At 73.6% G+C, this 55,979-nt stretch carries 52 protein-coding genes (1 of these 52 only partly in view); 27 read left to right on the top strand and 25 right to left on the bottom strand.

Going from position 1 to position 55,979, the window contains the following annotated elements:
- Both hrpB and AB0L29_RS05720 read right to left on the bottom strand, forming a co-directional pair.
- Positions 1–1,585, bottom strand: partial view of an ATP-dependent helicase HrpB gene (gene hrpB, locus AB0L29_RS05725; RefSeq protein ID WP_365823684.1) — the 5' portion only. Its footprint begins 950 nt before the window's first position; 1,585 of the gene's 2,535 nt are visible here — the first part of the coding sequence; its start codon is at positions 1,583–1,585; the stop codon falls past the left edge of the window.
- 123 nt (positions 1,586–1,708) lie between these two features.
- The gene (locus AB0L29_RS05720) at positions 1,709–2,521 is read right to left on the bottom strand and encodes a class I SAM-dependent methyltransferase (RefSeq protein WP_365824067.1); all 813 of its coding nucleotides are present in this window, start codon (positions 2,519–2,521) and stop codon (positions 1,709–1,711) included.
- Between the two features lie 367 nt (positions 2,522–2,888).
- Between AB0L29_RS05720 and rpsA the strand changes: the two genes are divergently transcribed.
- From rpsA to AB0L29_RS05700, 4 genes are all read left to right on the top strand, one after another.
- Complete coding sequence (gene rpsA, locus AB0L29_RS05715; RefSeq protein ID WP_365823682.1) at positions 2,889–4,379, top strand: 30S ribosomal protein S1; 1,491 nt, start codon at positions 2,889–2,891, stop codon at positions 4,377–4,379.
- A 215-nt stretch (positions 4,380–4,594) separates the two neighbouring features.
- The gene (locus AB0L29_RS05710) at positions 4,595–5,533 is read left to right on the top strand and encodes a PAC2 family protein (RefSeq protein WP_365823680.1); all 939 of its coding nucleotides are present in this window, start codon (positions 4,595–4,597) and stop codon (positions 5,531–5,533) included.
- A gap of 87 nt (positions 5,534–5,620) precedes the next feature.
- Entirely contained in the window at positions 5,621–6,247 is a 627-nt protein-coding gene (gene coaE, locus AB0L29_RS05705; RefSeq protein ID WP_365823678.1) for a dephospho-CoA kinase, read from the top strand.
- A gap of 50 nt (positions 6,248–6,297) precedes the next feature.
- Positions 6,298–6,678 (top strand): tetratricopeptide repeat protein, encoded by a 381-nt coding sequence (locus AB0L29_RS05700; protein WP_365823676.1) that lies wholly within the window; start codon positions 6,298–6,300, stop codon positions 6,676–6,678.
- Between the two features lie 87 nt (positions 6,679–6,765).
- Here AB0L29_RS05700 and AB0L29_RS05695 read toward each other — a convergent pair whose 3' ends face one another.
- Positions 6,766–7,083 (bottom strand): DUF6343 family protein, encoded by a 318-nt coding sequence (locus AB0L29_RS05695; RefSeq protein ID WP_365823674.1) that lies wholly within the window; start codon positions 7,081–7,083, stop codon positions 6,766–6,768.
- A gap of 164 nt (positions 7,084–7,247) precedes the next feature.
- Here AB0L29_RS05695 and AB0L29_RS05690 point away from each other — a divergent pair, with 164 nt between their 5' ends.
- Positions 7,248–7,940 carry a class I SAM-dependent methyltransferase gene (locus AB0L29_RS05690; RefSeq protein WP_365824065.1) on the top strand — a complete coding sequence of 231 codons (693 nt, stop codon included), beginning with the start codon at positions 7,248–7,250 and terminating at the stop codon, positions 7,938–7,940.
- 98 nt (positions 7,941–8,038) lie between these two features.
- The gene (locus AB0L29_RS05685; RefSeq protein ID WP_365823672.1) at positions 8,039–8,503 is read left to right on the top strand and encodes a DoxX family protein; all 465 of its coding nucleotides are present in this window, start codon (positions 8,039–8,041) and stop codon (positions 8,501–8,503) included.
- 276 nt (positions 8,504–8,779) lie between these two features.
- Here AB0L29_RS05685 and AB0L29_RS05680 read toward each other — a convergent pair whose 3' ends face one another.
- The gene (locus AB0L29_RS05680; protein ID WP_365823671.1) at positions 8,780–9,382 is read right to left on the bottom strand and encodes an RNA-binding S4 domain-containing protein; all 603 of its coding nucleotides are present in this window, start codon (positions 9,380–9,382) and stop codon (positions 8,780–8,782) included.
- A 189-nt stretch (positions 9,383–9,571) separates the two neighbouring features.
- Here AB0L29_RS05680 and AB0L29_RS05675 point away from each other — a divergent pair, with 189 nt between their 5' ends.
- Positions 9,572–10,279 (top strand): uracil-DNA glycosylase, encoded by a 708-nt coding sequence (locus AB0L29_RS05675; RefSeq protein ID WP_365823669.1) that lies wholly within the window; start codon positions 9,572–9,574, stop codon positions 10,277–10,279.
- Positions 10,280–10,348: 69 nt separating this feature from the next.
- Here AB0L29_RS05675 and AB0L29_RS05670 read toward each other — a convergent pair whose 3' ends face one another.
- Genes AB0L29_RS05670 through AB0L29_RS05660 form a run of 3 tightly spaced genes read right to left on the bottom strand, consistent with a single transcriptional unit; the run spans position 10,349 to position 11,915 of the window.
- Positions 10,349–10,858, bottom strand: coding sequence for a GNAT family N-acetyltransferase (locus tag AB0L29_RS05670; RefSeq protein WP_365823667.1), 510 nt, complete (start codon positions 10,856–10,858; stop codon positions 10,349–10,351).
- On the bottom strand, positions 10,855–11,499 hold the full coding sequence (locus AB0L29_RS05665) for a gamma carbonic anhydrase family protein (protein ID WP_365823665.1): 645 nt from the start codon (positions 11,497–11,499) through the stop codon (positions 10,855–10,857). The genes AB0L29_RS05670 and AB0L29_RS05665 overlap by 4 nt, the downstream gene beginning before the upstream one ends.
- Entirely contained in the window at positions 11,493–11,915 is a 423-nt protein-coding gene (locus tag AB0L29_RS05660) for a RidA family protein (protein ID WP_365823663.1), read from the bottom strand. Before AB0L29_RS05660 ends, AB0L29_RS05665 begins: the two co-directional genes overlap by 7 nt.
- 249 nt (positions 11,916–12,164) lie before the next feature.
- Between AB0L29_RS05660 and AB0L29_RS05655 the strand changes: the two genes are divergently transcribed.
- The 4 genes from AB0L29_RS05655 (at position 12,165) to AB0L29_RS05640 (ending at position 17,682) form a co-directional block, all read left to right on the top strand.
- Complete coding sequence (locus AB0L29_RS05655; protein ID WP_365823661.1) at positions 12,165–12,944, top strand: nucleotidyltransferase domain-containing protein; 780 nt, start codon at positions 12,165–12,167, stop codon at positions 12,942–12,944.
- Positions 12,945–13,604: 660 nt separating this feature from the next.
- Entirely contained in the window at positions 13,605–15,566 is a 1,962-nt protein-coding gene (locus tag AB0L29_RS05650; RefSeq protein ID WP_365823660.1) for an FUSC family protein, read from the top strand.
- A gap of 216 nt (positions 15,567–15,782) precedes the next feature.
- The gene (locus AB0L29_RS05645) at positions 15,783–17,147 is read left to right on the top strand and encodes an amidohydrolase (protein WP_365823658.1); all 1,365 of its coding nucleotides are present in this window, start codon (positions 15,783–15,785) and stop codon (positions 17,145–17,147) included.
- Between the two features lie 352 nt (positions 17,148–17,499).
- The gene (locus AB0L29_RS05640; protein ID WP_365823656.1) at positions 17,500–17,682 is read left to right on the top strand and encodes a hypothetical protein; all 183 of its coding nucleotides are present in this window, start codon (positions 17,500–17,502) and stop codon (positions 17,680–17,682) included.
- An 8-nt stretch (positions 17,683–17,690) separates the two neighbouring features.
- Here AB0L29_RS05640 and AB0L29_RS05635 read toward each other — a convergent pair whose 3' ends face one another.
- From AB0L29_RS05635 to AB0L29_RS05625, 3 genes are all read right to left on the bottom strand, one after another.
- On the bottom strand, positions 17,691–19,571 hold the full coding sequence (locus AB0L29_RS05635; protein WP_365824064.1) for an ABC transporter ATP-binding protein: 1,881 nt from the start codon (positions 19,569–19,571) through the stop codon (positions 17,691–17,693).
- Positions 19,572–20,176: 605 nt separating this feature from the next.
- Positions 20,177–20,599: a hypothetical protein gene (locus AB0L29_RS05630; protein ID WP_365824062.1), complete on the bottom strand. Its 423-nt coding sequence runs from the start codon at positions 20,597–20,599 to the stop codon at positions 20,177–20,179.
- A 5-nt stretch (positions 20,600–20,604) separates the two neighbouring features.
- On the bottom strand, positions 20,605–21,234 hold the full coding sequence (locus AB0L29_RS05625) for an ATP-binding protein (protein WP_365823654.1): 630 nt from the start codon (positions 21,232–21,234) through the stop codon (positions 20,605–20,607).
- A 250-nt stretch (positions 21,235–21,484) separates the two neighbouring features.
- Between AB0L29_RS05625 and AB0L29_RS05620 the strand changes: the two genes are divergently transcribed.
- The 3 genes from AB0L29_RS05620 to AB0L29_RS05610 all read left to right on the top strand — a co-directional run bounded on the left by AB0L29_RS05620 (position 21,485) and on the right by AB0L29_RS05610 (position 23,557).
- A complete protein-coding gene (locus AB0L29_RS05620) occupies positions 21,485–22,345 on the top strand; it encodes a helix-turn-helix transcriptional regulator (protein WP_365823652.1) in 861 nt (286 codons plus the stop codon).
- Entirely contained in the window at positions 22,346–22,621 is a 276-nt protein-coding gene (locus AB0L29_RS05615; RefSeq protein WP_365823650.1) for a DUF397 domain-containing protein, read from the top strand.
- A gap of 132 nt (positions 22,622–22,753) precedes the next feature.
- Entirely contained in the window at positions 22,754–23,557 is an 804-nt protein-coding gene (locus tag AB0L29_RS05610; protein WP_365823648.1) for an SAM-dependent methyltransferase, read from the top strand.
- Between the two features lie 208 nt (positions 23,558–23,765).
- Here the strand turns inward: AB0L29_RS05610 and AB0L29_RS05605 are convergent, their stop codons facing one another.
- Entirely contained in the window at positions 23,766–25,232 is a 1,467-nt protein-coding gene (locus AB0L29_RS05605) for a PLP-dependent aminotransferase family protein (protein WP_365823646.1), read from the bottom strand.
- 47 nt (positions 25,233–25,279) lie between these two features.
- On the opposite strand from AB0L29_RS05605, the gene AB0L29_RS05600 reads away from it, so the two are divergent.
- Complete coding sequence (locus AB0L29_RS05600; protein ID WP_365823644.1) at positions 25,280–25,774, top strand: carboxymuconolactone decarboxylase family protein; 495 nt, start codon at positions 25,280–25,282, stop codon at positions 25,772–25,774.
- Positions 25,775–25,859: 85 nt separating this feature from the next.
- Here the strand turns inward: AB0L29_RS05600 and AB0L29_RS05595 are convergent, their stop codons facing one another.
- A complete protein-coding gene (locus AB0L29_RS05595) occupies positions 25,860–27,353 on the bottom strand; it encodes a glutamate synthase subunit beta (protein ID WP_365823642.1) in 1,494 nt (497 codons plus the stop codon).
- Positions 27,354–27,577: 224 nt separating this feature from the next.
- Positions 27,578–28,057 carry an anthrone oxygenase family protein gene (locus AB0L29_RS05590; protein ID WP_365823640.1) on the bottom strand — a complete coding sequence of 160 codons (480 nt, stop codon included), beginning with the start codon at positions 28,055–28,057 and terminating at the stop codon, positions 27,578–27,580.
- A 227-nt stretch (positions 28,058–28,284) separates the two neighbouring features.
- Between AB0L29_RS05590 and AB0L29_RS05585 the strand changes: the two genes are divergently transcribed.
- The 3 genes from AB0L29_RS05585 to AB0L29_RS05575 all read left to right on the top strand — a co-directional run bounded on the left by AB0L29_RS05585 (position 28,285) and on the right by AB0L29_RS05575 (position 30,068).
- Entirely contained in the window at positions 28,285–28,926 is a 642-nt protein-coding gene (locus AB0L29_RS05585; RefSeq protein ID WP_365823638.1) for a uridine kinase, read from the top strand.
- 40 nt (positions 28,927–28,966) lie between these two features.
- Positions 28,967–29,530: a PPOX class F420-dependent oxidoreductase gene (locus tag AB0L29_RS05580; RefSeq protein ID WP_365823636.1), complete on the top strand. Its 564-nt coding sequence runs from the start codon at positions 28,967–28,969 to the stop codon at positions 29,528–29,530.
- Between the two features lie 109 nt (positions 29,531–29,639).
- The gene (locus AB0L29_RS05575) at positions 29,640–30,068 is read left to right on the top strand and encodes a CBS domain-containing protein (RefSeq protein ID WP_365823634.1); all 429 of its coding nucleotides are present in this window, start codon (positions 29,640–29,642) and stop codon (positions 30,066–30,068) included.
- Positions 30,069–30,107: 39 nt separating this feature from the next.
- On the opposite strand, the gene AB0L29_RS05570 is transcribed toward AB0L29_RS05575, so the two are convergent.
- The 3 genes from AB0L29_RS05570 to AB0L29_RS05560 all read right to left on the bottom strand — a co-directional run bounded on the left by AB0L29_RS05570 (position 30,108) and on the right by AB0L29_RS05560 (position 33,960).
- Positions 30,108–31,235, bottom strand: coding sequence for a magnesium and cobalt transport protein CorA (locus AB0L29_RS05570; protein WP_365823632.1), 1,128 nt, complete (start codon positions 31,233–31,235; stop codon positions 30,108–30,110).
- A 764-nt stretch (positions 31,236–31,999) separates the two neighbouring features.
- Positions 32,000–32,929: a PfkB family carbohydrate kinase gene (locus AB0L29_RS05565; RefSeq protein ID WP_365824060.1), complete on the bottom strand. Its 930-nt coding sequence runs from the start codon at positions 32,927–32,929 to the stop codon at positions 32,000–32,002.
- Positions 32,930–33,051: 122 nt separating this feature from the next.
- Entirely contained in the window at positions 33,052–33,960 is a 909-nt protein-coding gene (locus tag AB0L29_RS05560) for a pseudouridine-5'-phosphate glycosidase (protein ID WP_365823630.1), read from the bottom strand.
- Positions 33,961–34,059: 99 nt separating this feature from the next.
- Here AB0L29_RS05560 and AB0L29_RS05555 point away from each other — a divergent pair, with 99 nt between their 5' ends.
- Positions 34,060–34,488 (top strand): VOC family protein, encoded by a 429-nt coding sequence (locus AB0L29_RS05555; protein WP_365823628.1) that lies wholly within the window; start codon positions 34,060–34,062, stop codon positions 34,486–34,488.
- Positions 34,489–34,526: 38 nt separating this feature from the next.
- Here AB0L29_RS05555 and AB0L29_RS05550 read toward each other — a convergent pair whose 3' ends face one another.
- Together AB0L29_RS05550 and AB0L29_RS05545 are read right to left on the bottom strand one after the other, a co-directional pair.
- Entirely contained in the window at positions 34,527–35,081 is a 555-nt protein-coding gene (locus AB0L29_RS05550) for a methylated-DNA--[protein]-cysteine S-methyltransferase (protein WP_365823626.1), read from the bottom strand.
- 76 nt (positions 35,082–35,157) lie between these two features.
- Positions 35,158–36,030 carry a glycerophosphodiester phosphodiesterase family protein gene (locus AB0L29_RS05545; protein WP_365823624.1) on the bottom strand — a complete coding sequence of 291 codons (873 nt, stop codon included), beginning with the start codon at positions 36,028–36,030 and terminating at the stop codon, positions 35,158–35,160.
- 285 nt (positions 36,031–36,315) lie between these two features.
- Between AB0L29_RS05545 and AB0L29_RS05540 the strand changes: the two genes are divergently transcribed.
- The 6 genes from AB0L29_RS05540 to AB0L29_RS05515 all read left to right on the top strand — a co-directional run bounded on the left by AB0L29_RS05540 (position 36,316) and on the right by AB0L29_RS05515 (position 45,093).
- Entirely contained in the window at positions 36,316–37,185 is an 870-nt protein-coding gene (locus AB0L29_RS05540; protein ID WP_365823622.1) for an MHYT domain-containing protein, read from the top strand.
- A 40-nt stretch (positions 37,186–37,225) separates the two neighbouring features.
- On the top strand, positions 37,226–39,379 hold the full coding sequence (uvrB, locus tag AB0L29_RS05535) for an excinuclease ABC subunit UvrB (protein ID WP_365823620.1): 2,154 nt from the start codon (positions 37,226–37,228) through the stop codon (positions 39,377–39,379).
- A gap of 195 nt (positions 39,380–39,574) precedes the next feature.
- Positions 39,575–40,153: a TerD family protein gene (locus AB0L29_RS05530; RefSeq protein WP_365823618.1), complete on the top strand. Its 579-nt coding sequence runs from the start codon at positions 39,575–39,577 to the stop codon at positions 40,151–40,153.
- Positions 40,154–40,233: 80 nt separating this feature from the next.
- Positions 40,234–42,267 carry a TerD family protein gene (locus AB0L29_RS05525; protein ID WP_365823616.1) on the top strand — a complete coding sequence of 678 codons (2,034 nt, stop codon included), beginning with the start codon at positions 40,234–40,236 and terminating at the stop codon, positions 42,265–42,267.
- Positions 42,268–42,546: 279 nt separating this feature from the next.
- The gene (locus tag AB0L29_RS05520; protein WP_365823614.1) at positions 42,547–43,548 is read left to right on the top strand and encodes a TerC family protein; all 1,002 of its coding nucleotides are present in this window, start codon (positions 42,547–42,549) and stop codon (positions 43,546–43,548) included.
- A gap of 444 nt (positions 43,549–43,992) precedes the next feature.
- Positions 43,993–45,093 carry an ionic transporter y4hA gene (locus tag AB0L29_RS05515; RefSeq protein WP_365823612.1) on the top strand — a complete coding sequence of 367 codons (1,101 nt, stop codon included), beginning with the start codon at positions 43,993–43,995 and terminating at the stop codon, positions 45,091–45,093.
- Positions 45,094–45,307: 214 nt separating this feature from the next.
- On the opposite strand, the gene AB0L29_RS05510 is transcribed toward AB0L29_RS05515, so the two are convergent.
- Together AB0L29_RS05510 and AB0L29_RS05505 are read right to left on the bottom strand one after the other, a co-directional pair.
- On the bottom strand, positions 45,308–46,579 hold the full coding sequence (locus tag AB0L29_RS05510; RefSeq protein WP_365823610.1) for an MFS transporter: 1,272 nt from the start codon (positions 46,577–46,579) through the stop codon (positions 45,308–45,310).
- 96 nt (positions 46,580–46,675) lie between these two features.
- Positions 46,676–47,722, bottom strand: a complete 1,047-nt coding sequence (locus AB0L29_RS05505) for a S66 peptidase family protein (protein ID WP_365823608.1) — start codon at positions 47,720–47,722, stop codon at positions 46,676–46,678.
- A gap of 103 nt (positions 47,723–47,825) precedes the next feature.
- On the opposite strand from AB0L29_RS05505, the gene aroQ reads away from it, so the two are divergent.
- Positions 47,826–48,299 carry a type II 3-dehydroquinate dehydratase gene (gene aroQ / locus AB0L29_RS05500; RefSeq protein ID WP_365823606.1) on the top strand — a complete coding sequence of 158 codons (474 nt, stop codon included), beginning with the start codon at positions 47,826–47,828 and terminating at the stop codon, positions 48,297–48,299.
- A 74-nt stretch (positions 48,300–48,373) separates the two neighbouring features.
- Here aroQ and AB0L29_RS05495 read toward each other — a convergent pair whose 3' ends face one another.
- The 5 genes from AB0L29_RS05495 to AB0L29_RS05475 all read right to left on the bottom strand — a co-directional run bounded on the left by AB0L29_RS05495 (position 48,374) and on the right by AB0L29_RS05475 (position 52,614).
- The gene (locus AB0L29_RS05495) at positions 48,374–49,126 is read right to left on the bottom strand and encodes an amino acid ABC transporter ATP-binding protein (protein ID WP_365823604.1); all 753 of its coding nucleotides are present in this window, start codon (positions 49,124–49,126) and stop codon (positions 48,374–48,376) included.
- Positions 49,123–50,025, bottom strand: a complete 903-nt coding sequence (locus AB0L29_RS05490) for an amino acid ABC transporter permease (protein ID WP_365823602.1) — start codon at positions 50,023–50,025, stop codon at positions 49,123–49,125. Before AB0L29_RS05490 ends, AB0L29_RS05495 begins: the two co-directional genes overlap by 4 nt.
- Positions 50,022–50,924 carry an ABC transporter substrate-binding protein gene (locus AB0L29_RS05485; RefSeq protein WP_365823600.1) on the bottom strand — a complete coding sequence of 301 codons (903 nt, stop codon included), beginning with the start codon at positions 50,922–50,924 and terminating at the stop codon, positions 50,022–50,024. The genes AB0L29_RS05490 and AB0L29_RS05485 overlap by 4 nt, the downstream gene beginning before the upstream one ends.
- A gap of 299 nt (positions 50,925–51,223) precedes the next feature.
- A complete protein-coding gene (locus tag AB0L29_RS05480; RefSeq protein WP_365823598.1) occupies positions 51,224–51,880 on the bottom strand; it encodes an MBL fold metallo-hydrolase in 657 nt (218 codons plus the stop codon).
- Positions 51,881–51,927: 47 nt separating this feature from the next.
- Positions 51,928–52,614 carry a maleylpyruvate isomerase family mycothiol-dependent enzyme gene (locus AB0L29_RS05475; RefSeq protein WP_365823596.1) on the bottom strand — a complete coding sequence of 229 codons (687 nt, stop codon included), beginning with the start codon at positions 52,612–52,614 and terminating at the stop codon, positions 51,928–51,930.
- A 225-nt stretch (positions 52,615–52,839) separates the two neighbouring features.
- On the opposite strand from AB0L29_RS05475, the gene uvrA reads away from it, so the two are divergent.
- Entirely contained in the window at positions 52,840–55,842 is a 3,003-nt protein-coding gene (uvrA, locus tag AB0L29_RS05470) for an excinuclease ABC subunit UvrA (protein ID WP_365823594.1), read from the top strand.
- The last annotated feature ends 137 nt before the right edge of the window (positions 55,843–55,979 follow it).

The raw sequence follows: 55,979 nt of genomic DNA, 5'->3' as shown, positions 1-55,979 counted from the left end.
CGAGGCCGACGAGCGCGTCCGGCGAGGCGTCCGCCCACCGCCCGGCCCTCCCCGCCGCCGGAACGGAGCCGGGGGCGGACTGCCGCGCACCCTCCGCGGCGGCCGCCCGCAGCCGCCGTACTTCCGCCCGCCACCGCCCGGCGTAGGCGTCACCCCCGCGCCGGGCGGCCCGCAGCGCACCGGCGAGGTCGTCCCCGTACTCCCGCGGCGCCTCCTCGCTGAGCAGGGCCACCACCTCGGCGACGGCGTCGGAGGCGCCCGCGTCCAGCAACGCCCGCCCCAACCGGGGATGCACGCCCAGCCGGGCCAGCCGCAGCCCCCGCCGTGTGGCCCGCCCGGCGCGGTCCACGGCCCCGATCGCCGTCAGGACGGCCCGCGCCGCCGCCATCGCCCCGCCCGGCGGCGGATCCAGCAGCGCCAGCCCGGACGCGTCCGGATCCCCCCAGCACGCCGTCTGCAGGGCGAACGCCGTCAGGTCGGCCACCTTGATCTCGGGGGCGGGGAAGCGCGGCAGACGCGCGTCCTCGGCCTCCGCCCAGCACCGGTACACCGTCCCCGGCGCCTCGCGCCCGGCCCGCCCCGCCCGCTGCCGGCCCGTCGCCTGCGACGCCCGCACCGTCGTCAGCGCGCTCAGCCCGCGCGCGTGATCCACCCGCGGCTCGCGGGCCAGCCCGCAGTCCACGACCACCCGCACACCCGGCACCGTCAGCGACGACTCCGCCACGGAGGTCGCCAGCACCACCCGGCGCCGCTCCCCGGCGGCCAGCACCGCGTCCTGCACGGCCGCCGGCGCCCGCCCGTGCACCTGGAGGACCTCCACGTCCCCGAGATCCCCCAACTGCCCGGCGACCCGGGCGATCTCGCCCACACCGGGAAGGAAACACAGCACGTCCCCGTCGCGCTCGGCCAGCGCCCGCCGCACCACCGACGCCACATGCATGAGCAGCGCGGGGTCGACGCGCGTCCCGTGCGGCGGCCGCACCGGGCGGGCCGGCGGCGCCCACACCACCTCGACTGGGTACGAGGCGCCCCGCGCCTGGACCACCGGCGCCCCGCCCAGCAGCCGCGCCCACCCCTCGGCGTCGGTCGTCGCCGACGCCGCCACCAGCCGCAGCTCCGGCCGCAGCGTCTCGCGCACGTCCCACAGGAACGCCGCCGCCGTGTCCGCGTCCAGATGCCGCTCGTGGCACTCGTCCAGGACGACCACGTCCACACCGGCCAGCTCCTGGTCCCGCTGCAGGCGCTGCAGCAGCACACCGGTCGTGACGACCTCCACGCGCGTGTGCCGCCCGACGACGCGTTCCCCGCGCACCGTGTAGCCGACGCCGCCGCCGGGCCTCTCGCCCAGCAGCCACGCCATCCGCCGGGCCGCCGCGCGCGCCGCGATCCGCCGCGGCTCGGCGACCACCACGCGCCGTCCGGGCCCCTGCCCGAGCAGTCCCGCCAGCGCCAGCGGCACCAGGGTCGTCTTGCCGGTGCCGGGCGGCGCGACGAGCACCGCGGTGCCGTGGCCCTCCAGAGCGTCGTGCAGAGCGGGCAGGGCACCGCCCACGGGCAGGGAGTCCAGAGCGTCGTAACGGATCACGTCCCCAGTGTCGTACGCCCCGCGGAAGGGCCCTCCACGCGCGTGCCGTTCCCCTGCCTCCGTGACGTCTCCTGCCCCCGTGACGTCCCTCGCCCCCGTGGCGCCGTCGTTCCCGTACCGCCGTCAGTCCCGCTCGCAGACGAAGACCGCCGTCCCCGGGATCAGGGCCCCGCGCAGGGGCGACCAGCCGCCCCACTCGGAGGTGTTCCAGGCGGGCCACTCCGGTTCCACCAGGTCCACCAGCCGGAAGCCCGAGGCCACGATGTCCCGGACGCGGTCGCCGAGCGTCCTGTGGTGCTCGACGTACACCGCCCGGCCCTCCTCGTCCTGCTCCACGTACGGGGTGCGGTCGAAGTAGGAGGACGACACGCTCAGCCCTTCCGGGCCCGGCTCGTCCGGGAACGCCCAGCGGATGGGATGCGTGACGGAGAAGACGAAGCGGCCGCCGGGCCGCAGCACCCGGCGCACCTCCCGCAGGACCAGGCGCGGATCGGCGACGAAGGGCAGCGCCCCGTACGCCGAGCAGGCCAGGTCGAAGGAGCCGTCCGCGAAGGGCAGCGCGCCCGCGTCGGAGCACACCAGGGGGAACGACCCGCCGATGCGCAGCGCGTGCTGGAGCTGCCGGTGGGAGATGTCCAGGGCGACCGGGCGCGCGCCCTGGGCGGCCAGCCAGCGCGAGCACTGCGCCGCGCCGGCGCCGATCTCCAGGACGTCCCTGCCCTTGAGCTCCTCCGGCGGGCCGAGCAGCCCGGCCTCCGCCTCGTCCAGTCCTTCCGGGCCCCAGACGAAACGGTCGTCACCGAGGAACGCACCGTGCTCGACCTGGTATTCGTCCGCGTTGCGGTCCCACCAGCCCCGGTTGGCCCGGGCGCTCTCCGCGACGTCCGCGTCACGGCGGGTGGCCTCCGGTTCGGGCGCTTCGGGCTCTTGGATGATCGGCTCCTTCGTCGTACTCTTCCGTCCAGCCCGGCCCGGTGGCGCCGCCACGGGGCCCGCGCGGGCGTCCGCACGGCCTCAAAAGGCAGGACTTGTGCCGGAAATGCGGCGATCCGCCCCGGGTGTGCGGCTTCGCGCATTGACCATGCCCGGCTGCCCCCGTATGCTACAAGTTGCGCTGCGGGCCTGCGCACCTCAGACGTAGCAGGTCGCGCTCGCATCTGTTGTATGTCCCCTCGGTTGTCGAGGCGCCATCGCCGGTTCGCTGGTGAGGCGCTTCCTTGGCTGTCCGGCTTCTGCAGAGCGAAACGGGCTCCAGCGTGAGCAGTACCTACGACTTAATGTCCGTACCGGAGCCCTTTTCCACATGACGAGCAGCACCGAGACCACCGCTTCCACCCCGCAGGTAGCGGTCAACGACATCGGTAACGAGGAAGCTTTCCTCGCCGCGATCGACGAGACGATCAAGTACTTCAACGACGGCGACATCGTCGACGGCGTCATCGTGAAGGTCGACCGGGACGAGGTCCTGCTCGACATCGGTTACAAGACCGAAGGTGTCATCCCGAGCCGCGAGCTCTCGATCAAGCACGACGTCGACCCGAACGAGGTCGTCGCCGTCGGCGACGAGATCGAGGCCCTGGTCCTCCAGAAGGAGGACAAGGAAGGCCGCCTGATCCTCTCGAAGAAGCGCGCCCAGTACGAGCGTGCCTGGGGCACCATCGAGAAGATCAAGGAAGAGGACGGCATCGTCACCGGTACCGTCATCGAGGTCGTCAAGGGTGGTCTCATCCTCGACATCGGCCTCCGTGGCTTCCTGCCGGCCTCCCTCGTCGAGATGCGCCGCGTCCGCGACCTCCAGCCGTACGTCGGCAAGGAGCTCGAGGCGAAGATCATCGAGCTGGACAAGAACCGCAACAACGTGGTCCTGTCCCGCCGTGCCTGGCTGGAGCAGACCCAGTCCGAGGTCCGCCAGACGTTCCTCACCACCCTCCAGAAGGGTCAGGTCCGTTCCGGCGTCGTCTCCTCGATCGTCAACTTCGGTGCCTTCGTGGACCTGGGTGGCGTCGACGGTCTGGTCCACGTCTCCGAGCTGTCCTGGAAGCACATCGACCACCCGTCCGAGGTCGTCGAGGTGGGCCAGGAGGTCACCGTCGAGGTCCTCGACGTCGACATGGACCGCGAGCGCGTCTCCCTGTCGCTGAAGGCGACCCAGGAAGACCCGTGGCAGCAGTTCGCCCGCACCCACCAGATCGGCCAGGTCGTGCCCGGCAAGGTCACGAAGCTGGTTCCGTTCGGTGCGTTCGTCCGCGTGGACGAGGGCATCGAGGGTCTGGTCCACATCTCCGAGCTGGCCGAGCGCCACGTGGAGATCCCGGAGCAGGTCGTCCAGGTCAACGACGAAATCTTCGTCAAGGTCATCGACATCGACCTCGAGCGCCGCCGCATCAGCCTCTCGCTGAAGCAGGCCAACGAGGCGTTCGGCGCCGACCCGTCGGTCGTCGAGTTCGACCCGACCCTGTACGGCATGGCCGCGTCCTACGACGACCAGGGCAACTACATCTACCCCGAGGGCTTCGACCCGGAGACCAACGACTGGCTGCCGGGCTACGAGAAGCAGCGCGAGGAGTGGGAGCGCCAGTACGCCGAGGCGCAGGCCCGCTTCGAGCAGCACCAGCAGCAGGTCATCAAGTCCCGCGAGGCGGACGCCCAGGCCGCTGCCGAGGGTGGCGAGGCCGCCGCTCCGGCCGCGTCCGGCGGTTCGTACTCCTCCGAGGGCGGCGACAACTCCGGCGCCCTGGCGTCGGACGAGGCGCTGGCCGCGCTGCGCGAGAAGCTGGCCGGCGGCCAGAGCTGACGCTCACCGCCAGGCACTAGCCGACAACTGTGGGCCCACCCCTCGGGGTGGGCCCACAGTCGCGTTCCCGGCCTCCTCGAAGCGGCGCACGGCGGCGAGCGGCGTGCGCGGCGGCGTGAACGGCGCGGCGAGCGGAGGACGAAGATCGCGCCGGCCGGGAATGCGGGTGCCCTGGATCACGTTGTGGAGTACGAACACGAGGAGGAGCGGTCACTGTGCTTGATCCGCAGGGTTTGTACACGTGGGAGCCGAAGGGCCTGGCCGTGGTGGACATGGCGCTCGCCCAGGAGTCGGCCGGCCTTGTCATGCTCTACCACTTTGACGGATACATCGACGCGGGGGAGACCGGCGACCAGATCGTCGACCGGCTGCTCGACTCGCTGCCCCACCAGGTCGTGGCCCGCTTCGACCACGACCGGCTCGTGGACTACCGCGCCCGCCGACCGCTGCTGACCTTCAAGCGCGACCGCTGGACCGACTACGAGGAGCCCGCCATCGAGGTGCGGCTCGTCCAGGACGCCACCGGAGCGCCCTTCCTGCTGCTGTCCGGGCCCGAACCGGACGTGGAGTGGGAGCGTTTCGCCGCGGCCGTCCGGCAGATCGTGGAGCGGCTCGGCGTCCGCCTGTCCGTGAACTTCCACGGCATCCCCATGGGCGTCCCGCACACCCGGCCCGTCGGCCTCACCCCGCACGGCAACCGGGCCGACCTCGTCCCGGGCCACCGCAGCCCGTTCGAGGAGGCCCAGGTGCCCGGCAGCGCCGAGGCCCTCGTCGAGTACCGCCTCATGCAGGCCGGGCACGACGTGCTGGGCGTCGCCGCGCACGTGCCGCACTACATCGCCCGCTCCCCGTACCCGGACGCGGCACTGACCGTCCTGGAGGCCATCACGGCGGCGACCGGGCTGGTCCTGCCGGGCATCGCGCACGCCCTGCGCACCGAGGCCCACCGCACCCAGACCGAGATCGACCGGCAGATCCGCGAGGGCGACGAGGAACTCACCGCGCTCGTCCAGGGCCTGGAGCACCAGTACGACGCCGCCGCGGGCGCCGAGACGCGGGGCAACATGCTCGCCGAGCCGGTGGAGATCCCCTCGGCGGAGGAGATCGGGCAGGAGTTCGAGCGGTTCCTGGCGGAACGGGAAGGGGAGGGCTGAGGGGCCGGGGAGCCGGGCCTCGCGGGACCGGTGGTCCCCGAGAGGGCGAGGGGCGCCCCCTCGGCGGCAGGGCCTAAGCTTCCGCTCATGCTGAAGGTGGGCCTGACCGGCGGCATCGGTGCCGGCAAGAGCGAGGTGTCACGGCTGCTCGTCGAGCGCGGGGCCGTGCTGATCGACGCGGACCGCATCGCGCGTGAGGTGGTCGCGCCCGGGACGCCCGGGCTCGCGGCCGTCGTGGACGCCTTCGGCGAGGAGGTGCTCACCGCGGACGGCGCCCTGGACCGGCCCAAGCTGGGCTCCCTGGTCTTCGCCGACCCGGAGAAACTGGCCGTCCTCAACTCGATCGTGCACCCCCTGGTGGGCCGGCGCTCCCGCGAACTGGAGGAGGCCGCCGCCGAGGACGCCGTGGTCGTCCACGACGTTCCGCTCCTCACGGAGAACGGCCTGGCCTCGCTGTACGACGTCGTGATCGTCGTCGAGGCGAGCACCAAGACCCGGCTCGAACGACTCGTCCGGCTGCGCGGCATGACCGAGCAGGACGCACGCGCGCGGATGGCCGCCCAGGCGACGCGTGAGCAGCGCCGGAGGATCGCGGACATCGTCATCGACAACGACGTGCCCCTGGACGAGCTGGAGCGCCGGGTCGGGGACGTGTGGGCGGAGCTGGTCCGCCGCGCCCGCCCGCCCATGCCCTCGTCGTCGCCGCAGGAATAGCGACCTCGTGCCGGCGCGTTGGACTCCTTCAGTGAGGGAAGGACTCTGCCGTGCCCGAGACCAGCGGATCGACCGGACGCACCCCCGAGACGCACGTCATCGACTTCCGTGCCGCCGAGCAGCTGCTCGCCGCGCGGGACCCACGGGGTGCGGTGAAACTGCTCGACGGGGTCATCGCCGCACACCCGGAGAACACCGCCGCGCGGCTGCTGCGTGCCCGTGCCTTCTTCGCGGCGGCGCAACTGCGGCCCGCCGAGCTGGAGTTCTCCATCGTCCTGGAGCGCGAGCCGGACAACGCGTTCGCGCACTTCGCCCTGGCCCGCACCTACGAGCGCCAGGGGCGCCCCGACCAGGCCAAGCGCCACTTCCGCCTCGCGGCCGCGCTGGACCCGAACCCGCAGTACCTGAAGGCGGCGCGGTTCGACGCGTGAGCGCGTGCGGGTGACCGCCGGGCGGTCCCGGCCCGTGTCCGTGCGGTCCCGACTCGTGCCGGTGTGTGCCCGGCCCGTGCCGGTGTGTCACGGCCGCTCCTGCGGAGGCCGGCGGGGCGGGGTGCCGCGGTTCCGCGGCGGGAGGCCGGGGCCGTCCGGCGGGCTGTACGGCGGGACGTCGGGGCCCGGCTGGTAGTGGGGACCCCGGCGGATGTGCCTGAGGACCACGGCCAGGTCGATCGTGACGACCAGCCACAGCACCCCGCAGGCGAGGGCCCAGCCGGGCCGCCCGGCGAGCGCGAACGCGGCTGTTCCGGCGACCGCCCAGACCAGCCCCCACACGCTCAGCCAGAACCGCGCGCGCAGCGCACTGCGCGCGGTCGCCGGCTCACTGCCCGTACGCATCGCGATCACCGTTCCTCCCTGCACCGTACTCTTCGCCCCGCATGTCCCCAAGGGATGCGCGGAGCGCACGGGCAAGCCCGCTCGGCGCCGCGGCCGTCGTCACCCGGTCGGGTGAACCGGGGCCGGGCGGGAACGGGAGTGCGAAGGCGGTCCGTTCGATGGGCATGGAGCTGAAAAGGCGTGAGGGGTACGAGGGGACGGGGCCCGGGGCGATCACCCCGGACGGCTGCGCGGTGGAGCTGTACTCGCGGCTGCCGGTGGGAGACGAACCGGACGTCATCGCCGGCGCCGTGCCGGCGGGCGCGCGCATCCTGGAGCTGGGCAGCGGTGTGGGGCGTGTGACGCACGCGCTGCTGGAGCGCGGGTTCACGGTCGCGGCGGTGGACGAGTCCGCCGAGATGCTGGAGCGGGTGCGCGGGGCACGGACGATATGCGCTCCCATCGAGCAGCTGGACCTGGGGGAGACGTTCGACGTGGTGCTGCTCGCGTCGTTCCTCGTGCACACGGGGGACGTGGAGGTGCGCCGGGGGCTGTTGCGCGCCTGCGTCCGGCACGTGGCGCCGGGCGGCTGCGTGCTGATCCAGCGGGAGGGGGAGGACTACCACACGAAGGTGCCGCGCGAGCGGGTGGACCCCGCGGGCTTCACCGTGCGGATCGTGTCGGTGGAACCGGTCGGCGACGGGGTCGACTCGGTACACGCGCAGTACGTGTTCCCGGACGCGACATGGACCCAGACGTTCCGGTCCCGGCCGCTGACGCAGGAGCAGTTCGAGGAGGTGCTCGGGGAGGCGGGGCTGAGGGTGGACCGGTATCTGACGCCGGATCGGACATGGGTACGGGCGGTGGCCGCGGGCTAGAGGGCGGGTGGAAGACCCGCCCGGCGGCGATGAGTTCCGGGGCGGTGGACGGTCTGTCTCTCCGACAGCACCACGGACCGCTTCCCCCAGGAGACCTCATGTCCGAGACCACTGCCCGCGTCGCCTCCGCCGCCTCCGTGTCGCCGGGCACCGTCGTCACCGGCTCCGCGCCCCCGCGCCGGCGGTGGGCCCGGCTCGCGTTGCGCGGACTGCAGGTGCTGCTCGCCCTGTTCTTCGGGATCGCCAGCGCCCTGCCCAAGCTGATCGCGCACCCGTCGGCCGTCGAGTCCTTCGACGAGCTCGGCTGGGGCAGCGCGGGCATGTACGTCATCGGCGCGCTCGAACTGGCCGGAGCGGTGGCCCTGCTGGTCCCGGTGCTGCAGTCGGTGGCGGCGATGGCGCTGAGCGCCCTGATGGCGGGGGCGTTCGTCGTCCAGATCGCCGTCTTCGACGGACAGTACGCGGCGACGCCGCTCGTCCTGATCGTGCCGCTCGCCCTCGTCGCCTGGACGCGGCGCGGGCACAACGCGGATCTGCTGCGGCTGGTGCGGCGACGCGGGTGAAGCCGCCCAGGGGCGGCGTCCGGGAGGGCTTGAGGCCCGTCCCCGGGCGCCGCTGTGCGGTCGGCAGCGGTGGTACCGGGGCCGTCGGCGGGCGGGTCGTACGGACGCCTCACCGGCGCCCGGCTCCGACGGACCCCGGCCCCACCGCCCCGCCGGGCGGGGTCGCCCGTACCGGCGGGGCGGCCCGTACCGGCGGGGCGGCCCGTACCGAGCGGAGGCAAAGACGTCACCCGCGGTGGGGCGCGTCCCGGCACGGTCGCGGCCGGACGAGGGAGCTCACGGCCTGGGTTTGCCGACTCCTCCGCCAGGGCCGAGCAGGCCGCGCAGGCGCTCCAGTTCGCGGCGGTCCCGCTTGGTCGGGCGGCCCGCGCCGCGGTCACGGATGCCGGCCGGGGCGACGGCCTCGCGGGGCGGGGGAGGCGGAGAGTTGTCGACGTAGCACTGCGCGGCGACCGGGGCGCCGACCCGTTTGCGGATCAGCCGGGTGACGACGACGATCCGCTCCCGGCCCTCCTGCCGCAGACGCACCTCGTCGCCGACGCGTACGGAGTGCGCGGGCTTCACGCGCTCGCCGTTCACCCGCACATGCCCGCCCCGGCAGGCGGCGGCACCGAGCGAACGGGTCTTGACCAGGCGTACGGACCAGATCCAGCTGTCGATCCGGACGGTCTCGCCGTTCTGCGGGCCGGCGGCCTCGGCGGCGGCCACCGCCGCGGCGACCTTCGGGTCCAGGGCCTTGGAGTCTCCCGCTCCGCGGCTCTCGGCCCTCGGGTCCCCGGGGCCCGCCTCCCCGCTCCGCGCCTCACCGACCGCCCCGTCGCCGGTCGCCCGGTCGCCGGTCCCGTCCGTCTCGTCGTACTCCGTGCCCTCAGAAGCCATGCCTTCGACCTTAGTCCTCCCCGCCGGCCGGACGGGCGGGGAGGACGGCCGGCGGGGAGGATCCGCGGGAGCGTCGCCGTGCCGACGGGCGGCCCTGCCCCGTGCACCGTGACCACGCCACCGGGAGCGGGGCGGCGTGATCGTGGAGCGGGGTGATCCGGGGAGGCACCCCGGCCCTACCGTGGACCCATGGATTCCACCGCCCTCTCCGGACTCGACCGGCGCATCGCGGGCTGCCGGGCCTGCCCGCGCCTGGTCGCCTGGCGTGAGGAGGTGGCCCGGACCAAGCGGGCGGCCTTCGCCGACTGGACGTACTGGGGCCGGCCGGTGCCGGGCTTCGGGCCGCCCGACGCCCGGCTGCTGATCGTAGGACTCGCCCCGGCCGCCCACGGAGGGAACCGCACCGGCCGCATGTTCACCGGCGACCGCTCGGGGGACGTGCTGTACGAGGCGCTGTACGACGTCGGCCTCGCCTCGCAGCCCACGTCCGTGCACGCCGACGACGGCCTGGAGCTGTACGGCGTCCGGGTCACCGCGCCCGTGCACTGCGCCCCGCCCGCCAACAAGCCCACCCCCGCGGAACGGGACACCTGCCGGTCCTGGCTCGTGCAGGAGCTGAACCTGCTGCGGCCGGCGCTGCGGGCCGTGGTCGTGCTCGGCGCGTTCGGCTGGCAGGCCGCGCTGCCCGCGTTCGCCGAGGCGGGCTGGACCGTGCCGCGGCCCCGCCCCGCCTTCGCCCACGGCGCGCACGTGGCCCTGGACGGCCTGGATCTCTTCGGCTGCTTCCACGTCAGCCAGCGCAACACCTTCACCGGCCGGCTCACCCCCGCCATGCTGCGCGAGGTGCTGCGCACGGCGGCGCGGACGGCGGGCCTGCCGCAGGCCACGGCCCCGTGAGGTGGAGGAGCGTCGTCCGGGCGGTGCGGCGCGCCGACGGCCCGCGCCGTCGCCGCGCCGGGGGAGGAGTCACCCCGAGGCGTCGCCGGAGCGGCGGGCGCGGGGGCCGGCCGGGGGCCGGGCGGGACGCCACTCGTACCGCACGTCCGGTTCCCGTTCCTCGTTGCCGCTGCCGTCCGTCCACGCGACGGCCACGAAGCCGTGCCGCTCGTAGAAGCGCCGGGCGGGCCGGTTGACCTGGAAGGTCCACAGGACCAACCCGTGCGGGCGGCGTTCCTTGGCGAGCGCGACGAACCGGTCGCCGAGTCCGCGCCCGCGCCACTCGGGCGCGAGGTACAGCTGGGACAGCTCCCCGTCCTCGAGCACCATCACGCCCACGACGCGGCCCGCCGCCTCGGCCACCCAGGTCTCCCGCAGCGGCACCAGCACCTCCCGGAAGTACCCGCGCACCTCCTCGTCGGACCGCGGCCGCACGACGTCCGGCAGGGCGGCGGCGAAGGACCGCAGCCAGACCTCCGCCGCCGCCCCGGCGTCGGCCGGGGACGCGGCGCGCAGGACGGCGGGGGAGCCGGCGGTCACCGTCGTGGTCCGGGTCCGTCGGCCACCGGGTGCCCGGTGGGAGGGGGATCGAGGACGAGGTCGTCGCGGTGGGCCCCGTAGAAGTCGGCCTGGCGGGCCATGAGGTCCCGCATCGGGGTGCCGCGCGGGACGCCGTACACGGTTCCGGGGAAGTCGAGCCCCTCCTGCACCCGCCACAGGTCGTCGTGCTCACCCGGGGCGAAGAGCCGGGCGCGGGGCGCCCCTGCCGCGATCCAGCCGATCGGCAGGACGCTTCCGGGCGCCAGCACGGAGTTGACGTGCAGCACGCTGTTGATCCGCAGCTCGGCGCCGGCGCCCGCGACGGCGCCGGGGAAGACGCAGGCGCCGGTGGCCACGAACACCCCGTCCTCGATCGTCGCCCCGTTGACATGGGCGTGCGGACCGACGAGCACGGCGTCGCCGATGACGGCGGGGTGCTTCGCGCGCCCTCTCACCAGCGCGTTCTCCATGACGACGACGTCCGAGCCGACGCGGATCCGCCCGTCCTCCGCGCTGAGGACGGCCCCGTGCAGCACCCGGGCGCGTTCACCGAGGACGACGTCCCCGCTGAGGACGGCCGTCGGCGCCACGTACGCGGACTCGGGGACGACGGGACGCCGCCCGCGGTGCTCGATCAGCACGACGACCCTCCCGGCCGGTCCGGAACGACGGCCGTCGCCGTGATCTCCGCCGACTGCCCGGTGTACCCGGGGCACGCCACACCCATCAGCGTCGGCACGTGGGGACCGGCACTGAGCCCGGACGCCTCCACGACGTCCCAGACGGCCGGCAGCACCGCCGGACCACTGCTCACCACGTACACGTCCGTCCCCACGACGTGGGCGAAGCCGCTGCCCGCCGCGCGCGGTTGCGCACCGGGATCGGCCGGCACGCACTCCGCCTGCCCCACGGGGTCCCCCGGCCCGGCGAGCTTCCCGTCGGTGTCGAGGGGGACGGACCCGGCGAGGAAGGCGAGCCGGGCCCCCGCCTCGGCCACGGACGCGTGGGAGCAGGCGGGCGGCGGGAAGGGATCCGGGGCGGTGACGCGGTCGATCATGGGGACTCCGATCTGCCGGACGGCCGGGGAGGGCGTCCCGCGGACCGGCCGGGGACGCAGCCCACCGATCATCCGGGTCCCGGCGCACGGCCGCATCCGGATTTCCGCCCCGCCCGACGGCCGGCGGCCCGCACCCGGGACGCGGGGAAGCCCCGGAGGCGTCGCGACACGTCCGGGGCCGCCGTACGCTTCGGGCGACGACGAGCCCGTCCCCCTGTCCCAGCCGACCGACCGCCAGGAGGCGCAGCAGTGCCCTCGCCCACGGACCAGGCCTTCCTCGACGCCACCGCCGACCGCCTCGCCTCCCTCCCCGCCGTGGAGGCCGTCACCCTCGGCGGCTCCCGCGCCCAGGGCACCGAACGCCCCGACAGCGACTGGGACCTGGCGATCTACTACCGGGGCGACTTCGATCCCGACGACCTGCGCGCGGTCGGCTGGGAGGGCGAGGTCTGCGGGATCGGGGACTGGGGCGGCGGCGTCTTCAACGGCGGCGCCTGGCTGACCGTCGAGGGGCGGCGCGTGGACGTCCACTACCGCGATCTCGACGTCGTGGAGCACGAGTGGGCGGAGGCGGAGGAGGGCCGCTTCCGCGTCGAGCCGCTGCTGTTCCACCTGGCGGGCATCCCCAGCTATCTGGTCGTCGCCGAACTCGCGGTCGACAAGGTGCTGCGGGGCACGCTGCGGCAGCCCACCGCGTACCCGCCCGCGCTGCGCGGGACCGCTCCCGGGCGCTGGCACGGCACGGCCGCCGCCACCCTCGCCTACGCCAAGGCGGGCCACGCCCCCAGGGGTGCCCTCACCCAGGTCGCGGGCGCGATCGCCGTCGCCACGGCGCAGACCGCGCACGCGGTGCTGGCGGCGCGCGGCGCATGGGTAACCAACGAGAAGGGCCTCGTCGAGCGGGCCGGCCTCGCCGGAGTCGACCGGATCACAGGGAGTCTGACACCGGATCCGGACGTGCTGACCCGGGGCGTCACCGAGGCGGAGGCGTTCTTGGGCAGGGCCGTGGAGGCGGCCGGGCAGCGCTGACTTCACCGGGGACACCCCGCAGCGGGCGGCGGCCGGAGCCCGCTGTTCCCGGTGGAGGGCGGGCACCTGTCACCGCGTGCCGACGGCCGCCCGGCACACGGAAGCCGGACCCGGCCGGACCTCTCGGGCCGCCTCAGTGCCGGGCGAACCGGACGCGGGTCGGCTGTACGACGTCCGGCCGCACGGCGACGCCGTCGACGGTCAGCCGTTCCCCGTGGATGCCGGCGAGCCTGAGGGGACCGCCGCAGCCGGTACCGCCGGGGGAGAGGACGTAGCTGTACCCGGTGCGGGCCAGCCCGGTGCGGGCCAGCCCGGCGCCGGCGGGCTGCGGTGGCCGATCGCCCGGACGCCGCCCCGGTGGCAGCGGCCACCGGGGCCGGAGAGGTTGCCGGGTCTGCGGCGAGGGTGCGGCAGGAGGGGACCCGCCCGCGCGGCCCCGCCGGGCGCCGCCGTGATCGGGACGACGGTCCCCGTCCGCATCCCGGGCCCGCTCCCGGCCGTGGGCGTGCCCGACGCCCCTCGTCCGCCGATCGTCATCCCCCGGAAACACACCCGTTCCCGCCCCACCGGCCACACCCCGTACCGTGGACACCACACCCCCGGCCCGGCCACCGTCGTCCGAAGGCTCACCCCCGCCCTCGACCAGACGACAGGAGCCCTGTGTTCCGCCGCGCCGTCCCCGCACCTCCGCCCTGGCTCGCCCACGCGCTGCGCGCCCAGCGCGGGCCCGTCCCGTGGAATGCGGTCATCCGGGGTGCGCTCGCCGCCGGGCCCCTGCTGCTCGCCGCCGTCCTCGCCCACCGCGCCTCCCTCGGCGTCGTCGCCGCCGTCGCGGCCATGCTGGCCGGGATCAACGACCGGCCCGGCAGCCGGCGGGCCTCCGTCAAGCGGCTCGGGGTGCCCGCGCTGGCGGGGGCGGCCGGGCTGCTCGTCGGGACGTACGCGGGGCAGCACGCCGGTGCCGTCGTGCTGACGATGCTGTTCACCGGGCTCGGGCTCGTCGCCGGCGGCATCAGCGCCGCGGGGGCCGTCGCCTCCGCGGCCGGCACGCAGCTGCTCGTCGCCGCCGCCGTCGGGGCCGGGATGCCACTGCCGGAGAGCGGGTGGGAACGGGCGCTCGCCTTTCTCGCCGGGGCCGGGTGGCTGCTCGTGCTGCGGCTGGCGCTGCCCACGCCCGGCTCCCTCGCCGGGGACTTCCGGTTCGACGGGGAGCGGCAGGCCGTGGCCGGCGTGTACGACGCCGTCGCCGAGCTGCTCGACGCCGCCGGCACGGACCGGGCCGCCGAGCGCCGGGCCGCGCTCACCGCCGCTCTGGACCACGCGCAGGACGCGCTCGCCGGGCCCCGGCTGCGGCGCCGCGCCTCCTCGGCGGCCGAGCGGCGGCTGCACGCCCGGTACGCCGCCGCCCTGCCGCTCGCCGAAGCGGCCACCGCGCTGGCCTGGGCCGGGGAGACCGTCTCCGAACGGGCCGGCGAAGGGCCCCGGCGGCTCGCCGCCGCCGTACGCGAGAACATGCACGCCGGACCGCTGCCCGCGCCCTCGCGGTCCGTCCCCGCCCTGCGCGCCCTCGACGACGCCCTGCTGCACGCCGCCGAGGTGTTCGACCGGGGCAAGGGCGGTGACCTGCACACCCGGCGCCGTGGCGCCGGGGACCTGGTGCGGGCCGCCCTCGGCAGCGCGGGGCGCGAGTACGGGCTGCGGGTCGCCCTGTGCTTCGGGGTGAGCGCGGCCGTCGCCCAGGCCCTGCACCAGACCGGGTGGTACGGGCAGCACGACCACTGGTACTGGCTGCCGGCCACCGCCGTCTTCCTCGTCAAGCCCGACCTCGGGCCGCTGGCCTCGCGGGTGCTGAACCGGGCGGCGGGGACCGTGTCCGGGGCCCTGCTGTTCGCGGGCCTCGCCGCGGTGCTGCCCCGGCCCGAGGGGCTGATCGCGCTCGTCACCGTCAGCGGTGCGTTCATCCCCGTGGCCACCCGGCACTTCGCCGCCCAGACCGCCGTCGTCACCGTCCTCGTCCTGGCCCTGGTGATGGCCGGCGGTGAGCCGCAGGCCTCCGCCGGCCGGATCGGGGAGACGCTGCTGGCCTGCGCCATCGTCCTGCTCGTCGGGCACCTGACGATCCCGGGGCAGCGGGGCGCGGGCGTGCGGGCCCGGCTCGCGGCGGCGGGCGGCGCGGCGCACGCGTACCTCGCCCACGTCCTCGCCGAGGCCGAAGGCCCGCGCACCGGCACCTCCGGCACCCCCTCCGGCCACCGCGCCACCCGCTGGACCCTGCGTCGCGAGGCCTACCGCACCCTCGCCGAGGCCCGCACCGCCATCACCCTCACCGCGCACGAGCTGCCCGCCCTCGCCCGGCACGCCGAGGGCGCGGACGAGGTCGCCGCCCTCCTCGAACGGCTCGTGGACACCACCACCGCCACCGCCGTGCACCTCGACGACACGGGCCGTCTGCCGCCCCGGCACACCGAACGCATCGCCGCCCTCCTCGGCGAACTCGCCGGACATCAAGAGCGCGTCGGGCTGTCCGTGCCCGAGTCCCCCCGCGCCGTCCGGTGCCGTCCGGCGCCGGGTGTCCCGGGACGGCCGGACGCCCACCGCGGCCACCGGCCCCGCTCCCCCTGACGGCCGTCGCCCCGGGCGCCTGGGCCGTGGACCCGCGCGAGCCGTCGCCCTGCGCGCCTCGGCCGTAATCCCTGCGAGGAGCATGCCGGGCTCCTTCCGGAAGCCGCGGGCGGGTGGCGGGGCCAGGGGGCTCGCCCCGTCCGCCCCGCGACGGACCCGCGACGGGGCGGGCGGTTCGGCTCACGCCGCCCGGCGGCCCGGTCGTACGGTGGCGTGATGACTCCTTCTCCCGCGGACGGTCCCGCCGAGCTCGTCATCACCGGATGCACCGTCCTCGTCCACGACGACCAGGAACGGATCGGGTTCCAGGAGGACGCCGCGATCGTCGTACGGGGCGGGGTCGTGGAGTCGGTGACCACCGCGGACGCCGTCCGTGACACGGCCTGCGCCGAGCGCGTCGACGCCCGGGGCCAGGTCGCCCTGCCCGGGCTCGTCAACTGTCACACCCACGCGCCGATGGTCGCGCTGCGCGGTCTCGCCGAGGACCTGCCCACCGAGGAGTGGTTCAACGACGTCGTCTGGCCCGTCGAGTCCAACCTCACCGCCCGGGACGTCGAGTTGGGGGCGCGGCTGGCCTGCGCCGAGATGATCCGCGGCGGCGTCACCTGCTTCGCCGACCACTACTTCGCCATGGACGCGGTCGCCGCCGTCGTCGCCGAGTGCGGGATGCGGGCGCTGCTGGGCCAGGCCTACTTCTCCTCGCAGGGGCCGCGAGGACGCGAGGAGTCGCTGGAGTTCGCGCTGCGGCACCGGGGCTCCGCGAACGGCCGCATCACCACCGCCCTCGCCCCGCACGCCCCCTACACCGTGGACGACGCCGACCTCGCCGCCACGGCCGGCCTCGCCCGCGAGCACGGCCTGCCCGTGCACCTGCACGCCGCCGAGAACCGCGGCCAGACCGACACCAGCCTCGCCCGGCACGGCCGCACCCCCGTCGAGGTCCTGCACGACACCGGCATCCTCGACACGGACGTCCTCATCGCGCACGGCACGGGCATCGTCGAGCGCGACCTGCCGCTGCTGGAGCGGGCGGGCGGCCGGGTCGCCGTCGCCACCGCGCCCCGCGGCTACCTGAAGTTCGCCTGGCCCACCACCACACCCGTACGGGCGCTGCGCGACATCGGCGTCCCCGTCGGCCTCGCCACCGACGGCGCCGCCTCCAACAACTCCCTCGACGTGTGGGAGTCGATGACGCTCACCTCGCTGATCCAGAAGTACACCGAGGGCGACCCCCGCTGGCTGACCTCCCGTCAGGCCCTGCACCACGCCACCCTCCAGAGCGCCCGGGCGGTGGGGCTCGGGGACCGCATCGGCGGCATCGCGCCGGGGCGCCGCGCCGACATCGTCCTCGTCGACCTCACCGGCCCGCACACCCAGCCCGTCCACGACCTCGCCGCGACCCTGGTCCACAGCGCCCGGTGCGCCGACGTCCGCACCACTGTCGTCGACGGCCGGGTCCTCATGCGCGACCGGGAGCTGCTGACCATCGACGTCCCGGCGGTCGTGGCGGAGCTGGGGGAGCGGCTGCCCGCGCTCGTCGACCGCGGCCACGGCCGGCGCATCCAGGAGTACGACACCTGAGGAACGGGTGCGCGGCGCCGCGTCGGCGGCCGTCTTCCGGGCGCCGGACACGTGGACCCGGCAATTCGGACACCGGCCCGCCGGACCCCACCGCACCGGGCGCCGGGGGAGGGGAGGAACCGAAGGGGCACCTGCCGGCTCCCGGGACGCCTGCGGGAAGTGGGATCATCCGACGGTACGACGAGTGCGACGACCGGCACGGAGAGTGAGAAAAGCGTCCGATGGGCTGAGACGCTTTTCACACTTGAGGGTGAACAGGTGTCAACTGCGTCTCAGTACCGTCACTACACGAGGCGTTCACCCCATGGTTGGCGTTTAACTCTACGAGTACAGCGCTACATGGAGGTGCAGAGTGAACGGGCGAACGGTGCTCGAGCGCTTTCCCGCCGGCGGTCCGCGTGGTTCGTGGCCGGCGGAGGAGTTCGCACAGGCGCGGCGTCTGGAGGGCCAGCCCGCGGAGGTCGTCATGGACCTCGCGACGGACATGTTCCTGGTGATCGTGCGCGGTGACGCCGCCACCGACGCCACCGCCTGACGTGCGGCTCAGCCCGCCTTCGGCTCCGGCACCTTCCCGACCGGGGCGGGCGCCCCGGTGAACTGCTCCGCCTGCAGCTTGTACAACTCCGCATAGAGGCCGCCGGCGGCCAGCAGCTCCTCGGGCGTTCCGGACTCGACCAGCCGGCCCTGGTCCAGGACGTGCACCAGGTCCGCGTGCCGCACGGACGCCAGCCGGTGGGTGATCAGCACGACCGTCTGCCCGCCGTCGGCCAGGGCGCGGATCCGGTCGAACACCTCCAGCTCGGCCCGGGCGTCCAGCGCCGCTGTCGGCTCGTCCACGATCAGGATGCGCCCACGCCGGTAGGCGGCCCGGGCGATCCCCAGCCGCTGCCACTGGCCGCCCGACAGTTCGTGGCCGCCGCTGAAGTTGCGGGCCAGCAGGGTGTCCAGACCGCGCGGCAGGTCCGCGACCACCCTCTCGGCCCCCGCCCCGGCGACCGCCTCGGCCAGGCGTTCCTCGCTCAGCGGCACCGAGGAGCGGCCCACGGCGACGTTCACCCGGGCCGTGAACGGCCACCGCTTGAAGTCCTGCGCCACCATCGCTATGCGCTCGGCGAGCTGGTGCCGGTCCACGGTCGCCGCGTCCACGTCGTCCCACCGGATCCGCCCCTTCTCGGGCGTGTACAGGCCGGCGAGCAGCTTGACCAGGGTGGTCTTGCCGGAGCCGTTCTCGCCGACCAGCGCCACGATCCGGCCCAGGGGGAGGGTGAGCGTGACGTCGTCGAGCGCCGGGCGCGCCGCGTCGCCGGGGTAACGGAACGTGACGTTCTCGAAGCGGATCTCCCGCGGCTCCTCCGGCAGCGGCCGGCCGCCGACCGGGATCGCCCGCTTCGCCGCCTCGACGTACAGCTTCTCCAGGTCGCCGACGAACAGCGCTTCCTCGTGGAGCTGGTTGACCTCGAGCACCAGCGTGTCCAGACTCGCCGAACCGGTGCGGATCGCGATCACCGCCGTGCCGGCGACCGACAGCGCCATCGCCCCGGCCAGCAGCAGCCCGCCGAGCGTCGCGTACGTCGCCGCCGTCGCCAGGCCCGTCCACGCCGCCGCGATCAGGCCCGTACGGGCCGAGAGCCGCGCCAGCCGGGCCTGCTCGGCCTCCGCCGTCTCCGACATCGCACGGAAGTGGCGCAGCAGGAACGGACCCACGCCGTGCACGCGGATCTCCGGCGCGGCCTCGGGCTCCGTGAGCAGGCCGCTGATCAGCTGGCCGGCGCGGGCGTGCTGCACCCAGGTGTGGAAGGAGGCGTACCGGCGCCGGGCGTTGGTCAGGGCGCTCCAGGCACTGGGCAGCGTCATCGTCGCCAGCAGGGGCAGGAGGACCGGGTGCAGCACGGTCAGCACGCCGGCCGCCGCGATCAGGGAGATCGCCGCGTTCACCACGCGCGTGCCGTACACGATCATCCGGCGGGCGGAGGAGGCGCCGTACTGCGCGGTGTCCAGCAGCTTGTGGAAGGCGTGGTCCTCGATCGCGGCCAGCTCCACGGCCGCCGCGCGCTCCAGGTACAGCTCGGTCGCCACCCGCTCCACCTTGGGCTCCAGACGCCCGGTGGCGTACGTGGTCGCCGCCCGCAGCAGCGCCGCGACCAGCGTCACCGCCGCCACGACGACCAGCGCGGGCAGGGCCCCGCGCAGCCGGTCCTCGATCGGCCCGCCGCCCATCAGCCGGCCCAGCGCGCTGTTGACCGCGAGCAGGCTCACCGCCTGGGCGGCGCCCCGGCCGACCTCGGCGGCCAGCACGGCCCGGGCGGCGCGCCGATCGGCCCGGCGGGCGAGCCGGAGGCTGGAGGCCAGCAGGGCGGGCAGCCCGGTGACCATGGCCCGGAAGTTCAGCTCCAGAAAGGCGCCGCGGTGCTGGTTCCAGCCCATGTCGTACCGCAGCGGGCCGCCGAAGAGCAGCCGCTCCGACTCGGACAGCGGGGGATCGCCCGTCTCCCGCTCCTTCCGCCGCCGGTCCCGGAGCCTGCTCTTTTGCTCCCGCCCGCCCGAGTCCTGCGACTGCCCGGCCTTCCCCACCGTCGGCCTCCCCGGTCACCACCTGTGGACGAACGGTCACTCTGGCCGGGCGGGACCGGCCGGGGCAGGGCGCATGTCGGGGGCGGCGGAAGCGCGCGGGCGCGCCACTCGGCGGAGGGCGGCCGCGACGGGCGGGGCGGCGCGTGCCGCCGGAGCGGGAGCGTTGCGCCGGAGCGGGAGCGTTGCGCCGGAGCGAAGGGGCGGAGGGCGCGCAGGGGTGTGGGCGGGCGCGCCGCTGGGCGGATGCCGCCCGCCGGGCGCCCCGCGGGGCGGGTTCGCGACCGGGCTCGTGCCCGGGCTCGTGACGAGGGCGTGCCGGCCGGTGCGCTGTCACGGAGTGCGGTGGACGCGCTTCGCTTGGTGCCGGCGGTGCGCTTCGCGTGGTGCCGGCGCGGGTCGCCGTGGCCAAGTGGGAAGCGCGGCGACGAGGTGCTGACGGCCCCCGGGCGGGGTGATGCCTACGCGCTCACCGGCCGCGACCAGGTCGGAGTCGTCCCGGTCAGGCGGCACAGTGCCAGATAGAGGGGGATCGGCGGTGTGTAGGGGAGGGTGCCGTCCGGCCGGTGGATCAGGCCGGGCAGGTCGGGGGCGTCCGGCACGAGCGCGCCGGTGGCGTAGCGCGCGGGCGCGGGCCACTCCAGGGCGTGGTCGGAGTCGGACGGCACGAGCCACCACCAGTGCGCCCGGTCGGCGTAGACGCATCCCACGCGTGGCAGCCGGGGCATGACCAGCGGACCGAGGCGGGCCGGCACGGCCACCGCGTCGCAGCCCATCGGGGCCGTCATGCCGTCGGGCACGGGCAGCCGCCGGGGAGTGACCGGGGCGGGCTGCCCACGCCGGAGGCGGACCAGGGTGTCCAGGTTCAGCACCCGGCCGGGCATGGCCCTCACACGCCGCCCCTGTCCCGGCCGTGCTCCGGCGGGGACACCTCCGCGTCCTCGTCCTCCGAGCCACCGGACGAGTCCGGCTTGGGGCGGGCGCCCCAGCCCAGGTCGCTGCGGGGTCCGGAGGGGGCGCGCGGGGTGTCGCCCTCGCGCGGCAGCTCGGCCCAGACCAGCAGCCCGGGACCGTGCTCGTGGGCACCCCAGGCGTGGCACAGGGCGTCGACGAGAAGCAGTCCCCTCCCGTGCTCCTCCTCGGGCCGCTGCCGGGTGGCCGCGTGCGGCTGGCCCGGGGCGCAGCCCTCGTCGCGCACGGCTATGCGCACCAGGCCGTCGCCGTCGTGCAGCTCGCACACTATGCGCGTGCTCGCGGTGTGCACGATGGCGTTGGTGACCAGCTCGGTGACCACCAGGGCCGCGGAGTCGCAGGTGTCCTCGCACACCGACCAGCCGGTCAGCCGGGCCCGTGTCAGGCGTCTGGCCTGCGCGGGCGAACCCGGATGCGCGGCCAGCTCGAAACGGAACCGGCGCTCGGCAGTGGCCTCACCAGGGCCGACTTCCGCAGCGGCGCCGAGGCCGAGGGGACCTGCGGCGGCGTCTGTTCCTAAAGGCGCGGACGGAATCACGCCTGCCACTATCGCCCCGCCGTGAACAGCTTGGCAAGTGTCACTCTGAAAAATGCAGAGTGATGTGTGACGATCTGGAGGGCCGTGGCACACTGCTCGCAACAGCACTTCGCGCGGCGCCAGTTGGGATCGCCGGAGATCCAGGTGTCGATCGGTCCTTCCCGGACCGTTCGCATCACCAGGTCTTCGAATAGATCTTCGAATGGCGCCGCCGGGCTGTCCGGAAACTTTTTGGCGCAGTGCTAGGTGGAGGTGGAGCGTGAGCGAACCGCGGTCCGCGCCGACGGTCGGGCAGGTCGTTCTCGGTCGGCGCCTGCTGGACCTGCGGGAGCGCGCCGGGCTCAAGCGGGAGGAGGCGGCCCGGGTCCTGCGCGTCGCCCCCGCCACCATCCGCCGCATGGAGACGGCCGAGGTCGCGCTGAAGATCCCGTACCTCCAGATGCTCCTGCAGGCCTACGGCGTGCCCGCCGAGGAGGCGGACGCGTTCGTGCAGCTGGCCGAGGAGGCCAACAAGCCGGGCTGGTGGCAGCGCTTCCACGACATCCTGCCGGGCTGGTTCTCGATGTACGTCAGCCTGGAGGGCGCGGCCAGCCTCATCCGCTCCTACGAACCTCATTTCGTGCCCGGCCTGCTGCAGACCGAGGAGTACGCGCGCGGGGTGCTGAAGTCGGGCGCCATCGGCCAGACCCGGCCCGACGACATCGAGCGCCATGTCGCCCTGCGCATGCAACGCCAGCAGCTGCTCACCCGCGAGGACGCGCCCCGGCTGTGGGTCGTGATGGACGAGACCGCGTTGCGCCGCCCGGTCGGCGGCCCGGAGGTGATGCGTGCCCAGATCGACAAGTTGCTCGAGGCCACGAAGCTGCCCAACGTCACGCTGCAGGTCGCCCCGTTCGCGAACGGGCCGCACCCCGGCACGTACGGGCCGTTCGTGCTGTTCCGATTCGCCGTGTCCGAACTGCCGGACATGGTCTACAGCGAGTACCTGACCGGCGCCGTCTACCTCGACGCGCGTGCCGAGGTGGCGACCCACCTCGAGGTCATGGACCGCATGGCGGCGCAGGCCGCTACGGCACATCGCACGAAGGAGATCCTGGAGGATCTCCGCAAGGAGCTGTGAATGGATCGCATCAAGCCCCAGCCCAAGCCGCGGGTCCGCACCGAGCGGATCTACAACGGCATGCCCGCCAGGGAACTGGGCAGCGAGGGCTGGCACAAGCCGTGGAGCGGGGGCAACGGGGGCAACTGCCTGGAGGCGATGAAGCTCGCCGACGGCCGCGTCGCCCTGCGGCAGTCCACCGACCCGGACGGGCCGGCGCTGATCTACACCTCCGACGAGATGACCGCCTTCATCGAGGGGGCCAAGGCCGGAGAGGCGGACTTCCTGCTGTCCTGAGACGCGCCGCCCTGCGCCGGGTTCCCGGTGCGCCGAGTTCCCCGGGTGCGTCGAGTTCTCCCAATGCGCTTATCGTGGCACCGAGTTGATCGCTGACAACGTTGACGACCGCAGACCCTTATGGAGTGCGCCATGACCGGGCAGCCCCCCGTCGAGATCGACACGAGCAGGCCGCATCCCGCCCGCATGTACGACTGGTATCTCGGCGGCAAGGACAACTACCCGGTCGACGAGGCCATGGGCCGGCAGATGCTGGCCCTCGACCCGAGGGTGCCGGTGATGGCCCGGGTCAACCGCGCCTTCATGCACCGGGCCACGCGCTGGCTGGCCGGCCAGGGCGTACGCCAGTTCCTCGACGTCGGCACCGGCATCCCGACCGAACCGAACCTCCACCAGGTCGCCCAGGAGGTCGCGCCCGACGCGCGGGTCGTCTACTGCGACAACGACCCCATCGTGCTGGCCCACGCGGCGGCCCTGCTGCGCGGCACGGACCAGGGCGTGACCGAGTACCTGCAGGCCGACGTGCGCGAGCCGGGCGCCATCGTCGAAGGCGCGAAGAAGGTGCTGGACTTCACCCGGCCCGTCGCGCTGTCGCTGATCGCGCTGCTGCACTTCGTCTCCGACGAGGACGGCGCGCACGAGCTGGTCGGCCGGCTGCTGGCCGAGGTGCCCTCCGGCAGCTACCTGGTGATGACCCACGCCACCGCCGACTTCACGCCGGAGGAGTCGGCGGCGGCCACCGAGAAGATGAAGGCGGCCGGGGTCACCCTGGCCCTGCGCTCCCGAGCGGAGTTCGCCCGCTTCTTCGACGGCCTCGACCTCGTCGACCCCGGCGTGGAGGTGCCCCACCGGTGGCACCCCGAGCTCGGGGAGCCGGTGCCCGGCCAGGACGACGGGGTGATCCCGGGGTACGGGGCGGTGGGACGCAAGCCGTAGGGGGCCGCGGCGGTTCGGGGGTGTGCGGCGGGCGGCTTGGCGGGGGCCGGTGGCCCCGGGCCGCGCCGCCCCGTACCGGTGCCGGTCCGGGTGCCGGCCCCGGGGACCGGGGACGCGGGGCGGCCGGGCCGGTGGCCCGGAGGTCCGCCCAGTCGGTGGCCCCGTGGCCGGCCGGGCCGCCGGGCCGGGGGCCCGAGGGCTTGCGGGCTCACGGGCCCGGAGATGCGCAGGCCGCCGGTTCCGCCGGGTGCCCGCCGGACTCCCCACCGGGCGCCAAGGCCTCGCACAGTGCCTCCAGCGCCGCCCCGTAGGCATGTTCGGGAGGCGTCGCGTAGCCGACGACGAGGCCGTCGTGGGCGGGCATGTCCGTGTCCGGATGCCGGAACCCGGCCAGCCCGTCCAGGGCGATGCCCCGCCGGGCGGCGGCCCCGACGGCGGACCGCTCGGTGCCGGGCGGCAGCCGCAGCACCGCGTGCAGCCCGGCCGCCACCCCGGTGACCTCGACGTGCGGCGCGCGCTCGGCGAGCGCCGCGACCAGCCGGTCCCGGCGGTCGCGGTACCGCTGCCGCATGCGCCGCACGTGACGGTCGTACGACCCGGAGACGACGAAGTCGGCGAGGCCGAGCTGGTCCAGGACGCTCGCCCACGCCTCCCGATCGCCCTTGGCCGCGAGCACCCCGTCGACGTACCGCTCCGGCAGCACCATCCAGCCCAGCCGCACCGCCAGCGACAGGCTCTTGCTGACCGAGCCGACGTGGATCACCCGCTCGGGGTCGAGCCCTTGGAGGGCCCCCACCGGCTTGCGGTCGTAGCGGAACTCGCCGTCGTAGTCGTCCTCCAGGACCAGTCCGCCCCGCGCGCGTGCCCAGTCGATCACGGCCGCCCGGCGCGCGGGGTGCAGCGGACCGCCGGTCGGGAACTGGTGCGCGGGCGTCAGCAGTACGGCCCGCTCACGCGTCAGGCGGTCCACGCGCGCGCCGTGTTCGTCGAGGGGGAGCGGTACGGTCCGCACCCCGGCCGCCGCCAGGAGCTCCCGGTGGAACCCCAGCCCGTACGCCTCCACGGCCAGCGGACCACGCAGCACCCCGCCCCCGAACAGCGGCCGCAGGGCGTGCGCGAAGCCGGAGCAGACCACGATCCGGTCCGGCTCGGCCCGCACCCCGCGCGCACGTGCCAGGTACTCGGCGAGCGCCTCCCGCAGCTCGATCCGGCCGGCCGGGTCACCGGGCCCGAACACCTCGCTGGGCGCCTGCTGAAGGGCCCGGCGGTAGGAGGCGGCCCAGGCCGCGCGCGGGAACGCGGAGGCGTCCGGGGCGCCCTGGCGCAGGTCGTGACGTGGTCCGCGCACGCGTCCGGGCCCCCGCGTCGGCACGCGCGCGTGTCCACGCGGGGGCGCGGCCCGCTCGGCCACCCGGGTGCCCGAGCCCTGGCGGGCGGTGAGCCAGCCCTCCGCGACGAGCTCCGCGTACGCGTCGGCCACCGTGTTGCGGGCGACACCGAGATCGGCGGCGAGCGAGCGGTACGGCGGCAGCCGGGTGCCCGCGGGGAGCCGCCCGCTGCGCACGGCCTCGCGCAGCGCCCGGATGAGCGCGGCACGCCGCCCGCCCGGCCCGGACAGCTCCAGATGCAGGTCGGCCCCGATCCGCTCCGCGGAATTGACCCATGATTCCGGCATGGAAATGCACCCTACCGCCGGTCTTTTCCGCCCGTAGGTTGAGGGACATGACGACGCACACGACCCAGACCTCCGCACCCGCAGCCCCGCCCGGGAGGGCGCGCCCCGACTTCGCCCGCTCCGCCCCGAAGGCCTTCCGCGCCCTCGTCGCCTTCGACGCCGCCGCCCGCGAGGGCCTGGACCCGGCCCTGGTGGAGCTGATCCAGATCCGCGCCTCGCACCTCAACCACTGCGCGTACTGCCTCCACATGCACACGAACGACGCCCGCAAGGCCGGCGAGAGCGAGGACCGGCTGCACATGGTCCCCGTGTGGCGCGAAGCCCGCCACTTCTTCACCGGGAAGGAGCAGGCGGCCCTCGCCCTCACGGAAGCGGTGACCCTGGTGGCCGACGGCGGCGTCCCGGACGCCGTCCACGCACAGGCCGCGGCCCACTTCGACGAGCGCGAACTGGCCCAGGTGCTGGCCCTGATCTGCACGATCAACACATGGAACCGGGTGGCGCTGTCGACCGGCAAGCGCGCGGGGACGGACGACCGCTAGCGGGCCGCGGTCGCGGCCGCCGTCGCACGGCCCGCGGCCGGACGAGCCGTCACGTGCTCGCCGGCCGGGCGCACCGTCGTGCTCCTCACACGCTCATCGGCCGGTCGTACGGCCCGATCGGTGCCGGCAGTCGCGAGGGGGCGCCCGTCAGAAAGCGGTCGACGGCCGCCGCCACCGCCCGCCCCTCCGCGATCGCCCACACGATCAGCGACTGCCCCCGGGCGGCGTCCCCCGCGGCGAACACGCCGGGGACGTTCGTGGCGAAGCCGGCGTCCCGCGCGAGCGTCCCGCGCGGCTCCAGTTCCAGCCCCAGTCCGTCGATCAGTCCGTCCGCCCGGTCCGGTCCGCGAAAGCCGAGGGCGAGCAGTACGAGGTCGGCGGGGAGCGAGCGCGCCGTGCCCGGCACCGGGCGGCGCCGCGCGTCCACCTCGGCCAGGTGCAGCGACCGCACACGCCCGTCCGCGTCCCCGGTGAACCGCAGCGTGGACGCCGCGAACAGCCGCGCGTCGGCGTCCGCCGCCGGAGCCGTCCGCAGCTCGCGGGCCTCCTCGTGCGCGGCCGACAGCCGGTAGATCCGCACCGGATACGTCGGCCAGGGCTCGGTGTCCTCATCGCGCTCCGTGCCGGGCCGGGCGTAGATGTCCAGCTGGGTCACGGACGCGGCGCCCTCCCGTACGGCCGTGCCCAGGCAGTCGGCTCCCGTGTCGCCGCCGCCGACGATGACGACGTGCTTCCCGGCGGCGGACAGCGGGGAGACCTCCAGGTCACCCTCGCACACCCGATTGGCCAGGGGCAGGTATTCCATCGCCTGGTGAACGCCCGCCAACTCCCGCCCCGGTACCGCCAGGTCGCGCCACGCGGTGGCGCCCGTGGCGATGACCACGGCGTCGTAGCGGGCCCGCAGCCCGGCGGCGTCCACGTCCCGCCCGACCGTCGTCGACGTACGGAACCTGGTCCCCTCGGCCCGCATCTGCTCCAGTCGCCGCTCCAGACGGTGCTTCTCCATCTTGAACTCGGGGATGCCGTACCGCATCAGCCCGCCGACCCGGTCGTCCTTCTCGTACACGGCGACCGTGTGGCCCGCCCGGGTCAGCTGCTGGGCCGCGGCCAGCCCGGTGGGCCCCGAGCCGATCACCGCGACCGTCCTCCCGGACAGCCGGTCCGGCGGGCTCGGTGGCGCGAAGCCCTCCTCCCAGGCCCGGTCGGCGATGGCGCACTCGACGTTCTTGATGGTCACGGCCGGCTGGTTGATGGCCAGCACGCAGCCCGCCTCGCAGGGCGCGGGGCACAACCGGCCGGTGAACTCCGGAAAGTTGTTGGTCGCGTGCAACCGGTCCGCCGCCGCCCGCCAGTCCTCCCTCGACACCAGGTCGTTCCACTCGGGGATGAGGTTGCCCAGCGGGCAGGCCTCGTGGCAGAAGGGGATGCCGCAGTCCATGCAGCGGCCGGCCTGCCCGCCGATGACGGGCAGCAGCGCTCCGGGGACGCAGACCTCGTTCCAGTCCCGCACCCGCTCCCCGACGGGCCTGCGCGGCCAGTCCTGGCGAGGCGTGGTCATGAATCCCTTGGGATCGGCCATGGCCGGCTTCCTTGCGTACGCGGGTGGCGGGCCGTGCGCCGTCGGGCGGCACTCCTGCGGCCACGATACGTGCCGCCGGCCGGTCGTGCGCAGTGCCGGACAGGACCTTTCCACGGCTCGGGGCAGAGCTTGCAGCCGACAGCCGACAGCCGACAGCCGACAGCCGACAGCCGACAGCCGACAGCCGACAACCGGCAGACGGCAGCCGCCGTCGGCGCCTGCCGTCAGGCGAGCGCCAGGACGTACGCGACCGCCGCCCCGGCCGAGGCGACCGTCCGCACGTGGTTCCACCGCGTCCACCCACGCACGTACGCCGGCCAGTACGCGGCCGCCTCCGGAGTGTCCGGGTCCAGTCCGGCCAGCGCGTCGTTGCGCGGCACGTTGGCGGCCAGGGTGACCCCGAACGTGCCGGCCAGGTACAGCGCGCTGCCCACCAGCAGTTCCACCGCCCCCTCGTCCGGCCACAGCACGAACGTCACCACCGCGATCACCGCGCACAGCACCGCCGAGCCGAGGAAGACGACCAGGAAGGCCGGTCCGACCGCGGCCACGTTGATCGCCCGCATCGCGGCCACCCCCTGCGCCGGCGGCAGCGCGGCGAGCGCCCGCATCACGAAGGCCGAGAACCCGTAGAAGACTCCGGCCACCAGCCCGGTCCCGAGCACCCCCAGCACCGTCAGAACGAAGTAGGGTCCGTCGATCATCCCACCGTCAACTCCCGTCCCCATCGAGCCGGAACCCCTCCCGGCATCCGTCCGCCACCACAAGTGAAGATCCGTACGAGTCCAGCGGCCACGGCCGAGCGGCGCACCCGCGTACGCGAACGTCCAGGACCGCACACACCACGGGCTCCACACCAGGCGCGAGCCGGCGCGGGCCCCGCCCCGGGCGCGGGCGGCGTGCCGCCGCCGGCCTGACGCATCATGGCCGTGTGCGACTCGAAGCGATCACCTGGGACCGGCTCGGCGACCTGCTCGCCGAGCGCCTGCTCGACCTGGAACCGGCCGACGGCGGCTCCTGGCCGCGCATCGCCTTCGACGGCGCCCCGGCCGCCCGTCCGGGAGACCTCGCCGAGCGTGTCGGCGAGGCGCTGCGCACACGCGGCCGCCCCTCCCTCGTCGTGGGCACGCAGGGCTTCCTGCGCCCCGCCTCGGTGCGCCTGGAGTACGGCCGCCGGGACGTGGAGTCCTACTACAACGGCTGGTACGACACCGGCGCGCTGTGGCGCGAGGTGTTCGACCCCCTCCAGCCCGGCGGCGACGGACGCGTCCTGCCCGACCTCTGGGACCCGGCCACCGACCGCGCCACCCGCAGCCCTTATGTACCACTGCCGCCCGGCGGCGCGCTGTTGATGCACGGCCCCTTCCTCCTTCGCCACTGGTTCCCCTTCGACCTGAGCGTCCACGTCCTCCTCTCGCCGGGCGCCCTGCGCCGCCGCACTCCCGAGGCCGAGCACTGGACCCTCCCCGCCTTCGAGCGCTACGCGCACGAGACCGACCCGGCCGGCACGGCCGACGTCCTGGTCCGGGCCGACGACCCCCGCCACCCGGCATGGAACGGGAGGACCGCGTGAACCCCTTTTGTATGCGCGTGCATATAAGTAGTCTGTGTCCATGACGACCCCCTCCGGCGCCCCGGCTCCCGCCTCCGGCCCTGCCGCCGCCTCCCCGTCCTCCCCGGCCTCCCAATCCTCCCCGTCCTCCTCGGAGTTCGCCTCCCCCGCCGTCTCCTCGTCCTCCGCCCACGGCTCGGCCCTCGCCGACGAGTCCGTCCCGGCCCGGGGCCCCGTCTCCTTCGGTGACTCCGTCCGCGCCCTCCTCGACGGCAGGAACTTCGCCGCCGTCGCGACCCTCGGCCCCGACGGCGCCCCGCACAACTCGGTGGTGTGGATCAAGCGCGAGGGCGACACCGTGCTCTTCTCCTCCACCGACGGCCGCCAGAAGGTGCGCAACCTCCGCCGCGACCCCCGCGTCAGCGTGTCGGTCTTCGACCTCGCCAACCCCTACACCTCGGTCGAGATCCGCGGCACCGCCGAGATCCTCCCGGACGAGGGCAAGCGCCTGCCGTACGAGCTCTCGCACAAGTACCTCGGTGTCGACCCGCCCGCGGAGAAGGAGGACGAGGTCCGTGTGATCGTCCGCGTCGTGCCGCGGAAGGTCGTGGAGTTCTCGGCCTGAGCGCCCCGGGCTCCGGGTGCGTGCGCCGGGCGGCGCGGCGAGAATGAGGGGCGCCGGGACTCGCGGTGCGACCCGCGCCGCGCCGGCCGACCGGCACCGGAGGTCCTTCATGACCACCGCCCGAGACATCATGCACCGCGGTGCCCAGTGGATCCCCGCCCACGAAACCCTCCACCGCGCGGCCCAGTTGATGCGCGAGCTGGGCGTCGGCGCCCTGCCCGTCAGCGACGCGGACGAACGGCTCTGCGGCATCCTCACCGACCGCGACATCGTCGTCGGCTGCGTCGCCCTGGGCCACGACCCGGCCAGGGTCACCGCCGGTGACATGGCCCAGGGCACCCCCCGCTGGATCGACGCGGACGCCGATGTCGGCCAGGTGCTCCACGAGATGCAGGAGCACCGGATCCGCCGGCTCCCCGTCATCGAGGACAAGCGCCTGGTCGGCATGATCAGCGAGTCCGACCTGGCCCGGCACCTGAGCGCGGACCAGATCGCCGCCTGGGCGGGGAGCGTCTACGCCAGGACCTCGGCCCCCTGACCGCCTGGCCGGCCCTCCCCGGAAGGGCGGTGCGGCGGGTCAGAGCCAGCCGTTGCGCCGGAAGCCCCGGTACAGCGTCAGGCAGGCGAGGGATATCACTCCGATGACCATGCCGTAGCCGTACCGCCAGTGCAGCTCCGGCATGTGGTCGAAGTTCATGCCGTACAGCCCGCAGACCATCGTCGGCACGGCGACGATCGCGGCCCAGGCGGTGATCTTCCGCATGTCCTCGTTCTGCGCGACCGTGACCTGCGCGAGGTGCGCCTGCAGGATGGAGTTGAGCAGTTCGTCGAAGGCGCCGATCTGCTCCTTGGCCCGCAGCAGGTGGTCCGAGACGTCGCGGAAGTAGGCCTGTATCTCGGGAGCGACCACCCGCGCCGGCCGGGTGGCGAGTTCCTCGAGCGGCCGCCCGAGGGGCACCACGGCCCGCTTCAGTTCCAGCAGTTCACGCTTGAGCTGGTAGATGCGCCCCGGGTCGGTCCGCGCGCCGTTCTCCGCGAACACGTCCGTCTCGACCTGGTCGATGTCGGCGTGCACCGCGTCGGTGACGTTCAGGTACTCGTCGACGACGTGGTCCGCGATCGCGTGCAGCACCGCGGCCGGTCCCTTGGCGAGCTGCTCGGGATCGGACTCCAGCTCCTCGCGCAGCGGACCCAGCGACCCGTGCCGTCCGTGCCGCACCGTGATGACGAAGTCCTCGCCGACGAACACCATGATCTCGCCGGTGTTCACCACCTCGCTGGTGGCCGTGAGTTCGTCGTGCTCGACGTAGCAGACCGTCTTGAACACCGCGAAGAGCGTCTCGCCGTACCGCTCCAGCTTGGGGCGCTGGTGGGCCTCGATCGCGTCCTCGACCGCCAGCGGGTGCAGGTCGAAGAGCCCGGCGACACCCGCGAACTCCTCGTCGGTCGGCTCGTGCAGACCGAGCCAGACGAAACCCTCACCGCTCCTGCGCACCCGTTTGACGGCATCGACCAGATCACCGCGCGCCGTGGTCCGCACACCGTCCCGGTACGTCACGCAGTTCACCACCGAGGAGCCCAGCGGGGACCGGGCAGGGTGACTCAGGTCGACGCGCGGGCGTCGCCGGGCCAGCCGCGCCACCTTGCGCAGGCCGCCGACCCCGCCGAGGCCCGTGACCTTCCGCAGATTCCCCGCCATGGACATATGGATCTCCTCGCCTGGGTCCCCCGCACCGTGCTGCTGCGCCCTGGCACGCCAGTCTGCCAGTCCTGCGTCAGCGGCGGGAAAGCCTGTGGGTACGGGTGATTCCGCTTTGTTCCCGGCTGTGGACGAACGGTGTCCGCCCCCTCTCGCGGCGCAAAACCCGGGCGGGTGCCGCTCGGGACCCGAGCGGCGGTGCCGGCCGCCGGAGGCTTCGACGTACGCCGCCGCCGTACGGTTCGCCGGACCGGAGGCCGACCGCTCCGGGCGAGTCGGGCAGCCGGGACGAGCGCGGCAGGGTGCGCGTCGGCGGGTGCCTCCCCGACGGCCGGCGGGGCGAGACGGGGAGCGTTGCAACGCCTCCGGCGCCCTCTTCCGCCGCACGGTGTCCGCACGCCGCTCGCCGCTCGCCGCTCGCCGCTCGCCACACGCCGCACGCCGGCCGCGGGGCGCCGACCCGGCCCGCGGCCGTGGGGTTCCGCGCCCGCCGCGGGAGGCCGGACTCGGCCGCGTCCACGCCGACGCCTGCTTCCCGGACGCCCACCCGCCTGCGCCGCCCCGGAGCCCTCACGACCCGTCAGGTCCGCGGCCGGCGCGTCAGCGCGGGACTCGCCACCGGCCAGGACACCGGCCGGCGCCTCGAGAACGTCGCCTCCGGCACCCTGGACCTGGCGACGGCGCCCCTGACCTCCGCCCGGGGACGCGGACGCCCCCGGCGCGGGAGCACAAGGCGTGAGCTGCGGGCACGTCCCGGCCGCGGTCGTCGTTCAGCCGGACGCGGGAGGTCTGCCGCCCACCTGTTCCACGGCCAGGGCACCCGCCCTGCACCCTTGCGCCGCCGCCTCCTCGGGACCGGCCCCCGCCAGCAGTGCGGCGAGGAACGCGCCGGTGAACGCGTCGCCGGCACCCGTGGTGTCCCGGGGCGCCGCCGGTACGGCGGGGACTCGGGCGCACACGACACCGGACCGCGCCACCAGGGCCCCCTGAGCGCCCTGCTTGACGACCACCAGCGGAACGTGCCGGCTCAGCTCGGCCGCCGCGTCCGCCGCGTCGGACACCCCTGTCAGCAGGCGTGCCTCGTCGCGGCTGGGCAGCAGGACGTCCACGCCCTCGACGAGCCTCAGGAAACGGCCGACGCCCAGCTCCACCAGGAAACCGGCCGACGCCGGATCCAGGCTCACCGGCACGCCCCGCGCGCGTGCCGCCCGCACGGCCACCGCCGCCAGGGCCCGGCTCGGTGCGGAGAACAGGAGATAGCCCGACAGGTGGAGCCGGGCGACCCCGTCGAGCAGGGCGTCCGACCAGTCGCCGGGCTCCAGCCGCAGCGACGCGCCGCTGTCGGTGAGGAAGGTCCGCTCCGCGGCGGCGTCCGCGTCGACGAGGCAGATCACCGTGCCGGTCGGCGCCCGCTCGTCGACGACGAGGCGGGGACGCACTCCGCAGGCGGCCAGCTCACGCTCGTGCCAGGCCGCCGCGTCCGCGCCCACCCGCCCGAGCAACCGCACCTCGCAGCTGCCCCGGTACGCGGCCCAGCAGGCCACGTTGGCACCGGCCCCGCCCGGCAGTGTCCTGATGACGGCGGCCGTGTCCGTGCCGGCGGCGAGCGGCCCCCGATGCCGGGCGACGACGTCCGTGACCACGTCACCGACGACCAGCAGCGCGCCACGCCGCGCCGAACCCGGGCTCGGTTCCCTCACCGTGGTGCTGGTGCTGGTGCTGGTGCTGGTGCTGGTGCTGGTGCTGGTGTTGGTGCTGGTGCCCTGTCCGGTGCCGCTGCCCGGTCCGGTCCCGGGCCCGGCCGGGCCGGACCCGCCGCCGTTCACTTCCCGGCCCAGGCCGCCGCGATCCGCGCCGCCAGGCGTACGTTGCCGCGGACCGCCGCCAGGTTGGCGTTCAGGGACGCGCCGTCGGTGTGCCGTACCAGATGGTCGAGCAGGAACGGCGTGACCGCCTGGCCGGTGACGCCCTCCGCCTCGCACGCCCGCAGCGCGTCGGCGAGCACGCGCGCGTGCAGCCCGGGATCCAGCTGTTCCCCCTCGGGGACGGGGTTGGCGACGATCAGCGCCGATTCGGGCCCGCCGAGGGCGTCCTGCGCCCGCATGACGTCCGCCACCTGCCGCGGCGTGTCCAGCGTCCAGTCCACCGGGTGCCCCGAGTCGGACAGGTAGAAGCCGGGGAAGCGGTCCGTGCCGTACCCGGCCACCGCGACCCCCAGCGTCTCCAGCCGCTGCAGCGTCGCCGGCACGTCCAGGATCGACTTCACGCCCGCGCACACCACCGTGATCCGCGTGCGCGCCAGCAGACCGAGGTCGGCCGACTCGTCCTGCGTCACCGTCCACTGCCGGTGCACCCCGCCGAGCCCGCCGGTCGCGAACACCCGGACGCCCGCCAGCGCCGCCAGCAGGGCGGTCGCCGACACCGTGGTCGCCCCGCTCGCCCCGCAGGCCAGCGCGAGCGGCAGGTCGCGGTGGCCCAGCTTGCGGATCCCCTCCTCGTTCGCGACCCGCTCCAGCTGCTCCTCGCCCAGGCCGACGCACGGCCGCCCGTCCAGCACGGCGATCGTCGCGGGCACGGCGCCCTCCTGCCGCACAGCCGCCTCCAACTCGAGCGCCACCTGCAGGTTGCGCGGTCGCGGCAGCCCGTGCGCGATGATCGTGGACTCCAGGGCCACCACCGGCCGACGCGCGTCGATCGCGTCCCGCACCTCTTCCGACACCACCAGCACCATGCGCCCGCCTCCCGTCCGTCGGTCCTCCCTCATCCCTGGCGGGCCGCACCCCGGGTCAAACCCTTGCGGGCCGTCGCGGACCTCACGAGCCTGGATCACATGACGGACCACACACCACGCCTGGACCACGTCGTCCTCTGGGTGCGCGACCCGATCGCCTCCGCCGGCTTCTACGACGAGGCGGTGGGCCTGGAGCCGGTCAGGCTCACCGACTACGCCGTGGGAGAGGCGCCCTTCCCCTCGGTGCGCGTCAACGACGAGACCATCCTCGACCTCATGCCGCTGGCCATGGCGGACCGCATGACCATGCTTCCCGGCACCGCCGACAGCTCCGGGCACCCCGTCAACCACGTCTGCCTGTCCCTGCCGGCCGGCGGCTTCGACGCACTGCTCAGCCGGCTCCGGGAACGCTCCGTACCGGTGTCGGACCTCTCCCACGACTCCTTCGGGGCCCGCGGCACGGCCAGGCGCAGCTTCTACTTCCGCGACCCGGACGGCAACGTCCTCGAGGCACGGCACTACGACTGAGCGGACACGCACGGGGCGGTGCCGCCCGGTCCGGACGCTCAGAACAGCGGCTCGGGCAGCACTCCCTCCAGGGCGAGCAGCTTGCGCTTGGCCTCCAGACCGCCGCCGAACCCGCCGATGCCGCCACCGCTCTCGACGACCCGGTGGCAGGGCACCACCACGGGCAGCGGATTGGAGCCCATCGCCGTGCCCACGGCCTGGGCCGCCCCCGGCCGGCCGACGCGCCCGGCCAGGTCGCCGTAGCCGACGACCGTGCCGTACGGGACGCCGGACGCCAGTTCGCGCAGGATCTGCCGGTTGAAGCCGGAGATCAGCGACCAGTCCAGCGGCAGGTCGAAGGCGCGCCGCTCACCGGCGAAATACGCCTCGACCTGGCTTATCGCCTCGGTCAGCAGCGGGGACGCGGGCGCCTCGACGGGCTCGGCGCCCAGCCGGGACGCGAGCCGGCCGAGCGCCCGGTCGCGCACCGGGTCCGTGGCGTGGAACACGACGTTGACCAGGCCCTCGCGGGTCGCGGCCAGCAGCAGCGGACCGATGCCGGTGCCGACGACGGCCCACACCACCCGCTGCTCGTACTGCCCATGGCTGTCCATGCCCCCACCGTACGGCCCGCCACCGACAACGCCCCGGGCGCGGGAACGGGACCCGCGCCCGGGGCCGGAGGACCCGTCAGCCGCGCACCGCCTCCCGCACCACGTCCGGCTTGTTGCTGATGATCCCGTCGACGCCGTACCCGGCGACCCGCTGGGCGGTGGCCGCGTCGTCGACGGTCCAGGTGAGGACCTCCAGCGCCCTGCCGTGCGGCCCCGTGAACGCGTGGACGGCGGAGACATAGCCCGGGGACAGCGAGCCGTGCGAGGGGTTGATCTGGTCGGCGAAGGCCGCGTACACGGGCAGGTCCGTCACGCTCGGCGTACCGAGGAAACCCGTCTTGACGCCGGGCTTCAGCTCGTGGACGGTCCGGACGCAGTCCGCGCTGAAGCTCTGCACGACCAGCCGGCCGGCCAGGTGCCGCCGGTCGAGCCAGCCCTCGTTGCTGAGGAGCTTGAGCGTCTGCCGCTCGATGCCGGGATACAGCTGCGGGTTCTTGATCTCCAGGAGGAGCTTCTGGTGATGGCGCTCGACGCGCTTCACGAACTGCTTCAGCGTCGGCACGCGCGCGCCCGCGTAGGCCGGGCCGAACCAGCTGCCCGCGTCGAGGCGGGCGATCTCCGCGGCGGTGAAGTCCTTCACCTTCCAGGGCGCCCGGTCGGGAAAGACCTCCTCGACGTTCGTGGTGCGCCGGAGGCTGTCGTCGTGCAGGACGACGAGCTCGCCGTCCCTGGTGCGCTGGACGTCGTTCTCCACCCACCGGATGCCCAGTTCGGCCGCCTTGTCGACGGCGGCCAGGGTGTTCTCGGGCGCGTACGCGGAGGCGCCCCGGTGGGCGATGGCCGAGGGCCGCGCGCCGTAGCCGACGGCCCCGACGGGGGAGGCGGGGGACAACAGGGCGGCGACCCCCAGGAGTGCGGTGGTCGAGGCGGCGACAGCGCGCGTGTGCATGCGTACTCCTCGAGTCGAGCGATCTGAACGGTCACGGACTGCTCAACTCTGACAGCAAAGGGTCAACGGAAGAGGGGTACGGGATGACCACGGACTGAATGAAACCGCCCAACTACGGTCACTCGTGCCGCACCACCGGGGCAGGTCCGGGTTTCTTCGCCGGAAAGTCGTTCGACCATTCCGGTGGGGGTCATACTCTCTGCGTCGACCCTGGCCGCGCCTGCGGTCCTGCGAGGGGGCGCACATCAGGATTCCGGGACGCAAAGGCGGGAAGGACAGCCGCGCATGCAGGGTACGGTCGACGGATTCAGCTACGGCCTGATCACACCGCTGGTGGCCTATCTGATGGCCTGCCTCGGCGGTGCCCTCGGCCTGCGGTGCACCACCAGATCCATGCTCGTCGCCCAGTCCTGGCGCCCCGGCTGGCTCGCCCTCGGCTCGGCGGCCATCGGGTCGGGCATATGGACCATGCACTTCATCGCGATGACCGGCTTCACCGTCGAGGAGACGCCGATCCGCTACGACAAGGCCATGACGTTCGCGAGCCTGGCCGTCGCCGTCGTCATGGTGGGCATCGGGATCTTCATCGTCGGCTACAAGGGCGCGCGCGGCACGGCCCTGTTCACCGGGGGCACCATCACCGGCCTGGGGATCGCCTCCATGCACTACCTCGGCATGGCGAGCATGCGCCTGGACGGAGTGCTGGAGTACCACACGCTCACCGTCGCCGCGTCCGTCGTCATCGCCGTGTGCGCCGCCACCGCCGCGCTGTGGGCGGCCGGCCAGGTCAGGGGGCTCCTGTGGAGCGTGGGCGCCAGTCTGGTCATGGGGCTCGCCGTCAGCGGCATGCACTACACCGGCATGGCCGCGCTCAGGGTCCACCTCCACGGCACCACCGCCCCCGCCTCGGGCGACTCGCCCGCGGCCCTGCTCGCCCCCATGCTGATCGGCCCGCTCGCCTTCCTGCTGCTCGCCGGAGTCGTCGTGATGTTCGACCCGCTGATGGTCATGGGCAGGCCCACCGTGGTGCCCGTCGAGCAGAAGCCGGGCATCCCCGCCCACCCGGCCGTCCACCGCGACTCCGCGCACCGCCTGCAGTTCCGCCCCCGCCGCACCGTGGAGCACCGGGCCCCCCGCACCCCGCAGAACCGCTGACCCCGGCCGGTTGTCAGTGCGGGGCCGTACGGTGGATGGCATGCGGCCCGTTTCCCACATCGAACGCACGGTGGCGCCCTTCGAGGTCGTCAGCCCCTACCAGCCGAGCGGCGACCAGCCGGCGGCCATCGCCGAGCTCGCCCGGCGCATCAAGGCAGGTGAGAAGGACGTCGTCCTGCTGGGCGCGACCGGCACCGGAAAGTCGGCCACCACCGCGTGGATGATCGAGCAGCTCCAGCGCCCCACCCTGGTGATGGCGCCGAACAAGACGCTGGCCGCGCAGCTGGCCAACGAGTTCCGCGAGCTGCTGCCGAACAACGCGGTCGAGTACTTCGTCTCCTACTACGACTACTACCAGCCCGAGGCGTACGTCCCGCAGTCGGACACCTACATCGAGAAGGACTCCTCGATCAATGAGGAGGTCGAGCGCCTGCGGCACTCCGCGACCAACTCGCTGCTGACCCGCCGCGACGTCGTCGTGGTCGCCTCGGTTTCCTGCATCTACGGCCTGGGCACGCCGCAGGAGTACGTGGACCGCATGGTCACGCTCCGCGTCGGCGACGAGATCGACCGGGACGAGCTGCTGCGCCGCTTCGTGGACATCCAGTACACGCGCAACGACATGGCGTTCACCCGCGGCACGTTCCGCGTCCGCGGCGACACCATCGAGATCTTCCCGGTCTACGAGGAGCTCGCCGTCCGCATCGAGATGTTCGGCGACGAGATCGAGGCGCTGTCCACCCTGCACCCGCTCACCGGCGAGATCCTCAGCGACGACCGGCAGCTGTACGTCTTCCCGGCCTCCCACTACGTCGCCGGCCCCGAGCGCATGGAGCGGGCGGTCAACGGCATCGAGAAGGAGCTCCAGGAGCGCCTGGCCGAGCTGGAGAGGCAGGGCAAGCTGCTGGAGGCCCAGCGCCTGCGGATGCGCACGACGTACGACATCGAGATGCTCCGCCAGATCGGTACCTGCTCCGGCGTGGAGAACTACTCGATGCACTTCGACGCCCGCGAGCCCGGCTCCCCGCCGAACACCCTGCTCGACTACTTCCCGGACGACTTCCTGCTCGTCATCGACGAGTCGCACGTCACCGTGCCGCAGATCGGCGCGATGTACGAGGGCGACGCATCCCGCAAGCGCACCCTCGTCGACCACGGCTTCCGCCTGCCCTCCGCCCTCGACAACCGCCCCCTGAAGTGGGAGGAGTTCCAGGAGCGGATCGGCCAGACCGTCTACCTGTCGGCGACCCCGGGCCAGTACGAGCTCTCCCGTTCGGACGGCGTCGTCGAGCAGATCATCCGCCCCACCGGCCTGGTCGATCCGGAGGTCGTCGTCAAGCCCACCGAGGGCCAGATCGACGACCTGGTGCACGAGATCCAAAAGCGTGTCGAGAAGGACGAACGCGTCCTGGTCACCACGCTCACCAAGAAGATGGCCGAGGACCTCACCGACTACTTCCTGGAACTCGGCATCCAGGTGCGCTACCTGCACAGCGACGTCGACACCCTGCGCCGCGTCGAGCTGCTGCGCGAGCTGCGCTCCGGCGAGTTCGACGTCCTGGTCGGCATCAACCTGCTGAGGGAGGGCCTCGACCTGCCCGAGGTGTCCCTGGTGGCGATCCTCGACGCCGACAAGGAGGGCTTCCTGCGTTCGGGCACCTCCCTGATCCAGACCATCGGCCGCGCCGCGCGCAACGTCTCCGGCCAGGTCCACATGTACGCCGACAAGATCACCCCGGCGATGGAGAAGGCCATCGAGGAGACCAACCGCCGCCGGGAGAAGCAGATCGCGTACAACAGGGAACGGGGCATCGACCCGCAGCCGCTCCGCAAGAAGATCAACGACATCGTCGCGCAGATCGCGCGCGAGGACATCGACACCGAGCAGCTGCTCGGCTCGGGCTACCGCAAGGCGCGCAAGGACGGCGGCGGGACCAAGGCCCCCGTGCCCTCCCTCGGCGGCAAGACGGCCAAGGGCGCCAAGTCCGCCAAGGCCGCCAAGGCCGCCAAGGGCAAGGAGACCGCGCCGACCGACCGCCCCGCGGCCGAGCTCGCCGGGCAGATCGAGGAGCTGACCGCCCGTATGCGGGCCGCCGCCGCGGACCTGCAGTTCGAGATCGCGGCCCGGCTGCGCGACGAGGTCGCCGAGATGAAGAAGGAACTCCGTCAGATGCAGGAGGCGGGCCTGTCCTGACGGCCCGCGCGGGCGCCGGTCCACCACCGGAGCGGCGCCCTCCGGCACCGTCCGGCCACCGTTTCCGCATGCGCTGTGTTGCAAGACCGACACAAAGTGCGGACCGGGGTACGGCATTGTCAGTGCCCCTGCGTAGGGTTCTGGTCAACCGCGGTGTGCGCGGCAACAGGGGACGTTCGAGAGGGGTATCAGCGCGTGACCGTCAACATGACCAAGGGTCAGGCCATCAGTCTGCAGAAGAACGACGGTGGCAGCCTGACCGCGGTGCGCATGGGTCTCGGCTGGCAGGCGGCCCCCCGGCGCGGCCTGTTCGGCTCGCGTACGCGGGAGATCGACCTGGACGCCTCCGCCGTCCTGTTCGCGGACAAGCAGCCGGTCGACGTGGTCTTCTTCCGCCACCTGGTGAGCGACGACGGCTCGGTGCGCCACACCGGCGACAACCTCGTCGGCGGCGTCGGCCAGGGCGGCGACGACGAGGCCATCCTCGTCGACCTGTCGCGTGTTCCGGTCCACATCGACCAGATCGTCTTCACCGTGAACTCCTTCACGGGCCAGACGTTCCAGGAGGTGCAGAACGCCTTCTGCCGCCTGGTCGACGAGACCAACGGCCAGGAGCTCGCCCGCTACACGCTGGCCGGCGGCGGCCAGTACACGGCGCAGATCATGGCGAAGGTGCACCGTTCGGGTCCGGGCTGGACCATGACGGCCCTCGGCACGCCGGCCAACGGCCGCACCTTCCAGGACCTGATGCCGTCCGTCCTTCCGCTCCTCTAGGAGCGGAAGGGGCCACCGGTCGGGGCGGGCCGGTGAGCGGCGCACCACACAGCACGAGTGACACAGGGGGGACGAAGGCGATGACGGCCGAGCTGGTGCGGGGGCAGAACCACCCGCTCTCCCAGGCCCGTCTCGAGATCCGGGTCTCGGCCGGCACGCCGGTCGTGGCCGGAGCCACGCTCGGCGACGCCGACGGCAGGATCCAGGGCGTCGAGTGGGTGGCCCACCCCGGGGCCCCCACCCTGCCGGGCCTCGAAGTCTCCCGGCAGGCCGCGGCCGAGCACCGCCTCGCGGTGGACCTGGACGCCCTGTCCGAGACCGTGCACCGGGTCAGTGTGCTGCTCGCCCTGCCCACCGGGAGCGGGACGGGCCCGGTCCGCTTCGGCGCCGTGGCCGCCCCGTTCGTCGCCGTCACCGGCCTGGACGGCACCGAGGTCGCCAGCTACACCATCACCGGCCTGGACGCCGAGACGGCCGTCGTCGCCCTGGAGCTGTACCGTCGGCAGGACACCTGGAAGGTGCGCGCCGTCGGCCAGGGGTACGCCGGCGGTCTCGCCGAACTCCTCACCGACCAGGGACTGCCCGAGGCCCACCGGCTCGCGGGCGGCATCACCGAGGCGGTGGCCCGGGGCCTGGCCCGCTCGGTGCAGGCGCCCCCGCCGCGTCCGGCGGACGGCGACCGTCCCCGCCAGGCCGCCGCCCCGGCACTCGGCCCGGAGCACGCCGGCACCACACCCCAGGGCGCTCCCGGCCCCGTGCCCCCGGTGCCGCCGTACCGGCCGCCCGGCCCGCTCGGCGGTCAGGCGCCCGGCGTACCGGGGCAGCCCGCACCCCAGCCGCCGTATCCCGGCGGCGCGCAGGACCCCTCCGCGATCACCCAGCCGTCCGCGCCCGCCGTCGGCGGCCCGATCGACTACAGCCACCCGCGCCGGCGGAACGCCGCGCCGCCCCCGCCCCCGCCGGCCGCGCCCGGTGAGCCCGCCCGGCCCGTCGCGGGCGACGCGACCGGCTGGTCCATGGACGAACGGCTCTACAACCAGGTGTGGGGCATGTTCGAGGACCTGGCCCGCACCACCGCCGCCTACCGCAGCGCCGTCGACTTCGCCGAGTCGCGCATGGACAAGGAGCTCGAACAGGTCCTGTCCGACCCGCGCAGCCGGATCGGCGGGCAGGGCGACGCCGCGCGCGAAGCGGCCGACGCCAAATACGCACAGTTGGTCGCCCAGGCCAAGGAGGTCCTCGACCGGGACCTCGCCCAGCTCGTCGCCGAGGCAGACGTCGTCGAACCCGCACTGCCGCCGGCGTACGCGCGCTGGGACAACCCCGTCTGGCACGGCTACCGCGTGCCGATGGAGATCCCCATGGCCCTGCGCCTGGGCGACCTCCATCTGCCCGAGGCCGCTCAGGTGCGCATCCCGATGCTGCTCAGGCTGCCGCTGGAGCGCGGTCTGTGGATCGACAGCGGCCGGGCCGGATCGCCCGACGGGCCGTTCACCGACTCCCACGACCTGCGGCGCCTCGCGATGGAGGCGGCGGTCGCGCACGCCGCCCGGCTGCTCGCCGTGTATCCGGCGGGCGAGTTCACCGTGCACGTCGTCGACCCGGCCGGATCCGGCGCCCGGGCGCTGGCACCGCTGGTGCAGACCGGAGTGCTCGCGGCTCCGCCCGCACTCGGCGCCGCGGGGGTGGCGGACGTGCTGGCCCGGCTCACGCAGCGCGTCGACCTGGTGCAGATGGCGCTGCGCGGCGGTGCCGCCGACGCGCTGCCGCCCGGCTTCGACACCTCGCAGCAGTTGCTGATCGTCAACGACTTCCCGCACGGTTTCGACGACCGGGCCGTGAACCAGCTGCGCTACCTCGCCGACGAGGGCCCGGACGTCGGCGTGCACCTGATGATGGTCGCCGACCGCGAGGAGTCCTCGGGCTACGGGCCGTTGCTCGACCCTCTGTGGCGTTCGCTGCTGCGGCTGACCCCGGTGCCCGACGACCACCTGGCCGACCCGTGGGTGGGCCACGCGTGGACGTACGAGCCCTCGCTCGTGCCGCCCGGCAGCCAGGTCCTCCAGCAGGTGCTCACCCAGGTGGCCGAGGCCCGCCGTTCCTGGAACAGGTGATCGCCGACACCTGCACCAAGCGCTCGTAAAGCAGTCTGACCAGGCTTTTTGATACTTCCTTTGCCAAGCTCTTTACCTTTCCTTGGTGATGGGGGTACTCTTTTTCGTACGGAGGGGAGTACTCCCTGTCTGTGCGGCGTACCCGTCAATACGGATCTGGCCAGGTCCCGGGGCGTCGGCCCGTGGGTCGGGGGCGCGTTGCGCGCCCTGTGCCCGGGTGGAAGAGACCTCCGGCAGCGAAGTCGCTGACACATGCCGTTAACGACTGCCGGAGGCGCAGTGGATGTTTCCCTGACCCTGTGGGTCCTGACCGTCGTGGGCCTCGCCGCCCTGATCGCGGTCGACTTCTTCATCGGCCGCAAGCCGCACGACGTCTCGATCAAGGAAGCCGGTACCTGGACGGTCGTCTGGATCGTCCTCGCCGCGCTCTTCGGGCTCGGCCTGCTCGTCTTCGGCGGCGGCCAGCCCGCCGGGGAGTTCTTCGCCGGCTTCATCACCGAGAAGTCGCTGAGCGTCGACAACCTCTTCGTCTTCGTCCTGATCATGGCGAAGTTCGCGGTGCCGTCGCAGTACCAGCAGCGGGTGCTCCTGATCGGAGTCCTCATAGCCCTGGTCCTGCGGGCCGTCTTCATCGCCGCGGGCGCCGCGATCCTCGCCAGCTTCTCGTGGGTGTTCTACCTGTTCGGCGCCTTCCTCATCTGGACCGCCTGGAAGCTGATCCAGGAGGCCCGGGCCGACGAGGAGGACGAGGAGTACGAGGAGAACAAGCTCCTCAAGGCGGCCGAGCGCAAGTTCGGCGTCGCCGACCGCTACCACGGCACCAAGCTGTGGATCCAGCAGAACGGCAAGCGGGTCATGACGCCCATGCTGGTCGTGATGCTCGCGATCGGCACCACGGACGTCCTCTTCGCGCTCGACTCGATCCCGGCGATCTTCGGCCTGACGCAGGACCCGTACATCGTGTTCACCGCGAACGCGTTCGCCCTGATGGGCCTGAGGCAGCTGTACTTCCTCATCGGCGGTCTGCTGAAGAAGCTGGTCCACCTCAGCTACGGCCTGTCGATCATCCTGGGCTTCATCGGCGTCAAGCTGGTGCTGCACGCGCTGCACGAGTCGGGTGTCCACGTCCCCGAGATCAGCATCCCGGTCTCGCTCGGCGTGATCTGCTCCGTCCTGCTCGTCACCACGATCACCAGCCTGCGTGCCTCGAAGAAGCAGGCCGCGGCGGAGGCGGCGCAGGAGCGCGGCGAGGACGCCGCGAAGGACAGCGTCGAGGCCTGACACGGCGTCGAGGTCCGACGGGACCGGCCGCGGGAGCCCTCACCACCGGGAGCGGTGCACGGCGAATCGCCGAGTGCCGCTCCCGGCGCGTGCTCCGGGCCGGGAGCGTTCCCCGGCCCGGGGCGCGCTCCCCGGCCGGACCCGCCCGCCGCATGCTCCTCGAGGACCGGGACACCCCGCCGCCGGCCGGCGCTGATCGAGTGCGGGAGCCGTACGGGCGGGCCATGGGCGACAGCGGCGGCCCGCGGGCGACCGGACCGGCGGAGCGACCGGATGAGCCGTGCATCGGCGAGCGCGTCCGCACCCACCGCGATGTGCCGGACGCGCGCGATCCGAAGCGGCGCGTGACGGGCCGCCGGTCCCGCGCGGGACCGCGGACCCGCGCCCGCGAACGCTCCGTCCGGCTGGAATGCGGTGTCCGTCCACCTCTGCGACGATCCCCGCATGATCACTCGGCTCAGGGCGCTCCTGGCCGCGTGGACGAGCGCCGTGCCCGTGGCCGCGGTCGTCCTGCTGGCCCTCACCTGGGGACGCGACCTGCCCGGCGCGGTCGTCGCGCTGGTGATCCTGGTCCTCGCGGGGGCCGTCCTGGCCGCCGTGCACCACGCCGAGGTGGTCGCCCACCGGGTCGGCGAGCCCTTCGGCTCCCTCATCCTCGCCGTCGCCGTCACGATCATCGAGGTCGCCCTGATCGTCACCCTGATGGCGGACGGCGGGGACAAGAGTTCCACGCTGGCCCGGGACACGGTCTTCGCCGCCGTGATGATCACCTGCAACGGCATCGTCGGCCTGTGCCTCCTGGTCGCCTCCCTGCGTCACGGCACCGCGGTCTTCAACCCCGAGGGAACCGGTGCCGCCCTCGCGACGGTCGCCACCCTCGCCACGCTCAGCCTGGTGCTGCCGACGTTCACCACCAGCAGGCCGGGCCCGGAGTTCTCCACCGTCCAACTGATCTTCGCCGCACTGTCCTCGCTGATCCTGTACGGCCTGTTCGTCGCGACCCAGACCGTGCGGCACCGCGACTACTTCCTCCCGGTCACCCGCCAGGGCGAGGTGATCACCGCGGACGGCCACGCCGACGCGCCGCCCGCCCGCACCGCCCTGATCAGCCTGGGGCTGCTGACCCTGGCCCTGGCAGGCGTGGTCGGGCTGGCCAAGGCGGTGTCACCCGTCATCGAGTCCGGCGTGGCGGCCGCCGGGCTGCACCACGCCGTCGTCGGCGTGGTCATCGCGCTGCTCGTGCTGCTCCCCGAGAGCATCGCCGCGCTGCGCTCCGCCCGCCGCGACCGGGTGCAGATCAGTCTGAACCTCGCCCTCGGCTCGGCGATGGCCAGCATCGGGCTGACCATCCCCGCCATCGCCCTCGCGTCCGTCTGGCTGTCCGGCCCGCTCGTCCTCGGACTCGGCGCCACCCACATGGTGCTGCTCGCCCTGACCGTGGTGGTGGCATCGCTGACGGTGGTCCCGGGCCGGGCCACACCGCTCCAGGGCGGCGTTCATCTGGTGCTGTTCGCGGCGTACCTGGAGCTGGCGGTCAATCCCTGAGGCGCGTGAGGCCGACGCGACCGGGCCACCCCGGGGCCAGTCCCTTGCCGCCCCACTCCGAGGACCGGCCCCTCGCTGCACCACCCCGGAGTCGCCCCCCTCGCCGCCGCCGCCGTACCACCCGGAGACCGGCCGCCCCGCGCGCCGCCGGATCGCCCGGTGGCCGGCTCCGCTTCTTCTGCGGCCGGGTCACCCGGATTCTTTTGCGGCCGGGTCACCCGGAGACCGGCTCCGCCGCCGTCACCGGCACCGGACGCGTCTCCGGCAGCAGTGCGAAGCAGCCCAGGCTGACCAGGGCGACCCCCGTCAGATACACGCCCACGCCCCAGGGCACCCGGCCGCCCTGCCCGGCCAGTGCCGTCGCCACGATCGGGGTGAGCGCGCCGCCGAAGACCCCGCCGAGGTTGTAGCCGACGGCGGCCCCGGTGCACCGCACCCGCGGCTCGTACAGCTCCGGAAGGTAGGCGGCGATCACGGCGAACATGGTGATGAAGGCGAGCATCGCGCCGAGGAAGCCGAGGAACATCGGCAGCGGCTCCCCGGTCGCGAGCAGCGCGACCATCGGGAGCATCCACAGGGCGGCCGCCGCGCATCCGGCCAGGCACAGGGGACGCCGGCCGTACCGGTCGCCGAGCAGTGCCGCCACCGGCGTGAGCGCGCCCTTCACGAGCACCGCGCCCATGATGCAGGTCAGCATGGTGCCGCGGCCCACCCCCAGCCGTTCCGTCGCGTACGCCAGGGACCAGGTCGTCACGGCGTAGAACACCGCGTAGCCCACCGCGAGGGCGCCGCCGGTCAGCAGGACGAGCCGCCAGTGGTCGCGTACGACCTCGGCGAGCGGCACGCGCGCGTGGTCGTCGATCTCGAGGAACCGGGGGCTCTCGGTGAGCGAGGACCGCAGCCACAGCCCCGCCACGGCCAGCACGCCCGCCGCCCAGAACGGCACCCGCCACCCCCACTGCGCGAACTGCGCCTCGGACAGCGTCGCCGACAGCCCCAGCACCACCCCGTTGGCCAGCAGGAACCCCAGCGCGGGCCCGACCTGCGGGAAGCTCGACCACAGGCCGCGCCGCTCGGCGGGCGCGTGCTCCGCCGTCAGCAGCACGGCCCCGCCCCACTCCCCGCCGAGTCCCAGACCCTGCAGGAACCGCAGGACGAGCAGCAGCACGGGCGCGGCCACACCGATCGTGCCGTACGCCGGCACACAGCCGACCGCGACCGTCGAGGCACCGGTCAGCAGCAGGGAGGCGACCAGGACCGGCCGCCGCCCGTACCGGTCCCCGACGTGCCCGAACAGCACCGATCCCAGCGGCCGGGCGACGAAGCCCACGCCGAACGTGGCGAAGGCGGCCAGCGTCCCGGCCACCGGGGAGAACGTCGGGAAGAACAGCGGCCCCAGGACCAGCGCCGCCGCGGTGCCGTAGACGAAGAAGTCGTAGAACTCGATGGCCGTGCCGGCGAGCGAGGCCGCCGCGAGCCGCGGCATGGAGGGTGCGTTTACGGTGCGTACGTCGTGCATGCCGCGTCAACTACCCACGGTGACCGCGTGTTACGGGGGCGCGCGGAGGACTTGGGGGCTCGCTCAGTACGTGACGGTGATGCGCCGGGCGGGCCCGTCGACGCGGACGACACCTCCGTAGGGGATCACGAGCTGCGGATCGGTGTGGCCGAGGTCCACATCGAAGACGATCATGGTGTCGGGGGCGTACTCGCGCAGGGCGCGCACCACCGCCTCGCGCTGCTCGGCGGCGTAACGCGCGCCCTCCTCCGGGCTGTTGGGGTGCGTGAAGAACCACGTCTTCGGGCGCCCCATCAGCAGGGCGGCGAAACGCCGGAGCAGCCCGCGCTCGCCCATGTTCCGCAGCGTCCGGTAGACCTCCGTGGCGCTCGGCAGCTCCTCCGAGGTCTCCAGGAACAGCACGCCGCCGTCGTACTCCGACAGGTCGTGCGCGATCTCGCGGTCGGCCATCAGCAGCCAGCCGAGGACCTCCAGGCAGCCGCCCCAGCTGCGGCCCTCCACCACGCGGTCGGCGTTCAGCCAGGTCCATCCGGTGCCGGGCCGCATCTCGGGTTCGGTGTCGAACGCCGCCGGGTCCGCCCAGTCGCGGTCGACGTCGCGCCAGCGCTCGGCCGGCCTCAGTTCGTACGGGCCCGAGGTGAACAGGGCCGCCCGCAGCGACTCGGCGGTCTGCGGGTGCATGGCCCCGGGCCGGCCCAGCTCGGACATCACGCTCGCGCCGTGGTAGCCGACGACGCCCGAGGTCCACAGGTGGGCGAGCAGGTTGGTGTTGTCGCTCATGCCGAAGAAGGGCTTCGGGTGCGCCCGGATCAGCTCCCGGTCGAGCAGCGGCAGCACGGTGATCTGGTCGTCGCCGCCGATCGAGGCGATGACCGCCTTGACGTCCGGGTCGGCGAAGGCCGCGTGCAGGTCGTCGGCCCGCTCCCGCGGCGTCGAGTCCGTCTTCCGGGTCGCCGGATACTCGACCGGTTCGAGCCCGAACTCCTTGCGCAGCCGTTCCAGGCCCAGCTCGTAGGGGAGCGGGAGGAGTCCCGGAAGGCCGCCGGACGGGGAGACCACGGCGATGCGGTCGCCGGGCCGGGGCTTGGGAGGGTAGAAGGGCGTCGTCATGCCGGGAGGCTACGGCCGGACCCGGTGCCGGCGCACCGTGATAAACCGGGTCCGAGCAGCGGTCCCCGGCGGACCGCCCCACCCCGACCGGACCGGAGGAACCGTGCCCCGCACCCTGGCCAACGCCCCGATCATGATCCTCAACGGACCCAACCTGAACCTGCTCGGCCGGCGCCAGCCGGAGATCTACGGCTCCGACACCCTCGCCGACGTCGAGGCCATGTGCGCCAAGGCGGCGGCCGCGCACGGCGGCACGGTGGACTTCCGCCAGTCCAACCACGAGGGGGAACTGGTGGACTGGATCCACGAGGCGCGCCTGAACCACTGCGGGATCGTGATCAACCCGGGCGCCTACTCGCACACCTCCGTCGCCATCCTGGATGCCCTCAACACCTGCGACGGCCTTCCGGTGGTGGAGGTCCACATCTCCAACATCCACCAGCGCGAGTCGTTCCGGCACCACTCCTACGTCTCGCTGCGCGCCGACGGGGTCATCGCGGGCTGCGGGGTGCAGGGATACGTGTTCGGCGTGGAGCGGATCGCGGCGCTGGCCGGGTCCGGGAAGGCCGACGCGTAAGCCCCCCCGCCAGGCAGGGCGCCCCGCGCGCGTCCCCGCGGACGTCCCTTCCGGTCCCTGCCGCGGGAGGCGCCCTACAGACGCCCCGCCTCCACGATCCGCCGCAGGAAGCGCCGCGTGCGCTCCTGCCGCGGGTCCCCGAAGACCTGCTCGGCCGTGCCGCGCTCCAGCACCACGCCGCCGTCCAGGAAGCACACCTGGTCGGCGACCTCGCGGGCGAAGCCCATCTCGTGCGTTGCCAGCACCATGGTCATGCCCTCGTCCTTCAGCCCGCGGACGACGGTGAGGACCTCCCCGACGAGCTCCGGGTCGAGGGCGGCGGTGATCTCGTCCAGCAGCAGCAGCCGCGGACGTACCGCGAGGGCGCGCACGATCGCCACCCGCTGCTGCTGCCCGCCGCTCAGCCGGTCCGGGTACTCGCCCGCCTTGGCGGCCAGCCCGAGCCGCTCCAGCAGCTCCCGCGCCTGCTCCTCGGCCCGGGCGCGGGAGACGCCGTGCACCCGGCGCGGGGCGAGGGTGACGTTCTCCAGCACCGTCATGTGCGGAAAGAGGTTGTACGCCTGGAAGACCACGCCGATCCGGCGGCGCACCGCGTCCCGGTCGACCCGCGGGTCGGTGATCTCCTCGCCGTCCAGCCAGATCGCCCCGTCGTCGATCTCCTCCAGCAGGTTCGCGCACCTGAGCAGCGTGGACTTGCCGGAGCCGGAGGCACCGATCAGTGCGGTGACCGTGTGCGGGGCGACCTCCAGGTCCACGTCCCGCAGCACCACCGAGCCGCCGAAGGTCTTGCGGACGGACTCCATCCGCAGCACCGGCGCGTCGCTCATGCGGTTCCTCCCTGGGCCCGCCGGCGGTCCGTCCGGGCCGTCAGCCAGTCCGTGAAGCGGGTCATCGGGATGGTCAGCGCGACGAAGACCAGTCCCGCGACGATGTACGGCGTGTAGTTCAGGCTGCGCCCGGCGATGATGTCGGCGGCCCGTACCGCGTCCACCGCGCCGCCGATCGAGACCAGCCCGGTGTCCTTCTGCAGCGACACCAGGTCGTTCAGCAGGGGCGGCACCTGGCGCCGCACCGCCTGGGGCAGCACGACGTGGCGCAGCGCCTGCCGGTTGCTGAGCCCGAGCGAGCGGGCCGCGGCGCGCTGCGAGGGGTGCACGGACTCGATGCCGGCGCGGAACACCTCGGCGACGTACGCGGAGTACGTGAGGGTCAGTGCCGTACCGCCCAGCAGCACGGGGTCCACGGTGACGCCCTGGAGCCGCAGCGCCGGGACGCCCAGCACCACGATCATCAGGTTGATGATCAGCGGCAGTCCGCGGAAGAAGTCCGTGTAGGCGGCGGCCAGTGCCCGCAGCGGGAAGAAGACCGGTCCGCGCAGGGTGCGGGCCACGGCGATCAGCATGCCGAGGACCAGGACCGCCGCACCGCAGACCAGCAGCAGCCGGACGTTGAGCCACAGCCCTTCGAGGACCTTGGGGAGCGCCTCGCGGGCGTACCCCGGGTCGAAGAACGTCTCCCTGGTGCGCGGCCACCCCGGCGCGTTGACGACGACCAGGTACAGGACGGCGCCGGTGACGAGGGTGGACAGCGCGGCGATCGCCGTGGCGCGGCGGGAGCGGGCGCGCCGGTACCGCTCCCGGTCGAGCCGCCGCTGCGAGGGGACGTAGGAGCCGGGCGGGCCTTCCTCGCCGGAGTCCTCCTCGAACTCCTCCTTCGTCACGGTCACTTGAGCACCGGCGCGTCGACGGCGTCCGACAGCCACCGCTGCTCGATCCTGGCGAGCGTGCCGTCCTCGCGCAGGGCGTCCACGGCCCGGGTCACGCAGGGGGTGAGCGCGCTGCCCCTGTCGAGCACCAGCCCGAACTGCTCCGGCGTGCCGCCCCGGTGCTCGAACTGGCCGACGACCTTCGCGTCCGTCACCTCGGCCGCGGTGATGTAGAAGGCGGTCGGCAGGTCCACGACGATGGCGTCGACCTGGCCGTTCTTCAGCGCGGACTTGGCCTGGTCGTTCTTGGCGTACACGGCCGCCGCCCGCTTGGGCTGCACCACGTCGTCGACGTAGTCCAGGCTGGTGGTGCCGACCTGGGCGCCCAGCCTGACGTCCTTGAGGTCCGCCACGCTCCTCGCCCCGGCGGCCCTGGAGCCCTTCAGCGCGACGACGGCCTGGCGCACGTCGTAGTAGCCGGACGAGAAGTCCACGGCCTTCCTGCGCTCGGCGCTGACGGACACCTGGTTGATGTCGAAGTCGAAGGTCTTTTCGCCGGGCGCGAAGGCCTTGGTGAAGGGGACGGTCTGCCAGACGACCGCGCCCTCGCCGTACCCGAGCCGCCCGGCCACGGCGTAGGCGACCGCCGACTCGAAGCCCTTGCCGTTGGCGGGGTCGTCGTCCTCGAACCACGGCTCGTAGGCGGGCTGGTCCGTCGCGACGGTCAGCTTGCCCGGGGTCTTGGTGGCCAGCCTGCCCTTGGCGCAGGTGTCCCCGGTCGCACCGGTCGCACCGGTCGGCCGCCCGGCCGCCGGGTCCTCCGGCTGCGGAGCGCAGCCGACGGCGGTGGCGAGCAGGGTGACGGTGACGGCAGCGACGGCGGCGACGGCACGGCGCGGAGCGCGTGGGGCAGGATGCATGGCGGGAGATTGGCAGCCCGCACACTCTTTGTCGAGGTCACCACGGCGATTGTCCGCATAGTGGGAACGGGTGTTGCATTCTCGTGAACGTGCCCGGTGGGGCCGTGTGCCGGGCGGGTTCCGGGCCGCCGGCCGAGGGGCGGGGATCGAGGGACCGGCGGCCCGTCCGCCCAGGAACCGTCCTCCTGCGCGGTGCTGCTTCCAGTGGACCGCGCACCCGCGTACGCCGGGAGCGCGCGCGGGGTGCCGGCGCGTGCGCCGGGTTCACACGGGGTGTGCGTGCCGTGGGCGAGCCCCGCTCACCACCCTCGCGCGTGCCAGTCCGGCAGGTGCGGACGCTCCGCGCCCAGGGTGGTGTCGTCGCCGTGGCCGGGGTAGACCCACGTCTCGTCGGGGAGCACGTCGAAGAGCTTGGTCTCGACGTCATGGATCAGACGGGCGAACGCCTCGGGATCCTTGTGGGTGTTGCCCACACCGCCCGGGAAGAGACAGTCTCCGGTGAACACATGGGGATGGCCGTGCGGGTCGTCGTAGACGAGCACGATGGAGCCGGGCGTGTGGCCGACGAGATGGCGCGCGGTGAGCTCCACGCGTCCCACCCGGATGGTGTCGCCGTCGTCGACCGGGACGTCGGTCGGTACGGGGATGCCCTCGGCGTCCTCCCGGCCCGCGTACGTCCGGGCGCCGGTCGCCGCCACGACCTCGGCGAGCGCCTGCCAGTGGTCGCCGTGGCGGTGGGTGGTGACGACGGACGCGATGCCGTCGTCACCGATCATGCCGAGCAGCGCGTCCGCGTCGTTCGCCGCGTCGATCAGCAGCTGCTCGTCCGTGGCCCGGCAGCGCAGCAGATAGGCGTTGTTGTTCATCGGACCGACCGCGATCTTGGTGATCATCAGGTCCTTGAGCTCGTGCACGTCGGCAGGCCCGCCGACCGTCACCTGTCCGCTGTACGTCATGGCGGCCAGCCTATAGCGGGGAGCGCTCCCCGGGAGGGCCGCGGGCCCTACAGCGGGGGCAGCGCCGGAAGCGGGCCGCCCCGCACCGCCAGCCCGGTGCCGTCCCGCCGGCCGGCGAGCCAGCCGAGCAGGTCCGCCGGGGAGCCGGTGACCTCCACCTCGGGCTCGGGCGCCGCCCGGCCCGTGTGCCACGCGCGCGTGCCGTCGGTCAGCCGGGTGGCCGGCACGCCGGGGTGCCCGCCGAACCGGTCGGCCAGGAAGCCGATCTCCCGCTGTGTGAACGCCGCCGGAAGGTCCTCGAGCTCGTACCCGATGTCCAGGTCCACGTGGTGCAGTTCCACCTCCACCCACCGCCGGAACGGCACCCGGGACGCGGAGTCGGTGACCCCGTTGCGCAGCTCGACCGTGCGCGCCCAGTCCTGCGGGGCGGCTCCGGCCTGCTGGAAGCGGGCCGCGCTCTCGCGCACGTCCGCGAGCTGCGCCTGCAGCGGACGCGGGGCGTCCCGCTCGATGTCGGCGTCCCGGGCCTCGCCGGAGACGTACATCGGCCGCCCCTGGAGCACGTTCACGAGGGCGTCCGCGTTGCGGGCCAGGTGGGCGAGGACGTGACCGCGGGTCCAGCCGGGCAGCCGTGACGGCTGCGTCACAGCGGCGCCGTCCAGCTCGGCGACTGCGGTCAGCAGCCGCTCCGTCGCGTCACGTACAGACGCCAGGTCATGAGCGTGATCAATCATGGTGCTGACCCTAGCCCCGGCCACACCTTCGGGTGAAGGTGGCGGACCACCCCCGCAAATCGAATGCGCGTGCAATATGGTCGGGTGCGGCGTCGGGCATGCTGGGTAGCCGGGGGTTTGCCGGCAACCCGTGCATCCGACCGGCGTTGTCAGTGGCTCCCCCTAGTCTGAGGAAGACGGGGGCCCCGCCCCTGTCACTTCTCCCAAAGAAAGGTGCGGACCGGCGTGGCCGACCGTCTCATCGTTCGTGGAGCGCGCGAGCACAACCTCAAGAACGTCTCGCTCGACCTCCCGCGCGACTCGCTCATCGTCTTCACGGGCCTGTCGGGGTCGGGCAAGTCCTCGCTGGCCTTCGACACGATCTTCGCCGAGGGGCAGCGGCGCTACGTGGAGTCGCTCTCCTCGTACGCCCGGCAGTTCCTCGGCCAGATGGACAAGCCGGACGTCGACTTCATCGAGGGCCTGTCCCCGGCGGTCTCCATCGACCAGAAGTCGACCTCGCGCAACCCGCGCTCGACGGTCGGCACGATCACCGAGGTCTACGACTACCTGCGTCTGCTCTTCGCGCGCATCGGCAAGCCGCACTGCCCCGAGTGCGGCCGCCCGATCTCGCGCCAGTCGCCGCAGGCCATCGTCGACAGGGTCCTGGACCTGCCGGAGGGCAGCCGCTTCCAGGTGCTGTCGCCGCTGGTGCGCGAGCGCAAGGGCGAGTTCGTCGACCTGTTCGCCGACCTCCAGACCAAGGGCTACTCCCGCGCGCGGGTGGACGGCGAGACGGTCCAGCTGTCCAGCCCGCCGACGCTGAAGAAGCAGGAGAAGCACACCATCGAGGTGGTCGTCGACCGCCTCACGGTGAAGGACTCCGCCAAGCGCCGCCTGACCGACTCCGTGGAGACCGCCCTCGGCCTGTCCGGCGGCATGGTCGTGCTCGACTTCGTCGACCTCCCCGAGGACGACCCCGAGCGCGAGCGCATGTACTCGGAGCACCTGTACTGCCCGTACGACGACCTGTCCTTCGAGGAGCTGGAGCCGCGCTCCTTCTCCTTCAACTCGCCCTTCGGCGCCTGCCCCGAGTGCACCGGCATCGGCACGCGCATGGAGGTGGACCCCGAGCTGATCGTCCCGGACCCGGACAAGACGCTCGACGAGGGCGCCATCCACCCGTGGTCGCACGGCCACACCAAGGACTACTTCGACCGCCTGATCGGCGCCCTCGCGGACGCGCTGGGCTTCCGTACGGACATCCCGTTCGCGGGCCTGCCGCAGCGCGCGAAGAAGGCCCTGCTGCACGGCCACAAGACCCAGGTCGAGGTCCGCTACCGCAACCGGTACGGACGCGAGCGCAGGTACACCACGGCCTTCGAGGGCGCCGTCCCCTTCGTCAAGCGGCGGCACAGCGAGGCCGAGAGCGACGCCAGCCGCGAGCGCTTCGAGGGCTACATGCGCGAGGTGCCCTGCCCCACCTGTGAGGGCACGCGCCTCAAGCCCGTCGTCCTCGCGGTCACGATCATGGGCAAGTCGATCGCCGAGGTCTCCGCGATGTCCATCAGCGACTGCGCGGACTTCCTCGGCGAGCTCAGGCTCACCGACCGCGACAAGAAGATCGCCGAGCGGGTGCTGAAGGAGGTCAACGAGCGGCTGCGGTTCCTGGTCGACGTCGGCCTGGACTACCTCTCGCTGAACCGCGCGGCCGGCACGCTCTCCGGCGGCGAGGCCCAGCGCATCCGCCTGGCCACCCAGATCGGCTCCGGCCTCGTCGGGGTCCTGTACGTCCTGGACGAGCCGTCCATCGGCCTGCACCAGCGCGACAACCACCGGTTGATCGAGACCCTGGTCCGGCTGCGCGACATGGGCAACACGCTCATCGTCGTCGAGCACGACGAGGACACCATCAAGACCGCCGACTGGATCGTCGACATCGGCCCCGGCGCCGGCGAGCACGGCGGCAAGGTCGTGCACAGCGGCTCCCTGAAGGAGCTGCTCGCCAACGAGGAGTCGCAGACCGGCCAGTACCTGTCCGGCCGGAAGGCCATCCCGCTGCCGGACGCCCGGCGCCCGATCGACCCGTCCCGGCAGCTCACCGTGCACGGCGCCCGTGAGAACAACCTCAGGGACATCGACGTGTCCTTCCCGCTGGGCGTGTTCACGGCGGTCACCGGCGTGTCCGGCTCCGGCAAGTCGACGCTGGTCAACGACATCCTGTACACGCACCTGGCCCGCGAGCTGAACGGCGCGCGCACCGTGCCCGGGCGGCACACGCGGGTGGACGGCGACGACCTCGTCGACAAGGTCGTGCACGTCGACCAGTCGCCCATCGGCCGCACCCCGCGCTCGAACCCGGCGACGTACACCGGTGTGTTCGACCACATCCGCAAGCTGTTCGCCGAGACGACCGAGGCGAAGGTCCGCGGCTACATGCCCGGCCGGTTCTCCTTCAACGTCAAGGGCGGCCGCTGCGAGAACTGCGCGGGCGACGGCACCATCAAGATCGAGATGAACTTCCTCCCGGACGTCTACGTCCCGTGCGAGGTCTGCCACGGCGCCCGGTACAACCGGGAGACCCTGGAGGTCCACTACAAGGGCAAGTCCATCGCCGAGGTCCTGAACATGCCGATCGAGGAGGCGATGCACTTCTTCGAGGCCGTCCCGGCGATCTCCCGGCACCTGAGGACGCTGAACGACGTCGGCCTCGGCTACGTCCGGCTCGGCCAGTCCGCGACCACCCTGTCCGGCGGTGAGGCACAGCGCGTCAAACTCGCCAGCGAGCTGCAGAAGCGCTCCACCGGGCGCACCGTCTACGTCCTGGACGAGCCGACCACCGGTCTGCACTTCGAGGACATCAGCAAGCTGCTGAAGGTGCTGTCCGGCCTGGTCGACAAGGGCAACACGGTCATCGTCATCGAGCACAACCTCGATGTGATCAAGACCGCCGACTGGATCATCGACATGGGCCCCGAGGGCGGAGCCGGCGGCGGCGTGGTCGTCGCCGAGGGCACGCCCGAGCAGGTCGCCGCGGTGCCGGCCAGCCACACCGGCAAGTTCCTGCGGGAGATCCTCGGCGCGGACCGGATCAGCGACGCGTCCTCGGTGAAGGCCCCGCGCAAGGCGACGGCCAGGAAGACGGTCGCGGCCGGGACCACGGCGAGGAAGACCGCCACCAAGACGGTCGGCGGCACCACCAGGAAGACGACGAAGGCGGCGAAGGCGACACGGTCCTCCAAGGACTGAGAAGCCGTCACGACGCGCCGTGCCCCACGGGAACCCCCGTGGGGCATGCGCCGTCCATCACCACGGAGGAGTGGCCGCATCCGGTCGAGCAGCCGCTCGGCGACACGGTCCGCGCGCACTTCGACCGGCTCGACTAC

The sequence above is a fragment of the Streptomyces sp. NPDC052701 genome, from assembly GCF_040678355.1.
Lineage (GTDB): Bacteria > Actinomycetota > Actinomycetes > Streptomycetales > Streptomycetaceae > Streptomyces.
The sequence above is the reverse complement of the archived record's forward strand: the minus strand, read 5'-3'. Positions and strand labels throughout refer to the sequence as shown.

Excerpts from the sequence above, each read along its gene's own strand:
- AB0L29_RS05595 (WP_365823642.1), bottom strand. The coding sequence starts at position 27,353 with ATGGCCGATCCCAAGGGATTCATGACCACGCCTCGCCAGGACTGGCCG.
- AB0L29_RS05570 (WP_365823632.1), bottom strand. The coding sequence starts at position 31,235 with ATGTCCATGGCGGGGAATCTGCGGAAGGTCACGGGCCTCGGCGGGGTC.
- AB0L29_RS05675 (WP_365823669.1), top strand. The coding sequence starts at position 9,572 with ATGGATTCCACCGCCCTCTCCGGACTCGACCGGCGCATCGCGGGCTGC.
- AB0L29_RS05660 (WP_365823663.1), bottom strand. The coding sequence starts at position 11,915 with ATGATCGACCGCGTCACCGCCCCGGATCCCTTCCCGCCGCCCGCCTGC.
- AB0L29_RS05540 (WP_365823622.1), top strand. The coding sequence starts at position 36,316 with ATGCAGGGTACGGTCGACGGATTCAGCTACGGCCTGATCACACCGCTG.
- AB0L29_RS05515 (WP_365823612.1), top strand. The coding sequence starts at position 43,993 with ATGATCACTCGGCTCAGGGCGCTCCTGGCCGCGTGGACGAGCGCCGTG.
- AB0L29_RS05555 (WP_365823628.1), top strand. The coding sequence starts at position 34,060 with ATGACGGACCACACACCACGCCTGGACCACGTCGTCCTCTGGGTGCGC.
- AB0L29_RS05485 (WP_365823600.1), bottom strand. The coding sequence starts at position 50,924 with ATGCATCCTGCCCCACGCGCTCCGCGCCGTGCCGTCGCCGCCGTCGCT.
- AB0L29_RS05630 (WP_365824062.1), bottom strand. The coding sequence starts at position 20,599 with ATGCCCGGCCGGGTGCTGAACCTGGACACCCTGGTCCGCCTCCGGCGT.
- AB0L29_RS05685 (WP_365823672.1), top strand. The coding sequence starts at position 8,039 with ATGTCCGAGACCACTGCCCGCGTCGCCTCCGCCGCCTCCGTGTCGCCG.
- AB0L29_RS05635 (WP_365824064.1), bottom strand. The coding sequence starts at position 19,571 with ATGGGCTGGAACCAGCACCGCGGCGCCTTTCTGGAGCTGAACTTCCGG.
- AB0L29_RS05600 (WP_365823644.1), top strand. The coding sequence starts at position 25,280 with ATGACGACGCACACGACCCAGACCTCCGCACCCGCAGCCCCGCCCGGG.
- AB0L29_RS05605 (WP_365823646.1), bottom strand. The coding sequence starts at position 25,232 with ATGCCGGAATCATGGGTCAATTCCGCGGAGCGGATCGGGGCCGACCTG.
- AB0L29_RS05680 (WP_365823671.1), bottom strand. The coding sequence starts at position 9,382 with ATGGCTTCTGAGGGCACGGAGTACGACGAGACGGACGGGACCGGCGAC.
- AB0L29_RS05580 (WP_365823636.1), top strand. The coding sequence starts at position 28,967 with ATGACGACCCCCTCCGGCGCCCCGGCTCCCGCCTCCGGCCCTGCCGCC.
- AB0L29_RS05575 (WP_365823634.1), top strand. The coding sequence starts at position 29,640 with ATGACCACCGCCCGAGACATCATGCACCGCGGTGCCCAGTGGATCCCC.
- AB0L29_RS05510 (WP_365823610.1), bottom strand. The coding sequence starts at position 46,579 with ATGCCGCGGCTCGCGGCGGCCTCGCTCGCCGGCACGGCCATCGAGTTC.
- AB0L29_RS05550 (WP_365823626.1), bottom strand. The coding sequence starts at position 35,081 with ATGGACAGCCATGGGCAGTACGAGCAGCGGGTGGTGTGGGCCGTCGTC.
- AB0L29_RS05545 (WP_365823624.1), bottom strand. The coding sequence starts at position 36,030 with ATGCACACGCGCGCTGTCGCCGCCTCGACCACCGCACTCCTGGGGGTC.
- AB0L29_RS05610 (WP_365823648.1), top strand. The coding sequence starts at position 22,754 with ATGACCGGGCAGCCCCCCGTCGAGATCGACACGAGCAGGCCGCATCCC.
- AB0L29_RS05560 (WP_365823630.1), bottom strand. The coding sequence starts at position 33,960 with ATGGTGCTGGTGGTGTCGGAAGAGGTGCGGGACGCGATCGACGCGCGT.
- AB0L29_RS05495 (WP_365823604.1), bottom strand. The coding sequence starts at position 49,126 with ATGAGCGACGCGCCGGTGCTGCGGATGGAGTCCGTCCGCAAGACCTTC.
- AB0L29_RS05475 (WP_365823596.1), bottom strand. The coding sequence starts at position 52,614 with ATGATTGATCACGCTCATGACCTGGCGTCTGTACGTGACGCGACGGAG.
- AB0L29_RS05645 (WP_365823658.1), top strand. The coding sequence starts at position 15,783 with ATGACTCCTTCTCCCGCGGACGGTCCCGCCGAGCTCGTCATCACCGGA.
- AB0L29_RS05695 (WP_365823674.1), bottom strand. The coding sequence starts at position 7,083 with ATGCGTACGGGCAGTGAGCCGGCGACCGCGCGCAGTGCGCTGCGCGCG.
- uvrB (WP_365823620.1), top strand. The coding sequence starts at position 37,226 with ATGCGGCCCGTTTCCCACATCGAACGCACGGTGGCGCCCTTCGAGGTC.
- AB0L29_RS05690 (WP_365824065.1), top strand. The coding sequence starts at position 7,248 with ATGGAGCTGAAAAGGCGTGAGGGGTACGAGGGGACGGGGCCCGGGGCG.
- AB0L29_RS05525 (WP_365823616.1), top strand. The coding sequence starts at position 40,234 with ATGACGGCCGAGCTGGTGCGGGGGCAGAACCACCCGCTCTCCCAGGCC.
- AB0L29_RS05480 (WP_365823598.1), bottom strand. The coding sequence starts at position 51,880 with ATGACGTACAGCGGACAGGTGACGGTCGGCGGGCCTGCCGACGTGCAC.
- AB0L29_RS05505 (WP_365823608.1), bottom strand. The coding sequence starts at position 47,722 with ATGACGACGCCCTTCTACCCTCCCAAGCCCCGGCCCGGCGACCGCATC.
- AB0L29_RS05590 (WP_365823640.1), bottom strand. The coding sequence starts at position 28,057 with ATGATCGACGGACCCTACTTCGTTCTGACGGTGCTGGGGGTGCTCGGG.
- rpsA (WP_365823682.1), top strand. The coding sequence starts at position 2,889 with ATGACGAGCAGCACCGAGACCACCGCTTCCACCCCGCAGGTAGCGGTC.
- coaE (WP_365823678.1), top strand. The coding sequence starts at position 5,621 with ATGCTGAAGGTGGGCCTGACCGGCGGCATCGGTGCCGGCAAGAGCGAG.
- AB0L29_RS05615 (WP_365823650.1), top strand. The coding sequence starts at position 22,346 with ATGGATCGCATCAAGCCCCAGCCCAAGCCGCGGGTCCGCACCGAGCGG.